Below are 57,671 nucleotides of genomic sequence, written 5' to 3'. Positions count from 1 at the left end.
ACTAGTAATTAACGAATCATATTTACTAACTGAAGGATTATCCGTCATAATTATTCCTGTAAAGAAAAGAGCAATCATGCTCAGTATTAAAATACTAAGTTTTAAATTATCATATTTTTTTAGTAATTTAGAATCTATACGATACCTTTGATAAAGCTTAAAAATGAATTTTGAAATACTAAATGAGAATAGTATTGGAATGGCTGTATTTACACAAATCCAAAAAATATTGCTTTCTTGTGTTAAATAAGATATTCCTAGAATTTTAAAAATAATTAGCTCGCTTAATTGAGTTCCTAATGCTAATAACAAAAATACAAATAGAACATATGGTAATTGTTCTATTGAATGTTTTTTAATAAAAAAGTATAGAGAGGCAACAAACATTTCAATACTGATTAAGTAAATAAGTATTATATTGGCACTCATTAAATTAGTTATCCATATTACGATGAACTGTGTAAAAATAGTAATCAAACCAATCCTAATACTGTCTCTGCTTGTAATATTTAAGGGTAAGGATTGTAAACAAAATAAGTATCCTATGGTATAAACTAGAAGAATAAAAATCATTATTGTAACTCCATTTTTCTAAATATTTCATGATTATATTATAAAAATGAGTATCTGTCATTGAATAGATCGGCTATAAATGTTTCCTTTTGCGGGAGTTCTACGACGTCATTAAAGATAACTTTAGATATTATATAAGCACTTAAGAATCCGTTTAATATTGATCCTGTGTTATTACTTATATAGTTTTTAATCGAGGATATTCAAAAAAATATTAAATAGTCTGTTTCACCGAAATTTATAATTTTTCTTTAATAATATTATTGTTAATTAAAGTTAACTTTTTAAATCCTAATTTTAGCAATATTTCAAATTGATAACTTCCGATATATATTATGACATATTTTTTTAACTGAAAGAGGCTAATAATTAAAGTAGAATATTAACAAAAAAATAGAAATAGATATGTTTTCTATTTTTTTAATTATAATGAATAAGTTTTTCTAAATGGATTGAACCGTTTAAGAGAATATATTGTCTTTTAAGAAAATTCAACAGAATAGCAACCGAATAAAAGTATACTGATTCTTGCAAGTTGTAATAATATATATACTGACATAGTGCTTTAAAGGTCAATTTATATGGAATTCGCAATAATTGAAACTGAAGATATTATAGATGTACAGAAAATTAGTACTAGAACTTGGAAAGAAAGCAAGGATACTTAGGTGTATTAGTATACTTATTATTTAATTGATGGAAGTATTACTTGTTGCCATTGGTAAATATGGTTATATAAAATAGAACCCTATTAATCTGTGTGATTTTTGTATACATTGTTATATGTATTGCTTACAATATATTTTTTTAATAAAAGGGACTTGTAGGAGGATAAGATGAAATTATTTAAAATAAGTAGTTTAATATGGATAGTTATATTTTTTGTTGGTTCATTTTTTATTTGGTTTAGGGAAAAGGATGCGAGTGGTTTTTCTAATACACTAGCCAATCAGATAGTATCTCTAAGTATTTGGGGTTTTGTTTTCATTTGTATATTAATCGCCCATTTAGTGTGGCATCATCATTTAATAAAAAAATAAAAAATTAATTTTACTTCTTTAGAATTGAAATTAGGAATATGAATAATTGCTCAAAAATACGCAATTGTAAAATAAGGAGTAGTTTTAGACATATTTTTTTACAAAACCGTAGCGTATAATAGAAGGAAAGTGATGGGGGTAAACAAAATGTCGATAGCTTATATGGTTGGTATCACGCTGATTTATGTTGTACTTTACATGAGTACCCGTAGACGGGATAATCAGGAACTGATTAGTGTACTAACAACGTTGCAAGTCCTGATTATCATTAATATTATTTTTGACACAATTGGACATGAACAAAGTATCGCTGGCTTATACAAGGCGGTTTATCCGATGGCACTGTCGTTCTTTTGTTACTTGGGGAAAGATATGTTTAAGAAGAAGTAGGGAGGTACATGATGCAACTTAATTTGTGGCGTGCTTTTAAAACTGCCTTTTTCTTTTTAAGCACAATGGTCATTGCAAAAATTATTTTTAAGTGGGCAGCTTTTCGTGAACTCTATGCAGGCGGTAGTACGGAATTAGGATGGATAAGTATTAGCATGATTTTTCTAGGTGTTTACCTAGGGCTATTATTATTATTGACCTTGCTTATTTTCGCTTATCTACAGGTAAAACAATTATTTAAAAAATAGGATATAAAAAAACGACCAGTTAACTGGTCGTTTTTTGTGTTTAGAGCATTGGTAAAATAATGGTTGTCCATAGCCAGGACAGCGGCATGATGACAATCATCGCCGGTATCATATCCGCGGTCGGAAACATTTTTAGCTGGACCATTCTAAAGCCAGTTGCGAGCATCAAAACACCACCAGCGGCCTTAAAGTCAAAAATCATTGAAGGGGTTGTGAGGGGGTAGATTAAGTGTGCTGCGAAGAATAGGGCAATAAAGATCACGAATTGCGGAATGGCAATTAATGAAACGACAAAGCCTAAGTTTGCGGCGAAAATAGCGGCCGTAAAGAAATCTAGAATCGATTTAGAAATTAGAATCGTGGCATCGCCATTCATCCCTTCAGTTAAAGAACCATAAATCCCAGTACCACTGGCACAGAATAAAACAATGACAGTAACGAGGGTTGCATCAAATGTTTGCCGATCCAAGCCAGTTGGTGCATTGATGAAGCGCGAGATGAATTTTTGCATTTGTGCGGCACCCCGATTAATCCAGTCACCTAAGTGAATCAATAAGCCGAAGCCAGTACCGATAATAATGGCAAAAATCACGGCTGCCATGTTTTTCATCGGTGCAATGGCGTAAATCCCCATGGTCATTGAGCAAACCCCAAAGGCCATATTGAGTCCATCTTTAAAGTTGGCGGACATCTTTTTACCACCCAAAGCGCCAAAAATACCGCCTAATAAGACGGATAGGGCGTTAATCATAATTCCAATTGGCATAATAGCCTCCCATAGATAGTTAGTAGGTAAATCAATATTTACCAGTTTACTGGTTTAAAAAAGGCGGAACAATTCCAATTTTGTGCTAAAATATTCCAAATATGAATACGTTGGAGGAAAGCGAATGGATACTCGAAAATTGGCAACATTTATCGACTTAGCGCAAACGTGTAATTATAGTCGAACAGCTGAAAACATCTTTTCAACTCAGGCCACGGTCTCAAAATATATCATGGCGCTTGAAAAAGACTGGGGTGTCACGTTATTTACGCGTGACCACAGAACAGTAACGTTGACGAAGGCGGGCGCGGCCATTTTACCGGATGTTAAAACTTTAATTCAAGCGGAGCAACGGTTATTACAAACTATCGATCAGCAGATTAATCAAACGGACCCAACATTGGTGATTAAGGGTATTCCAACGATTTCGCGCTACCAAGCTTTTCAGTTAATTTTTCAATTTAATCAGCAACATCCAGAAATCAACCTCAAGTTCAGTGAGGCAGAGACAAATCAATTGATGGCGTCCTTAGACGATGGCCGGGCGGATATCGTGTTTACCCGTTTATTTGAAAAACCACAGGCTGAATATGCGGTTTTAGGCGAGGAGCGGGATTATTTTGTTGCGTTGATGGCGCGTGATAATCCACTCGCACAGCAGACCGCATTGACCGTTCAAGATTTAGCCCACGAGCCTTTTTTACTATTGGATGGGGCGACAAACGTCTTAGCGCCGGTGATGCAGACCCTTGAGCAAGCCGGTGTGGCACCGCAAATCGTCTATGAAGGTCGGCGAGTTGATTTAATTTTGGAGATGCTGAATCAAAAAATGGGCGTTTCAATTATGATGAACCACTCTTTTGACCTAGCGGGTTACGAAAACGTGGTTGCCGTCCCGATTCATCCCAAACAATACAGTCAGTTAGCCTTTATTAAACGCCAAGCAAATCAATCAGACTCAGTGCGCTTGTTCTGGCAATTTATTCAAGAAAATTAGAAAACGCATCTATTCCAATTTAGAATAGATGCGTTTTTAGTTTGAATTGTTCGCTTGCGTGCTTTGTTTAATAATGGTTGTATTCAATACGCCAAGGAGGCTTATTTATGAGTGAACAACCTTATGATTTACGTAAAGTATTAGCTGAAATCAAAGATTTACCAGGCCAATACCATGAAACAGATGTTGAAATTGATCCCAATGCTGATTTAGCAGGTGTCTACCGGTATATTGGTGCTGGTGGGACAGTCATGCGGCCAACAACCGAAGGCCCAACAATGATGTTTAACAACGTCAAAGGCTTCCCCGGAAGTCGCGTCTTAATCGGTTTGCAGGCTTCACGCCAACGGGTCGCAACGATTTTACATCATGACTACAAAACGCTGGGTCAAATGTTAAACGAAGCGGTAACCAAACCAGTTGCCCCCGTCGAAGTGACACGCGAACAAGCACCAGCACAAGAAGTCGTTCATTTAGCGAGCGATGCTGATTTTGATATCCGCAAATTATTAGCAGCACCAACCAATACGGAAGACGATGCTGGCCCATACATCACAATGGGTGTCGTGTATGGTCATAGCGTTGATCACCAACAAAGCGACGTCACGATTCACCGGATGGTCCTTGAAGATAAAGATACGATTGGGATGTATATCATGCCCGGTGGTCGCCATATCGGTGCGTTCTTAAAAGAATATGAAGCAATCAACGAACCAATGCCAATCACCATTAACATTGGCTTGGACCCAGCGATTACCATTGGGGCTACTTTTGAACCACCTACAACACCACTTGGTTACAATGAACTTCAAATTGCCGGTGCTTTAAGAAATGAAGCTGTTCAAGTAGTGCCTGGTGTCGCTGTTGATGCCTTAGGGATTGCCCGTGTTGAATGGATTATCGAAGCTGAAATTTTACCAAACCAATCAATGCAAGAAGATATTAATACGAATTCTGGGTATGCGATGCCAGAATTCCCTGGTTATAACGGCTCAGCAAATCCTGCCGTGAATGTGATTAAAGTTAAAGCGGTCACTCATCGTCAAGATAATCCGATTGTTCAAACAACAATTGGCCCTTCAGAAGAACACGTTTCAATGGCCGGCATTCCAACTGAAGCATCAATTTTGAGCTTAGTGGACCGTGCTATTCCAGGTAAAGTATTGAACGTCTATAATGCACCTGCTGGTGGTGGGAAATTAATGACTATCATGCAAATTCATAAGGATAACGAAGCCGATGAAGGGATTCAAAGACAAGCAGCATTGCTCGCCTTTTCTGCCTTTAAAGAATTGAAGACGGTCATCTTAGTGGATGAAGATGTTGATATCTTCGATTGGAACGACGTGATGTGGACCATCAATACACGATTCCAAGCCGATCGGGACATCATGGTCTTAGAAGGTTTACGGAATCATCCATTAGATCCATCTGAATTACCAGAATACGATCCAGCCCGGATTCGTGTGCGTGGGATGAGTTCTAAGTTAGTATTAGACGGGACTTTCCCATATGACATGCAAAAGAGTTTCAAGCGTGCGCAATTTAAAGAAATCGCAGATTGGCAAAAATATTTAGATTAATTAGAAGAAAAGGGGAATAACATGCGTAAAATAGTCGTCGGCATTTCGGGTGCCAGTGGGACAATTTATGGGATTCGTTTACTAGAGGCATTACATCAAGTGCCAGATGTTGAAACGCATCTGGTCATGAGTCGCTGGGCCAAAGAAAATTTAGCCATCGAAAAAACTGGGTACACTGAAAAGCAAGTCGTGGCGCTAGCTGATTTTGTCCATCCAGAGCAAAATATGGGCGCAACAATTGCCAGCGGTAGTTTCAAACACGATGGCATGGTGATTGTGCCCACTAGTATGAAAACTTTAGCTTCGATTGCAACCGGTCTGGGCGAAAACTTAATTGCCAGAGCTGCCGATGTCACTTTGAAAGAACGACGACCATTAATTATTGTGCCCCGTGAATCTCCTTTTAATCAGATTCACCTTGAAAATATGTTGAAGTTGGCCCAAATGGGTGTGGCGATTGTACCGCCGATTCCAGCTTTTTATAATCAACCACAAACGATAGATGATATCGTCAATCATACGGTAATGAAATTATTGGATCAACTGCATATCGAGACCAACCTTGGTTCACGTTGGGAGGGGTTAGCTAATGCACGTCAAAACGCTCGCTAGTACCGAACAAACCGTACAATTTGCGGTCACTGAAACGGATTATACAATGCACTTAAAATTAGAGCGCCAAACGTCTGATTTATTAATTCAGATTATCGGTGGCGACGTGCCCCATTACGGCGTCATCACGACGGTCGATAAAACGGGTAAGGCATTGACCACAGCACTCCCTAGCCGCCCAGGACATGTCCATCAAGAAAAAGTATTAATTGATCAGGTTTTAAAAACTGTTAAGCCACTGATTACGAATAATGCGGTCTTAGTGTCTGGGATGCACGTCAATGAGATTACACCGGCGCAAATGCGCGCGGCAATGCCAATGGCACATGAACTAGGAGTCGCTTTAGCCAAATGGTTAAAAGCACATCCAGATCAAACCCAAGTGGTTACCTATGCTAAATAAAAAAAGTCATCATTTTAATGATGACTTTTTTTATTATCCAATACCCATCACATAAAAGGCTAATTTATCGGCGTAATGCGGTTTTGTGTGTTGGTTTTGGGCTTGTTCAACTGCTTTGAGATTATCGGTGATCACGCCATCCGCACCAAAATACATCATCCGTTGGACTGCCTGTTGATCCTTGGGTGTCCAAACAAAGACGGCTTTCTTTTCTTGATGCGCCGCTTGAATGAAGTGCCGGTTGACCGTCGTCATTTCAACCGCGTAGAAATCAGCGTGTGAAATGGGTGGCCCGATGAAATTAAAGGGCAGGATATAACCGGTTTGAATTTGCGGTGCTGCTTTTTTGACATCTTCCACCACTTGCCAGTTCAAGGACTGCACCATGTGATCGTGGGCTTCAATGCTAGTTTGGTATTTGGCTAGGAATTTTTGTACCAAACCCGGATTATCGGTAGTTGGCGTCTTGATTTCAATTAAGAGTTTTTGGTGTAGTTGATTGGCGAGTACGAGATAGTCATCAAATGACGCAATTGGTGCGGTGCGTTTATGTTCGCGTACTGTCATTTCGGTGAGTTGCGTCAGCGTTTTTGATTGCGGCGTTCCTGAATGGCCAGTGAGTGGTGCCAGCTGAAAGTCATGAAAAACAACGAATTGATGATCTTTGGTCAGTTGGACGTCCATTTCCACGTAGTCGGGTTTTAAGTGGTGCGTTTGTTTGAGCGCAGTGAGTGAATTTTGAACGCCATTTTTTTGAGAGACACCGCGGTGTGAGATGCTGATTGGTTGTTGAATCGAGACGGCGCGAAGGTAATCCCAATTGTAAAAGCCGGCACCAATTAAAGTAACCGCAGCCACTAGCAATAATAAGCCGCTATTGAGAGGGACACTCAGTTTGAGACTAGAATAGTTGATTGCGGGCCGATTAAATTGTGAATCGGATAGTAGATAATCAACCAGTACGAAGAAGATGGCGACAGTTGAGAGGACTAGGTTAATGAGGACGACCACTTGTAAAAATGTCATGAGGATAACGGCGCTCTGGAAGCCGACACTGGTATGGGTTTCAATGAACGCCTGAAGCTGAATTAATAAGAAGAAACTAACAGCTGTAAAACCAACGAGGCCCCCAACGATGAGTAACAACCGACCAACTAGGGTTACTAATTGGTGATGCGTAAAGCGCCAGCTCGTCCGTAGCGCTTTTTTTAACGACATTTGTTGAAGAATGATATTTGGGAGGGTGAAGATGAGGCGCAAACCAATATATAACAAGCTCAGATAAATGAGGAGCCCCAAAACGGCAATCAGCCGTCGATTGGTGATGATATAATCTAAGATGAAGGCGGGCAATTTAAATTTTGTCAATAAATCGGAGTGATAGCCCAAACCGCCCAATGGGATAATTAGGATGTAATAATATAGGAAGAAAAAAATGGTACCGATGCGCAGATGCGTAATTTGGGCGACTGTCATCTTAAGTAATGCTTGCAGAGCCAGTGGCCGTTTAATCTGAATAAAATACACACTTAATAATAGAAATGTGAATTCGAAGAAGGCCAGTAATAAAATCAGCAGCGCAATCCCCACGAGCGCTAGAAGCGCAAAGGGGTGCTGGTGAATGAGCACGGGCAGATTGCTCAACGCTAAAAACTGAATCTGGTAATGTACTAAAATGAAGTAGCTGGCTTTACTTAAAAGCGGCAGGCAAATTAAAAGCAAAAAGCCATGCATTAATAAAACACTTCGAAAATAAGCTTGGCTTTGTTTTAAAAACGTAAAGGTATTTAAAAATAACTTTTTAAAATATTGCATTAAATAGAAGCTCCTCAATAGAAACATTTATAAGGACTATTGTACAACAAAAGAAGGGTTAAGTAACAATCGCTACTTAACCCTTCTTTATTAATCATTTAATGAATAGCGTAGTTTCATATGGTTGGCGCCGGTGGTTACCATTTTTCCGAGGAGTTGATTGAGGTTCATGAAGTAAGCATCAGCGAGCGATTGGTTAGCGGCAGTGAGTTGCGCGGTGCTATTTTCCGGATTAGCTAAAATTGCGGCGTCCGTTTTGAGTTGAATCTTGCGACAATCAATTAATGCTTGGGCTTCAAAAGCATCCCGAAGTCCTTGATAACGGTTGAAGTCAGTATCTCCGAGTAGGGCTGTTAGACGATTTAACCAGTAAATGTTGTTAGGATCAAGGCTGGTTTGTGTCTCACGATAAATGGCCGGCGTCGTATTTGTATTGGCATAAAATGGCACTAAACCGTTAAAGGTGTTGGGGCCAAATGCTAACCAATGAATCCCGGCAATCGCTTCGGGGACATCGTTGCGGATTTGCAGAATATGCGTTTCTTCATTTCGGTTTAAACCGATTGTCCGGTAGCGTTGACGATCATCCTTTGAACCTGTGCCGTAAGGATCAAAAGGCGTGTTCTCGAAATGAGAACTGAGGGCCCATTTAACGGCTTCAATTGTTAATTTTTTAGTGGGAACCATCATGAAGGGCAGTTCTTGATCTTCATAGTCACCCTCATCAAGGCCGGCAAATGCTTTTAAAATGGCATAGGCGCGGGGATTATTATAGTGAGAATCTTTGATGGTTGCTGTGCCAAAGATGTGACGGAGGTTTACTTGATCCTCATCAGGATTGAGATGGTATTGCGCAATTAGACTTGGTAGATCTTTTGAGAATAGCGTATTTGGTGAGGCAAAATCGAATTCAGCAATGTTGAGACGGTTAGGCGCAACGACAAAGGCGTTATCTGGGATACGAATTGCTGCCCAGTGATGCCCGCCGATTGTTTCTAAATACCAAACTTCATCGTGATCAGAAAAGGCGATGCCGTTGGTTTCATAAGTCCCATAGATTTCAAGGAGTTGACCTAAACGTAACACGGCTTGGCGAGCTGATTGGCTATAAGGCAGAACGAGTGTTACGAAATCGGCTTCACCAATCCCGTCATCAGTTAGCGGATCAATCGCTAAGATATGGGGATTGTTGGTAATTGTTTCGCATGCAGTCATCGCGACGTTGGCGCTATTAATGCCGGCACCAGCCCAAATACCATATTGATCATCGGCATCGGGTGTCGAAGTGTAACGTAACGGACTTGTTGGTAGTTTGATTTTGAGCCCATTAATGGCTGAGGTGTAATCAACGGGTTGATCGGCTGGTTGAATAACGCGGAATTTTTGCGGATTAGGTTTGTTGTAGCCATCCTCATTTCTAGCGATAAGGGTTGAGCCATCAAGCGAGGCCTTTTTTCCTACTAAAATGGTTGTACAAGAACTGATTCGCTTATTCAAAAGAAGGACTCCTTCAAGGTTTATTATTCATTATAAGCCAATCGTTAGGGTAAAAGTCATTAAAAAGTGAGTAACTATTTAAAAATAGCGATTACTTTGGTATAGTGTCAGTATAAAGTTAAAGGGATTTACGAATAGGATGCTTTTGGGGGGAACAAGATGGCGAAGTACAAAAAGGGGCCAATTATGACGCAATGGGAATCTGATTTTTCAAAAGCGCGTGCTAAACGTAAGAAGACGCTAATCATTCAAGGAGTGGTTTTAGTGTTGATCGTCGCTGGTGGGTTAACCTGGTTTATCAGAAATAACAACGCTAGCCAAAGTGCAACTCAAAAAGGGTCGACGCAATCAGGCGTTTTTTACCAACCCTCTTCTGAACGGGCGAAAGCGGCCAGTGATGAAGTCGTGATTAATGAAAAAGATTTTAAAGCATCGGCCAGCAGTGCTGCCGCAGAAGCTGATAATCAAGACGGTTGGGATGGTGTCTACCCAGATAAATACGTTAAAGGGGCACTGACAACTGATTATATGAATTTTATCGCGATGAATAATAGTGGGTTGCGCTGGTTGCAGGGGAATGGCTACCGTTTATTGACGGAAAGTGAATTCTTTAAAGAAACCGGCCAAGCAGCACAAAATAAACAAAAAACTGATATGAAAAAAGTTGTCGTCAGAGATCCGGGCACGAGCTTACCGGCTTTAAATGATGCGTATGGACATCCGCGCTACTCATATTTCTGGGCAACAAAAGCTCAAAAAGCCATTTTGGGCCAAGTTAAAGTTAATAACCAATACCTCTTCTTTGAAGTAGGAAATAGTTTCTTTGATAAATAAGTAGAGGCATAAAAATGAGGCTACCTTCCTTAATTGTGAGGTAGCCTTATTTTATTGATAATAAAAAATGATGAAATCCGAAAAGACATAATTTAAACATCAATGGTTAATTTTATTAATATTTAAGTCATAACAATTAAAATTATACTCTTGTGAATTAATTAATAATAGAGTTGTATTAAAATTATATAGGACTAGTATGGAGGTGTAAAGGAGGGATTACAAATGAAAGTTAATAAAAAACTTTTAGTATTATTGGCAGCAATTGGAGTATCATTAGGAGGGACAGGCCTAATATCGAATGGTTTAATAAATACCACACCTGTCCAAGCGGCAGCTATGAATAGCAAGCAACAAGCGGTTGTCAACTTAGCTAAGCAACAAGTTGGGAAACCATATGTTTGGGGAGCAACTGGGCCAAACAGTTTTGATTGTTCAGGATTAGTTCAATATGTTTATTCTCATGCAGCGGGAATTAATTTACCACGGGTAACAACACAACAAGAAAAAAGTGGCTCAGAAGTTAGTTTAAGCGCTTTGCAACCAGGTGATTTATTGTTCTGGGGCAGTCGCGGTAGTACATATCACGTTGCTATCTATATCGGTGATGGCAACTTTGTTCAAGCTCCACAACCAGGCCAAAATGTAAAAATTACTAATATGAAATATTATTATCCTAACTTTGCCAGAAGAGTTTTATCAACAACACCGGATTATCCCATGGCACCTATTAATGAGAGTGTCGCTATAATTAAATATGATCCAGGTTATGGCATTTTAGCGTTCCATAAAAATGGACAGCGAATAGCAGATTCTAACAAGAAGTTTATCACTGGGACAAAATGGAAAGTTTTAAATACAGTTATCATAAATAACGAAGAAATGTTCTTAGTTGGGAATGACACGTATATTCCACGGAGGTATACTAATTTGGATGATCGCATAATAACTGTTAATTATGTGCCAGGATATGGTGTTCTAACTTGGCATGCTAATGGTTCAAGTACAGGTAAACGATTGGCAACGGGTACGTCATTTAAGACATTTGGCAAAAAAACTATTAATGGTACTGTGATGTATTTACTTGGAAATGACGAGTATATTCCCAAACGATATACACAATTTGGCCCAGAAAAATAATTAGATTGAACATGAAATAAGTCTAACCCAAATTTTGGGGTAGGCTTATTTTTTTGTTAAAATCGGCGATATTCAATCTCCAAGGATGGTTAACCAGTTTACGCATTACGTTCTTATATTCCATAATATCCTCAAAAAATGATTGTGATCAACCGTGACAGTAAGTGGATGCAACATTTTATACTTATCAGGTGGATAAAATCGTTCGAATGTGGCTGTTTAACAGTGGATGACCTTAAGCATTGCAATTCAAAGATAGGATTTAATTAGTAGAAAAGAGGCAGTCCGATTTAGGTGGTCTCTTTTTGAGCGTACAATAGGAAAAAAACAATTGTTATCAATCACCTATGGAGTACAACAAAAAAGACCTGCCAACATAAAATTGACAGGTCTTTTTACATTTACCACACAAGAACCACGCAAAGTGGTGATAATCATTGGTATAAAAGGTATATATATGCGCCACCCGGGAGTCGAACCCGGATCTCAAGAACCGGAATCTTGGGTGCTATCCATTACACTAGCGGCGCAACCTAACATGTGTACTCAACAGTACAATATATTATTTTAGCGGATATCTAGAAAAAATTCAAGTCCCAATTTTAATAAATCGCGATAAATCAACGTTTTAAAATTATTCGGAAAGAAAACGTATTCATTAAGCGCAAAGCATTGCATGTGTTTTGCTCACTTGATATAATGGTCTTGTTCAAAGGATAAGTTACTAGTTTTAGTAAGTTGCCTTTTATTTTTTGCCAGACATGGGTCGATTGATGACACAGATGGACATTTAATGTCCCACCGGAAAGTAGGCGAGAGCAATGCGCGATGAGTTATCTGCAATAGAAGCGGTTGCGCCTGATTTTGTCGGTGTCGTTAAGAAACGTTACCAAGTCCTACAACATATTGATTGGCTTGCACCAGTTGGGCGACGCACACTTGCTGAGCAGCTCAAATTAAGTGAGAGAGTCATTCGGACGGAGACGGATTTTTTAAAGGCACAAGGTTTGCTTAATTCGTCAAAATCAGGTATGGTTTTAACTGTCAAAGGACAAGAAGTTCTTGATCAGTTAAGACAAGTAATGGACCAGTTCTTAGGATTACGGCAGACTGAACGCGAGTTAAGTCGCTACCTTGGAATTGAGCATTGCTTAATTGTTTCTGGCAATAGTGATGAACAACCAAAAGTCCTCACCGAAATGGGCAAATTAGTCAATAGTACATTACAGTTGTTACTACCACAAGGTCAAAGTGTTGTGGCGGTAATGGGTGGTACGACGATGGCTAAGGCAGCTCATGAACTGTCAACCGATCTTTCTAAAAAGCGCAATTTAATCTTTGTGCCGGCTAGAGGTGGGATTGGTGAGAGTGTTGATATTCAGGCGAATGCGGTTTGTGCCGAGATGGCCAACCAAACTGGTGGTAAACACCGGGCATTATATGTTCCTGAACAGGTGAGTGAGAAGACTTATGCCCCACTATTAGAAGAACCAAGTGTTCAAGAAGTGTTGAAGCTGATTGAACGCAGTCGCGGCGTGTTGCATAGTATTGGCGAAGCCATTACGATGGCAGAACGGCGGGATATGCCGATTGAAACCATCAAGATGCTGAAAGAAAAGCATGCGGTAGGTGAGGCCTTTGGTTACTTCTTTAACGCTCAAGGCGAAGTGGTGTACAAGATTCCGCGAATTGGATTACAGATTCGTGACTTATTAAATATTCCGTGTGTACTCGCGGTTGCAGGTGGGACTTCTAAGGCCCAAGCAATTGAAGCGTACATGCACCTCGCACCTCAACAGACGTGGTTAATCACGGATGAGGGTGCCGCAAACTCGATTTTACAAGGGGCAACCCTTTAAAATAAAAATTTTCATTTCCTAAAGGAGGAAATTCTATTATGACTACAAAAGTAGGGATTAATGGTTTCGGACGTATTGGTCGTTTAGCTTTACGTCGTATTTACGCAACAAGCAGTGACGTTTTGGAAGTTGTTGCTATCAATGATTTAACATCACCAGACATGTTAGCACACTTATTAAAGTATGATACAGCTCATGGTCAATTCGATCACGAAGTATCAGCTACAGAAAACAGCATCGTTATCGATGGCAAGAACATTCCAGTTTATGCTGAATCAGATGCACGTAATATTCCTTGGGTTAAGAATGATGGCGTTGACTTAGTACTTGAAAGTACTGGTTTCTACACATCAGAAGAAAAATCACAAGCTCATCTTGATGCTGGTGCTAAGAAAGTTCTTATCTCAGCTCCTGCTGGCGCTGTTAAGACAGTTGTTTACGGTGTTAATGATGACACTATCACAGCTGACGACAACATCATCTCAGCTGCTTCATGTACAACAAACTGTTTAGCACCTTTAGCTAAAGCAGTTAACGATGCTTTCACAATCAAAGCTGGTACAATGACAACTGTTCATGCTTACACAGCTACACAAAAATTACAAGATGGTCCTGATCGTGGTGGAAACGTACGTGCTGCACGTGCTGCTGCTGCTAACATCATCCCTCATTCAACTGGTGCTGCTAAAGCTCTTGGCTTAGTTGTTCCTGAATTAAAGGGTAAACTTGACGGACATGCACAACGTGTTCCAGTTATCACTGGTTCATTAACAGAATTAGTTGCAACTCTTGACAAAGAAGTTACAGCTGACGAAGTTAACGCTGCTGTTAAGAAAGTTACAGAAGGCAACCAATCATTCGGTTACAACGCTGACGAAATCGTTTCATCAGATATCATCGGTACAGAATTTGGTTCAGTATTTGATCCTACTCAAACACAAGTTGTTGGTAGTGGTGAAGGCCAAGTTGTTAAAGTTGTTGCTTGGTATGACAACGAATCAGGCTTTACAGCTCAAATGATCCGTACATTAGAAAAATTTGCTAGCTTAATCTAATTTCACTTTTGTGAACTTAGAAATGCGATAGCATTTTATAAGGCGGGAGGAGGTAAACTCCTTCCGTCTTTTTTTATGAAAATCTAGGAGGTTTGTCCACATGGCAAAACAAACAGTTGCAGATTTAAAAGATATTAAAGGCAAAAAAGTCTTAGTACGTGTTGACTTTAATGTACCAATCAAAGGCGGCGTTATCGGTGATGATAACCGTATCGTAGCTGCTTTACCAACAATCCAATACATCATCGACAATGGTGGCAAGGCTATCTTACTTTCTCATTTGGGCCGTATCAAGAGTGACGAAGACAAGAAAGAATTGACATTGAAACCAGTTGCTGCACGTCTTGGCGAATTATTAAACAAAGACGTTACTTTCGTTGCTTCAAACGAAGGTCAAGAATTAGAAACTGCTATCGATGCTATGACTGATGGTCAAGTATTAGTTATGGAAAACACTCGTTTCCAAGATATCGACAACGACTTTGGCAAACGCGAAAGTAAAAACGATCCTAAGTTGGGCGAATACTGGGCATCATTAGGCGACATGTTCGTCAACGACGCTTTCGGTACAGCTCACCGTGCTCACGCATCAAACGTTGGGATTGCAACAGCTATGAAAGCTAATAACAAACCTGCAGTTGCTGGTTACTTATTAGAAAAAGAAATCAAATTCTTGGGCGAAGCAGTTGACGCGCCAGAACGTCCATTTGTTGCTATCTTAGGTGGCGCAAAGGTTTCTGACAAGATCGGTGTTATCGAACATTTATTAGCTAAAGCTGACAAAGTTATTGTTGGTGGTGGTATGACTTATACTTTCTACGCTGCTAAAGGTTTATCAATTGGTAACTCATTAGTTGAAGAAGATAAGATCGAATTAGCTAAAGAATTAATCGAAAAAGCTGGCGACAAATTAGTATTGCCTGTTGATAACGTTGTTGCAGACGCATTCTCAAACGATGCTAAGACAGAAACTGTTGAAGGTAACATTCCTGATGGCTACATGGCATTAGATATCGGACCTAAAGCAATCGCTGACTTCGAAAATGTTCTTAAAGATGCTAAGACTGTTGTTTGGAACGGCCCTATGGGTGTGTTCGAAATGGACAACTTTGCTAAAGGTACATTGGCAATTGGCGAATTCTTAGGTAACTTATCAGGCGCTACAACAATCGTCGGTGGTGGCGATTCAACAGCCGCAGTTAAGAAATTAGGCGTTGGCGACAAGTTAACACATATTTCTACTGGTGGTGGCGCATCACTTGAATACCTAGAAGGTAAGACATTACCTGGTATCGCTGCTATTTCAGACAAATAATTTTAAATTAAGAGGAGATTTTCTCATGCGTAAACCAATCATTGCTGGTAACTGGAAAATGAACATGAACCCAACTCAAACAACTGAGTTCGTTAATGCTATCAAAGCCAACTTACCTAAGTTTGATCAAACAGAATCAGTTATCGGTGCACCTGCTGTTGACTTACCTGCTTTATTAGAAGCAGCTAAAGGCACAGACTTAAAAGTTGCTGCTGAAAACTGTTACTTCGAAGAAGCTGGTGCATTCACTGGCGAAACTTCACCAAAAACTTTGAATGAAATGGGTGTTGATTACGTCATCATCGGTCATTCAGAACGTCGTGATTACTTCCACGAAACTGATGAAGATATCAACAAAAAAGCACACGCAATCTTCAAAAACAACATGACACCTATCTTCTGTTGTGGTGAATCATTAGAAACTCGTGAAGCTGGCAAAGCTGAAGAATGGGTTTCAAACCAAGTAACAGAAGGTCTTAAAGGCCTTTCAGCTGACCAAGTTAGCTCAATGGTTATTGCTTACGAACCAATCTGGGCAATCGGTACTGGTAAAACTGCTTCTGCTGACCAAGCACAAGAAATCTGTGCTGTTGTTCGTCAAACAGTTGCTAAGTTATACGACCAAACAGTTGCTGACAAAGTTCGTATCCAATACGGTGGTTCAGTTAAACCTGCAAACGTTAAAGAAATCATGGGCAAAGAAGACATCGATGGTGGTTTAGTTGGTGGCGCAAGCATGGAACCTGCTTCATTCTTAGACCTTGTTCACTTTAACGACTAATTTTTCGCTCGTATGTATTTACGAATCACTAAAAATTAGCTAAAATAAGATGTGGGCTTTGCCTGACATCCAAAAAAGTGCTGGTGAATATCATCAGCCAAAAAAGGAGAAAATTACATGTCAATTATTACTGATATTTTAGGCCGCGAAGTCTTAGACTCACGTGGTAATCCTACTGTCGAAGTTGAAGTTTATACTGAAGATGGCGGCTTTGGTCGCGCAATTGTTCCTTCAGGTGCTTCAACTGGTGAACATGAAGCTGTTGAATTACGTGACGGCGACAAATCACGTTTTGGTGGCAAGGGTGTATTAAAGGCTGTTGAAAACGTAAATGGCCCTCTTGCTAAAGAAATCGTAGGTTTCGACACAACTGACCAACGCGGTATTGATGCTGCAATGATCAAGTTAGACGGTACTGAAAACAAAGGTAAATTAGGCGCTAACGCAATCTTAGGCGTTTCATTGGCTGCTGCACGTGCTGCTGCTGACGAATTAGGCTTACCATTGTACGAATACTTAGGCGGCCCTAACGCTCACGTATTACCAACACCAATGATGAACGTTATCAATGGTGGTGCTCACTCAGATAACAAAGTTGATTTCCAAGAATTCATGATCATGCCTGTTGGTGCTAAATCTGTACGTGAAGCTATCCGTATGGGTTCAGAAACTTTCCAAGCATTGAAGAGTCTTTTATCAGCTGACGGTAAAGTTACTTCTGTTGGTGATGAAGGTGGTTTCGCACCTGACTTCGCAAACAACGAAGAACCTTTACAATACTTGATCAAAGCTATCGAAAAAGCTGGTTACAAAGCTGGCGAAGATATCTCAATCGCTATCGATGTTGCTTCATCAGAATTATGGAACAACGAAGATAAGACATACAAATTACGTTGGTCAACTGGTGAAGAATTCACAACACCTGAATTCGTTAAATACCTTGAAGGCTTAGTTGCTAAATACCCAATCATTTCAATCGAAGATCCTATCGATGAAAACAACTGGGAAGACTGGGCATCAATCACTAAAGAACTTGGCGAAAAAGTTCAACTTGTTGGTGATGACTTCTTCGTAACAAACACTGATTACCTACGTAAAGGTATCAAGATGGGCGCTGCTAACTCAATTCTTGTTAAAGTTAACCAAATCGGTACATTAACAGAATCATTAGAAGCAATCGAAATGGCTAAAGAAGCTGGCTACACAGCTGTTGTTTCACATCGTTCAGGTGAAACTGAAGATACAACAATCGCTGACTTAGTTGTTGCTACAAACGCTGGCCAAATCAAGACAGGTTCAATGAGCCGTACTGATCGTTTAGCTAAGTACAACCAATTAATGCGTATTGAAGAACAATTAGGTGATACAGCTTCATACAAAGGTATCAACTCATTCTACAATATCAAAAAATAATTGAATGCGTACAAGCATGTTAAAAAAGGGCATCTCAGTAATGAGATGCCCTTTTTTTATACTATTATTGTAACCGTTTTAAATCCATGCCATAATAGAGTCATTAAGTATAAGTAAGGGGTAATTTAATGCATATTGAACATATTGGTTTATGGGTTCACGATTTAGAAACAATGAAGGCTTTTTATCAAACAATGTTTCAAGCGACTGCGGGTGAGTTGTATGAGAATCACAAAAAAGGGTTCCAATCATATTTTTTAACTTTCGCAGATGGTGCGCGGTTAGAGATTATGCATCAAGATAGTGAATTGGCTGGCTTAGCCACAAAGGGGCAAATTGCGCACTTAGCAATGGCTGTTGGCAGTGAAACTGCGGTTGATCAATTAGTTGCTAAGTTTCAAGCACAAGGCTTACCATTGCTAAATGGCCCAAGAGTAACGGGTGATGGTTATTACGAGGCAGTCGTTCAAGATCCAGAACAAAATCAAATTGAATTGACGGTTTAAGTCGACAAAAAAAGAGTTACTTCTAAGCGTAACTCTTTTTTTGGTTGGTTAAGATTTTAGTCGGTCAATTTCGTCTTTAAGGGCCTGATTTTCCTTTTGTTTCTTTCGGTAACGCCAGTAGACGTAAGCCAGAATCAGTAGAATAAGTGTTAAACCTGCCAAGATGTAAGGCCAGTAGTCGGTTTCAGGCGTTAAGCTGACGTCTTTTTGGTTCCACTTAGCAGCAGTTTGACGATTGATTGTAAAGTGCCGCGTGAAATGCCAAGTGCGGCCTTCTGAACGGACTGTTAAATCAAGTGTGTAACGGCCGGGTTTAAAACGATCATTAAGCGGTAGGTAAAACTGCATAACCGAATTGGGTGCAAATTGGACTTGCTTTTTTTCGGTTTGATAAAGCTTCGTCTTCTGGTTACGCTTGGTGACAAAGGCGTTTAATGATGTTTGATTTTGGAACTTAGGTTGGACATTACGAATATTAGCAATGATTTGGTTGGTTCCCATATGTTGGCCAGTTTTGACAGCACCCAGTTTGAATTCTGGTGTGACGCTTTGGTCATTGCTACGGGCAACCACTGCAACTGCGTATGCAAATTTGTTCCGCACGCTAATCTGCTGTGTTGTCTTTGCTGTTGTTGGGACTTCAGTCGCGCTAATCCCACCAACTAATTGCCCTTTAAAAGCTTTGTCAGGTGCGCTTAAGCGAATATTGACGACTTTTTGTTCATGAGCGGTTAATGTAATATTCTTTTTGGCTGGTTTCAGATGTTTGCCCAGGGGATATTTGAGCGTTTTATCGGATTGATTCACATTATCGCTGTAGTTGACGACGCCGTTAATATTGGTGGTCGCCGTGTTGGTTTGTACGCGAACTTTAATCGGTTTGTCCTTATGATTGACTAATTTAATCTGGAGATCTTGTTGTTGCTTAGGTTGGACAACTAAATCAAAATAACTTAATTGTTTGTCGGCCTGGTTATCAGGCGGAATAATGGTCATCGCAAAATCCGCTACGGGTTGCGCGGCTTGTATGGATTGTGCCTGGGCGAAGAGGGCAATTAGGCCAAATAACAGGCCGATAACTAGTCTTTTAATTGTTGTCCGCATATTCAAAAACTCCTTTGTTAGCTATTTGGGCTAGCGATTAAAGTCCATGTGATATCTGATTGATAGTGTGCTTTGTCTGTTGGATTAATGGTCTTTGGTACGTGGAGGAAGATAGCGTCACTATCTGTTCCTGAGGTTGGTGCAGTGCCTAATGTTGCGACAACGTTCCCGAAGGATGTCGCGCCACCTTTCATAAAGGTACTTGCTTGATCGTTAACTTGAACCGTTTGATCGCTAGTTGTTGGTAACGCAGCATCGCCCTTATTAGCACCATCAATTGTCACGTTTGGTGTTTTAAAGAAAATGTTAACGCCGGTTAAGACGTCGGAAGAATCTGCGTCACTTGCGTCGATAGTGCCAGCGTTAGCGAAATCTGTTTGGGCCACTTGTAGGTCCCAACCATCCAATTTAGCTTGGCTACGATCATCTTGAATTGAAACGACATTACTAGTAGCAAGCGTGTTTCCTGTACCAATTTGAGAGCCACTTGCAACCGCTGCTAATTCTTGATCCGCTGAACGATCAATTTCATGAGAACCAAAGTGGAAGTCAGGAACGGCTGTAATTACTAACGGATTACTTTTTTCAGTGAAGACAACTGCTGCATCAGTCGTTTGTTTTTCAACTTCTGTAGGTGCGGCTTGAATTTGGCCTGCTGAGAGAAGAGTTGTTGTTGCAAGTAGTGAGAATAAAGTTGTGCTAATCATTGTTTTTTTCATAGTAGGTCGCCTCTTTCTTAATGAATAGAATTATGGTTAATAATAGGAGCAATCCGCTAAGTTGATAATAGCGTGTATTGGACACATCGGTTTGTGGTAACCGTTGTGTCAATGGTGGTGCATATTCGAGTGGTGTCATGTGCCATTCGTTGTGAATGGTGCCCGCGTTGTCGGGTGCGGCAATTAGCGGTGGTCGTGGTAGGGGGACGACCGGTAGCGTTTGCTGATTGCTAAATTGAATTGTCGCACTCGAACTAGCGGGCACGGCCTCTGCTCGAATCGGTGTGAATAATAGACTACCACCTAGCAGAAAAGTGAAGAAATAGCGTTTATACATCGCATCTAACCTCCTAACGATTTAATTGGGGGCAGTGATGAGCATTAATTCTAATTCAGCCGTATACGGGTTTGTGGTCTGTTTAGGGCCAGCCGGGAATTGGGCTTGAACCGTTTCTTGCAGCAGATCCGTTAAATCCGTTTCATCAGCACCTGGTTGAATCGGTGCGTGGGCGGCTTTTAAATAAAGTTGTTGCGGTTGTCCGGCAACCAATGGCTTAGTGGTCTGATCTTTACGCCAAATCAGTGCATTATCGAGAGTGGCTTGACCAGCAGTAAAAGGTTGCTTGAGGTTGACCTGAACGGCCCAGTCACCCCGATTAGTGGCGCGTGGATCAGAGACAATTAGACTAGTGTCAGCTGTCTTGGTATAGGGATAAAGGGGACTTTGACTATTGGTAAGTGGGAGATTGCCAAAATCGAGGTGGGTTGGTGCTGCTAGAAAGCTCAGCTTACCTGCTGGGATATCTTTTAGCACCTTCCGGACAGGCGTGGAGAGTGCGTATGGTGCTGGGTAGTTAGCTTCGACGACAATTTGGCTGGGTTGCGTTGGTAAATCAGTTTCGAATTGATAGTCAAAAGCTTGATTGGCACCGGCGGCTTTAACCGGCCCTTTTAATAGTGATTGTCCCGCGGCACTTAGAAAGTTCAGTGAGAGTTCACTGGCGGGGGTTGCGGTCCCATTCAAATCAAAATTAAATTTCTGGGCATCGTCGGCAGGGAGGCCACCTGGGTTGACAAGGGTGATGATTTCAGGTGGTAGCGGATCGTGCAAATGAAGTTGCGCAATATTTTGAGTGGTGGTGAGACTTTCGAATTTTGTTTTAAAAGTTGTGTCTGAACTGTTGGTTGTGTTGGTGGTACCAATGGTGCTATCGAAGTGAACGAATGGATAAGTTGTTTTGGTTTGGTCCTTTTCAGTTAAACTGACACCGCGATAAATGGTGTGTGGTGATTGGCCAGTTGTGTTTTCAAGGTTAAGTTTAATATTTTCTAATAACCGGGTTGCCGCAACTGTATTGTTGTTGATAGTGACATCAGAATCACCAATTGTAACTGGACTGTTGCTACCACTGAGGCCAAATAGGACAGATTGATTAGTGGTTGTCTGATTATTAATGGTTACTTGACTGTCATCGCCAATTTTCATGTAAGAACCGGCACTCGCTAGTGGAATGAGCCCGTTGGCAATACTTTGCGCACCGTTGATGGTGAGGTCAACGACGCTGTTATCACGGAAGTCATGCATGAACGGTCGCGCACCTGAACTCGCTAAGTATTGGCCAAACGTGGCTGATAGTTGACCACCAATGTCCAATTTAAGACCATTAGCCTGGATATTACGGATAAATGCATCTTTGGCGGTTAAAGCCATCTTAGAAGTAGTATCGGTCGTCATTTGCATGATTGGATTGCCACTCGAAGGATTATAGATATAGGCGAAAATATCTTTACCAGCGTTCAAGTTAACTTCACTATTGTTAGTGGCGCTTATTGGACTATCTTGAACATATGCACCGAAAACATCGGCACTAGAAGCGAGTTTTATCGTACTATTTTTATCTGCTGTAATGGGGCTTTTTTGTAGATAGGAGGTAAAAAGATTAGTGGTTGATTGAATATCGATGGTACTGTCCTGGGTTGCAGACATTGGGGATTGACTTTGTGCGTAATAATAGAGACTGCCCGATAATTTCAAATTGACATGACCATTATTAGTCGCAGCAATTGTGCGGTTAGTCGTACCAGTTTGATAGAAGTTGTTGGCCTTTGTGACGTTGATAGTACCGCCATCTGAAGCAACTGCTTTGGAGCCGCTGGATCCGGTAACACCAAAGATATGGCTACCAGCGTTAAGTGTTAAGTCGGAACCGCTACCTTTTGATGTGATATCAATCTGAGCGATATTACCACTTGCTGGAAAAATAGCGTTGTTAGTTGTAATCGCAACTTTTGCACCACCGGAAACTTGAATACCGGGGGCGATACCATCAGTTGGATTTTGATCGACCCGGATTAGACCATAAGAGCCGCCGCCGGCATGATTGATGGTTGTTGAACCACCTCTAAAGTCTAAACGTCCTGTTTCAGCAAATTCTTGGGACCAAGTGCCCGCGGTTTGGGTAATCGTATTGTTACCGCTAAAAGCAATCACCCCTTGCATGAAATGAAGTGACTGTGCACTACTGTTGTATTCAACATTTTCGAACAAGAGTGTACTACCGCTGGCATAAGATTCATTCGTTGGATGACAGAGACCGTAGTAATTATTATTATTAATTCTTAGATTTGTAAACTTGATTGTTTTCTTCTGCATACCAGTTGAGCCGATGTATAGTTGCGTCGTTGGTGCTAGGACAGCGATATCAGCAATATTTAATAAATGGTGCTGTCCGGTTGTTGGATCGGTGCCGTCGATGGTAATGTCTTGGGGATTATTTTTACCGATTTGAATTCTAGCGAGTAAACTTTCGAGCACATTCAATGTGATATCGGCAGTTAGCTGAACACTCTCGCCGTTTTCTAAAGCCGTTTTTAGTTCGGCTGCAGTCGCAACTGGTGTGAGACCGGCTTTGACACCAGGATTTTGAGTGATAAGTGGTTTGAGCGATTCAACTGACTCTTGTGTTGGTGTTTTAACCGATTCAGATTCAGATTTTGTTGATTCTTCAGTTGTTGAGACTGATGATGATTCAGCAGCTGGTGGGTCGCTTGGATCGTCTTGTTCAACGAGGACTGAAGATTGCGATTCACTTGGTGGGGCTGATGCTGATTCCTCAGCACGACTAACTTGAATGGGGGATAGTAGTGCAGTCGATAGACTTAGTAATAAGAGATATGAAACGGGGGTCTTCATCAGCATAGCCTCCTTGATTTATCTTATATCTTATAATAATCATAAATAATAGAAAACGATAAGTCAATTAATGTGATTCTGTGAGCAATTTTGTCGTTTAGGGGAACGCTTAAGGTATAAAAAATGATAGCGCTGTTTGTTAGCCACCAAAACTGGTATAATAAGGTTAATTAGATTCGTCGGAGGAGTGATCGTGATGAAAAAGGTAGACCGACAGACACGGATTGAACAAATTATTAATCAACAAGTGATAACCACCCAAGAGGAATTATTAGCGACATTAAGAGATGACGGCATTGATGCCACACAAGCAACAATTTCGCGAGATATTCGGGAGATGCAAATTGTTAAGGCACGGGATGTGAACGGTGAGTTGCGCTATACTGTTTTTCATGACGATGAACGGACGCAAGAACAACGTTTAAACGATAAGTTGCGCGAAGTCGCCTTGACGATTACACAGGTTCAGGTGATGAATGTGATTAAAACTGTTCCTAGTAATGGCAATCTTTTGGCAGCGTTAATTGACGACTTGGGGTATGAAGACGTTGTTGGAACACTTGCTGGGCATGATACAATTGTCGTTATCAGTCCTGATGAGGCGCATGCGGCAGATTTAAATCAACGCTTCTCAGCACATTTGGCGGGGCGTAAAAGAGATTAAGATTCAAACTTAAAAAAGGGCATCAATAAGTGAGACGTTTGTGGCTGACTTATTGATGCCCTTTTTTTAAAATGAATTAGTGTTGATTAAGTATTCGACATAACTTATTTGAGGGTGCGGATTAACTTTAGCGAATAGTAGTCTAACACTAAACTGTAAGCCTTATCAATTGACACTAGTTGTTTATCTTCTTAACATGAATAATATAAATAAATTTATGCAAAGGCATTTATTAGGAGGTTACTGATGGCACATTATCTAGAATTTGACCATGTTTCAAAAATTTATCGCGGTGGTAATAAGGCCGTTGATGACATTAGCTTCACAGTTGATCAAGGTGAATTCATTTGCCTAATTGGCACGTCTGGTTCCGGCAAAACAACGACAATGCGCATGATTAACCGGATGATTAATCCCACTCACGGCACAATCACGCTAGATGGCCAATCGCTAGCGGACACGGATCCCGTTAAACTGCGACGCAAAATTGGCTACGTCATCCAAAATATCGGCTTAATGCCCCATATGACGATTCGCGACAATATTACAATCGTGCCCAAGTTATTGAAATGGTCCGATGAAGACCGTGAAAAAAAGGCTCAGGAGTTATTAAAACTGGTAGAATTACCCGCTGACTTTTTAGACCGCTACCCTAGCCAATTATCAGGTGGCCAACAACAACGAATCGGTGTTATCCGAGCGTTGGCTGCTGGGCAGGATATTATTTTAATGGACGAACCATTTGGCGCACTTGATCCGATTACACGAGAAGCGCTCCAAGATCTTGTTAAACAACTACAAGTTGAAATGGGCAAAACAGTGATTTTTGTAACCCATGATATGGACGAAGCGCTCAAATTATCATCACGTATTGCGATTATGGATGGTGGCAAAATCATTCAATACGGTACGCCTAATGAAATCCTAAGACAGCCGGCTAACGATTTTGTTAAAGATTTAATCGGTCACGATCGATTATTGGAGGCTAAACCAAACGTTGAAACCGTTGGCCAAATCATGCTGAAGACACCGGTCACGATTACGCCGGATCAATCGCTGAGCTCTGCGATTAAATTAATGCGGCAACGACGGGTTGATACGTTGTTAGTCGTTGATGACCAACAGCTACTTCAAGGGTTAGTGGATCTGGAAAATATTGATCATCATTACAAAGATGCTGGCACCGTTCAAGATATCATGTCGACGAAGGTTAACTTTGTGAATCAAACCGATCTGGTCCGAGATACGATTGAACGGATATTGAAGCGCGGTTGGAAGTACGTGCCTGTTGTCGATGATGACCACCGTTTAGTGGGTATTGTCACGCGGACAGCGCTTGTCGACGTCGTTTACGACGCCGTTTGGGGCGACGATGAGTCAGATAATGCAACAGACTAAAGGAGGCCAGAGCAATGCTTAATTTTTTAAATCAAAATGGGGCCGACTTGCTAATTAAAACTTGGGAGCAACTTTACATTTCGGCTATCGCGTTATTGTTAGGGGCATTAGTTGCAGTACCGCTCGGGATTGCCTTAACTCGTGTTCCGAAGACGGCCAAAGTCGTGATTGCGATAGCTAGCATGCTTCAGACGGTGCCGTCTTTGGCGCTGTTAGCGTTAATGATTCCGCTACTTGGGATTGGGAAAGTACCAGCGATTGTGGCCTTGTTTATCTATTCGTTATTACCGATTTTACGCAATACCTATATTGGCATGAACGATGTCGATCCGGTGTTAAAGGATAGTGCTAAAGGGATGGGGATGACGCCGCTCCAATCAATCATGCAGGTGGAAGTTCCGATGGCAATGCCAGTTATCATGTCCGGCATCCGATTATCGGCGGTTTACGTCATTGCTTGGGCGACACTAGCGTCATATATTGGTGCCGGTGGCCTCGGGGATTTCATCTTCAATGGCTTAAATCTATTTAAACCAGATTTAATTATCGGCGGGACAATTCCAGTGACGATTTTAGCCTTGTTGGTTGATTTCTTACTTGGTCGTCTTGAAAAAAGAATGACACCCGTTGCCATTCGCTAAAGGAGGTCGCTATGTTGAAAAGATTAAAGAAAATCACAGCCTTAACGTTACTTAGTGGCTGCCTTTTGCTATTAGGCAGTTGCGGGTTGCCCGGTCTTGGTGGCTCGGCGAAGGATACGATTCGGATTAGTTCCCAAAGTACGACGGAGTCCCAAATATTAGCCAACATCGTCAGTCAATTGATTGCGCATGAAACGGATAACAAGGTCGAATTGGTTAATAACCTAGGTTCTTCAACGGTGACGCACGAATCGTTAATCCGCGGCGATGCGGATATTTCAACGAGTCGGTATGCAGGAACCGAGATCACTGGGACGTTAAAAATGAAGCCAACGAAGGATCCAAAAAAGGCGCAAACAATTGTAAAGCGCGAATTTAAAGAGCGTTACCAACAAACGTGGTTTCCAACGTATGGCTTTGCCGATACGTACGCCTTCATGGTGACGCAGCAAATGGCCAAAAAATACCATCTTGAAACGGTCAGCGATTTAGGTCGGGTGGCTAAGCAATTAACCGCTGGCGTTGACTCAGTGTGGGTCAACCATGAAGGGGACGGCTACCAGGAATTCAAGCAAACTTACGGCTACGATTTTAAGAAGGTAGCGCCAATGCAGATTGGCCTAGTTTATAGCGCACTTGCGGCCGGTAAAATGGATGTCGTCTTAGGGTATTCGACTGATGGGCGGATTAAGAGTTACAACTTGAAGGTCCTCAAGGATGACCGCCACTTTTTCCCACCATACGATGCCAGTCTAGTTGCTACCGATCAGATTTTAAAACAACATCCAGAATTGAAACCACTCTTAAAACGGTTATCCGGGCAAATCAATCTCGATACGATGCAAACGCTCAATTACAAAGTGGATAATGACCTGTTAGAACCCGCTGTGGTGGCTAAGCAATTCTTGACGCAACATGATTACTTTAAGAAAGGAGCCAACAAATGACGCATTTAAACACGTGGCAACAGCTACTTTATTATTTCCAACATAATGGTGGATACGTTTTAAGCCAATTTAACCGGCACTTCTTAATTTCAATCTATGGGGTGTTACTAGCGGCCATCATTGGGATTCCGATTGGCATTTTGATTGCGCATCGTAAAAAAATGAGCGATGTGGTAATCGGTATTGCCAACGTTATTCAAACGGTACCGTCGTTAGCGATGTTATCGATCATCATGTTGGGGTTGGGTTTAGGCACTAATACGGTGATTATGACGGTCTTTTTATATTCGTTATTACCAATTATTAAAAATACGTATACCGGGATGATTAATGTCTCACCAAATATTCTGGATTCCGGGCTAGGCATGGGGATGACCAAGTGGCAACTATTGACGATGGTTGAATTACCATTATCCTTAGCCGTGATTATGGCAGGAATTCGTAATGCCCTTGTAGTTGCTATTGGGATCACCGCGATTGGTTCATTTGTCGGCGCCGGTGGTTTGGGCGATATTATCATTCGGGGGACGAATGCAACCGATGGCGGCGCGCTGATTTTAGCCGGGGCCTTGCCAACGGCTTTGATGGCAATTATCGCCGATCTCGTTTTAGGGTTCATCCAACGCCGTTTAGAAGCACCACAAGCGCATCATTAAAAGCACTAAAAAGGCGCCAAGACAAAATTTAATTTTGTCTTGGCGCCTTTTTTGGATATCCGAATTCTAATTCTCTAAACGTATTCTATCAGTCATCTTCTTGCCATTTGGCGCTAATCCTTAGGAGATACCCGACTGATGGCACACTTTCTTTTATTTGGTCATGAAAGATAAGGTTCAAATGCATCAGGAACTGGTGCTGTGACGGTTTGCGGGTGATCCGTATAAGGTTCTGTATACCGCAACGTCTGACCGTGGAGTAAGAGCCGCGGTGTTTTATCGGTAGGATTATAAAGTGGATCGCCTAGGATTGGATGACCAATACTAGCCAGGTGGACGCGGATTTGGTGAGTCCGGCCAGTTTCAAGGTCGACCGCTAATACCGCAGTTGTGCCCTTCCGACTTAAAACGCGGTAGTGGGTAATTGCTGATAAGCCGTTGATGTAATCAACACAACGTTGACGATCATTTTCCGGGTCGACACCGATGGGCGAATTAATTGTGGCGTGTTCTGCCAACTCGTGTTCGGGATCATTAACGATGGCGATATATTGACGGGCCATCTTTTTTTGACTGAGTTGACGGTTTAAAATCCCGATAACAATCGGCGTTTTGCCAATTAATAAGACGCCGCTAGTGGCTTCGTCAATGCGGTGGACCATGTAGGCCTTTTTCCCTTGTTGTGCGAGATAAAAGGCGACTTGGTTCATTAATGTCCCGTTTTCGCCAGGGCGGTTGGGATGGGTTTTAATACCAGCAGGCTTGTTGACGATCAATAAATCGTCGCTTTCAAATAAAACACTGAATGATTGCGTCGCATCTAGTTCGTAGTTTTGAACTTTGACGGACACTTCTGAAAAATTCAGCGTGATTTCATCGCCAGGTTCTACGTTGCGGTTGAACGCGCGGTATTGACCGTTGACGAGTATTTCACGATTAATCCGCAAGAAATGTTGCATTTTTTGCGGCACTAACCAGTGATTGAGAAGTCCGCGGACTGACATCGGACTAAAGTCTGTTTCTAAAGTTACTTTTTTTTGGTAAATTATCATCAGAGTAAACCACCTTCAAGCTACCAGTTTAGCGAATTTAGCACTAAAAGTAAATTTTAAAAGATTATTAATGTCAACGCACTGGCATAAGGGGCATACTGGAATATGCTACAATATAACAAAGTACGATGTAAATTGATTAAAAGAGGGATTGTATGAATAAGCAGGATTCGCCGATTTGGTTGGCGATTAAACGTTTTTTTAAACGGGCGTGGCGAGTCGTGAAGTATGTTTGGTATCGACTGCAATTAACGCGGTGGTTGATTTTGGGCATATTACTTTTAGTATTTTTCATGAGTAGCTACTTAACCTTTAAAGCTAAAACGGCTAACGTTGGGGAAATTAAGGCCAACTTACAAACATCAACAACGCTTTATGATAAAAAAGATGCACGGGCGGGCACCTTATACACCCAAAAAGGAACGTACGTTGAATTAGACAAAATTTCACCTGAGATTCAAAATGCGGTGATTTCGACGGAAGATCGCTCCTTCTATACGAATCCGGGCTTTAGCGTCAAGGGCTTGGCCCGCGCCGCTGTTAACTTAGTGATTCATCGCGGTCAGATTACCGGTGGGGGGAGTACGTTGACCCAGCAGCTCGCCAAAAATGCGAAGTTGAGCCAGAAGCAGACTTTCTCACGGAAGTTTGAAGAACTCTTCCTAGCGGTTCAAATTACGAAGACTTACTCTAAAAAAGATATTTTGGCGATGTATTTAAATAATGCCTACTTCGGTAACGGGGTGTGGGGTGTTCAAGATGCTTCTAGACGGTACTTCGGTAAAAACGCTAGCGAATTAGATGCTAGTGAAGCGGCTGTGATTGCTGCTATGCTCCGAAGCCCAAGTTACTATAATCCGGCTGATCATTTGGATAACGCCACATCACGGCGGAATTTAATTCTCGGACTGATGGTTGATAATGGTAAATTGACTGAGAGTCAAGCCAAGGCAGCCAAGAGTGAAACATTGGTCGTTAAAAATACCTTGGAACAAAACGATAGTTACAAATACCCTTACTACTTTGATGAAGTTGTGAATGAAGCTGTTAAGCGGTTTGGTCTCAAGGAAGAAGATCTTGTTAAAAACGGCTATAAGATTTATACCGCACTCGATCAATCACAACAAAGCAAGATGGAAAATACCTTCGAGCAAAATTGGTTGTTCCCAGACAATGCGGCTGATGGCACCTTAGTGCAAGGGAGCTCCATTGCCATCGATCCGAAAACAGGTGGTGTATCGGCCGTTGTTGGTGGGCGCGGCGATTACACGATTCGCGGTTATAGTCGAATCACTCAGATGAAACGGCAACCGGGTTCGACGATTAAACCGTTGGCCGTTTATACACCAGCGTTAGAAGATGGCTATCACTACGATTCTTCTCTTCAAGATAAGAAGAAGAGTTACGGAACCAATAAATATACGCCAACCAACCCAGACAATGTTTATACGGGTTCGATGCCGATGTATCAAGCGGTGGCTAACAGTACGAATGCGCCTGCTGTTTGGTTGTTAAATCAAATCGGGCTTAAACGCGGGATTAAGTCGGTGGAAGATTTCGGCATTTCAGTGCCTAAGAGTGACCAAAATCTAGCGATGGCCCTTGGTGGTTGGCAAGGTGGGGTTTCACCTTATCAAATGGCGAGTGCTTATACAGCTTTTGCTAATAACGGGGAACTTTCCGAGACCCACTTTATTCGAAAGATTGTGGATGCCAGTGGTGCCGTTATTGTTGATAACACGACACCATCGAAATCGCGAATCATGAGCAAGAAGACCTCTAAAGAAATGACCAGCATGATGTTGGGCGTTTATAACAGCGGGACTGGTCGATATGCCAAACCAGATGGCTATCAAGTCGCTGGTAAGTCTGGTAGTACCGAAGTGCCTGATAGTTATGGTTATGGGACGAAGGATCAATGGTTAATCGGTTATACGCCGGATATTGTGGTTGCGACTTGGATGGGCTACGATAAGACGGATCAAGAACACTTTATGAAAAATACCAGTATCGACGGCCTAGCGCCAATCTTTAAATACGAAATGCAACAGTTGTTACCAACGACGGCCCAAACCAGCTTTGATACAGAAGACGCGCAATCGATGGCTAAAAAAGAAGACGATCAGGATTCTGACAAAGTCGTCAATTCGCTTCAATCTGGGATTAAAGATGGTGTAAATAAAGCGAAAGAAACGGTCAATCAATGGTATAATAACTTGAAAGGTTTTTTTAATTAAATTCATGTAAGGGAGTCACTACTATGACAGTCAATATTTATGATGATGCTAACCAAATGGCAACTAATTTACAAACATTACCACAATTTTTAGGCTTGCAAAATGCTTTTGCAGCACTTAAGAAGGATGATATTGCCTTCACAATGTTCAAGAAATTTCAAACACAACAAATGACTTTACAACAAAAACAAATGCAAGGTGAAGAATTAACGGATGACGAAATCCAAGAAATTCAAGAACTTGCTCAAAAAATCGGTGATATCGATGCCATCAAGAACTTGATGGAACAAGAACGCCAATTAAGCCAATTGATGGATGAACTAAACCAAATCATCTCAAAACCAATTGCTGATATCTACCAAGGCTAAATCGCATTTTTTAAGAGAAGTATCGAGTCGCAAATCGCGAACTCGATGCTTCTTTTTTTAGTGGGAAGGCGCCTTTCTAAGCCTTAGTTGCAATGCTATAATAAGACATATTACTAAAATGGGGGATAGCGATCATGAAATTTATTCACGCGGCTGATGCGCATATTGATAGTCCGTTTGTGGGACTAAAAAAAGCGTCAACCAATTTATGGACGACGATTCACGAATCAACTTTTACCGCCTTTGAAAAATTAGTGCAGACTGCCATTGATGAAGCTGTTGATTTTGTTTTATTAGTGGGTGATTCATTTGATCAAGAGGCCCAGAGTTTGCAGGTCCAAAACTTTTTGAAACAACAATTTGAACGCTTAAACGCTGTTGAAATCCCAGTTTATCTCAGTTACGGGAATCATGATTACTGGGATCCCAATCAAATTCATTTCGATTTTCCGAAAAACGTCCATGTTTTTACAACGGCTGTTGAAGCTAAAACACTAACAACTAAAGCGCAAGAAACGGTCACGATTGTTGGTTTTAGTTACGGGCAACGGTGGTTAGAAACGGATCAAACGACACAATTTCCACCACGAGCTGCTACGACTTATACAATTGGGACTTTGCATGGTAGCCAGAGTACGACCTCTGATGTGGATCATTACGCACCGTTTACGTTAAGTGAACTCAACCAACTACAATATGATTATTGGGCACTAGGACATATTCATAAACGCCAAATCTTACAAGAACGGCCTTATGTGATTTACCCGGGTAATTTACAAGGCCGGCATAAGAACGAACCTGGTGAAAAGGGTTTTTATTTAGTGACAGCTCAAGCCGGTCAATTCGAACTTGAATTTAAACCGACGACGGTGATTGAATGGCAACGGCAACGATTTGAAATCCCTGAAAATCCAAGTTTGAATCAATTGCAAGAAGCGTTGAGTCAGCAATTAGCACAGAGTGAAACGGCGAGTTTGGTGGCTTTGGAATTGACGCACGCTGAACGGTTATCGAGTGATTTGATTCAACGTGTCAATAATGGCGAATTACTCGCTTATTTACAGGCAGCCCTCGAGTCTAGCGCTGTCATGCATTGGCCATACGCGCTTAAACTACAGTTTGCGGCCCAACAACAATTTAGCCAGATTGATCAGGCCTATTGGCAAGCGGCGGCTGATAAGATCTTTACGCCAGATTACATCTTGGAAAAGGCCCAACCGCTTCTGAAAGAAAAATTCATCCGAGAAGCACTCGAAGAATCCGATTTTCAAGCGGATTTGAAGACCGCGGCCGAAACGATTCTGCAAGAAAAGAAGCTGGAGGACTAAGCATGCGGATTAAAGCAATTAACATCTTTGGCTTTGGTAAGTGGCACGATCAAACAATTGATTTACAAACCGATTACCAGGTTTTATACGGTCAAAATGAAGCTGGTAAATCAACCATCACGGCTTTTATCAAAGGCGTTTTGTTTGGTTTTGCAACCGGTAAGCAAAAGTATGAACAATACCTTCCCAAAAGTGGCGCGCAGTATGGTGGCGAGTTAATCGTTGACCACCACGATCGCGAGATTACGATTCGGCGGGTTGCTGGTAAAGCCGGTGGCGAGGTAACCATTATTGATCAGGGCAAGGAGTTTGGTGCGGATTATTTGAACCAATTGATTGCGCCCGCAGATAAAGCCCTTTTTACACAGATTTTTGAAACTAATCAACAGGATTTAAATCAGATTTTTGGGTTAACTGCCGATGATTTTATGCAACATCTTTTAACGATTGGCGCGGTTGGTAGTCATGAATGGCTCGCTTTTGAAGCTAGCTTGGACAAAGCTAGTCAGCAAATCTATAAACCATCCGGACGCAAGTGGCCACTTAATAAGGCCTTAAAGCAGTATCCGGAAATCGAACAGGCTGTTAGCCAGGCTAAAGCGGCTAATCAGCAATACGAAAGTAACGACCAACAATTACAACAGGCACTGCAGACGCTGAAGCAAGATCAGGCAGCACTAGCTGAAGTTCAGGGACAAAAAAACCAGCAGCAACAATTACTAGAACGCTGGCCGAAGTATGTAGAATGGCAGGCTTTACAAGCATCCTTAGCGGCAACGAAACCTTTTGACAGCACTTTGTATACGCAATATCAAAAGATCGAAGAACAACGCCAAGAATCTCAAACAGCATTAGCAGATGCTCAGCAAGCTGTGGCAACGATTCAAGAAACACTTGATCAAACGGGTGAATTCCGATTCTATCAAACACACCAAGCTGAAATTGATGGGTTATTAGAACAATGGTCAACACGGCAAAAGCAAGCGCAACAGTTAGCTTTGCAACAAACGCAATTGACACAGTTGACGAGTGAACAAGCGACATTAGCTGCTAAATATCAATGGGGACCGACTGAAACGTTACCAACGGTTCTAAGCACCGACCAGCTAGAACAGTTACAAGTGGCCAATACCACCTACGAACAAACGCAAACGACCAACCGCGTTTTAACGGAGCAATTAACAACCTTGACTGACCAGGTGGCTGAACAAGAACAATTAGTGACCACTTTGGAAACACCGACAGAAGTTGCTAGTCCAACACCGATTAGCAATATTTGTTTAGGGTTAGGGGTTGTTGGTTTATTAGGCATCTTTTTACCGGGTGGCTTAAAAGCAATTGCTTTGTTAGGACTCGGATTACTTGGTTATGGGTTATACACCAAATATCAAGGACAACAAAAACAAACGGCTGAGACAACCCAAAAGGCGCAGTGGCAACAAGCACTCGCTAAGTTAGATCAGTTACAAGCGGATCTTCAGGAAAAACAAACAGCACTTGCAGACGGGCAGCTGGCTTTAAAGACAAGTCAACAACAAGTTGCTGCGCTTTTAAGTGCGAATGGTTATCCGAACGAAGCAACGGTGACACAAGTCATGAACCAACAAGATGCCTTGGCGCGGATGCAACACTTACAAGCATTAATTGCCCAACAAAGTGCTGAGATTAACACGCTTCAAGTTGCCTTAACCGATTATTTTGACCAGTTTGCATTTGCGCACGATTGGCTAGGTGCACTTCAAGGCGAACCGCTGCATAACTTGGCGCAAATTGAACAATTTAAGGATCGACTTGATCAATTGAAACAAGCCCTCGCACAGGACAATGAACGTTATGAATACCAACAACAACAAGTGACACGCTTGCAAAGACAAGATCAAGAACGACAAGCCCAACAAGCTGACTTGCTCGAAACGGCGCACCTTAAAACGGCCGCCGAATTAGCGCAATGTGCAGCCGCTGAACAGCAACGCCAGATTCAACAACAACGTCAAACAGATCTTGAACATGAATTGACAAGTTATTTGCCACAATTACAAGCTTTTGAGGACCAAGCAGCCCTCGAAACGGCAATTGCACAACTAACGCAACAAACAGCGACGTTAACAGCGGCAATCCAAACACAACAACAGATGATTGCCGAGTTACAAGTTGTTCAGCAAAAGTTAGTTGATAGCGATGCTTATCAACGACAAAAGCAAGCACAATTAAACGCTGAAGCCGATATTATCGGTTTAGCACAAGATTGGTTGGCCAAACAATTGGCAATCGATTGGATTCAAGCGACCCTAACAGCAGCTTCACAAGAACGATTCCCCCGTTTATTAGCAAAAGCTACGCAATACTTTGCAATTCTAACGCAGAATCGGTATATTGAAATTACTTTCGAAGCGGCAACTTTAACTGTCCTTCGACAAGACCAGGTTCTATTTGAGGTCGGCGAACTTTCACAAGGAACGGCAGAGCAATTATATATTGCCTTACGTTTTGCGTTTGCAGAAGAGATTGCCGATGTTGTCTCACTACCGTTGTTGGTAGATGACGGGTTTGTCAATTTTGATGATCAACGGCAAGCGGCGGTTTGGCAATTATTGCAAAACCTCAGCGGCGCACATCAAGTGATTTACTTGACAGCTAATCCGCGAACTGAGGCCGCCTTTGGCACGGGACACTGGTTAAACTTAGAGAAGGTAGGGTTAGCAAATGACGACTAAAAAGCTATTTGATTACCAAAATGATGAAAACTTAGCACTATTTGTTTTAATTAAAGCAGCGGATGTCAGAGTTGCTAAAAATGGCAAGCAATTTATTGCCTTCACATTCCAAGATCAATCCGGACAAATTAGTGGTAAGTATTGGGATGCTTCTGATGAAGATGTGGCCTTGTTTACACCGGGGAAAATTATTCATCTCCAAGGTAAACGAGAACTTTATCAAAGTAATCCGCAAATTAAGATTTACAAAATTCGGTTAGCGACTGAAGAGGAACCACAAGTCATTGAACAATTTATCCAAAAGGCTCCGGTACAAACGGCCGATATGGAAGAAGAAATTAGCCAAGTGCTTTTTGAAATTACCAATCCTAATTGGCAACGATTGGTGCGCCACTTAATTCAAAAGCATCAAGCGGATTTCTTCAGTTTTCCAGCGGCCAAGACGAACCACCACGCCTTTGCAGGTGGTTTAGCCTACCATACGTTATCGATGTTACGGTTAGCTAAAACAATCGCGGCGCAATACCCACAAATCGATGCGGCGTTATTATATTCAGGGGTCTTATTACATGATTTAGGCAAGACGCTTGAATTATCGGGGCCGGTTTCAACGGAATACACAGTGCGCGGGAATTTAATCGGGCATATTGTGTTGGTTGATGAAGAAATCGTTAAGGCTTGTGAGACGTTAAAAATCGATATCAATAGTGAGGATATGTTAGTGTTGAGACATGTTGTCTTGGCCCATCATGGTTTAATGGAATACGGTTCACCAGTGCGACCACAAATCTTGGAAGCAGAAGTGCTCCATCAAATCGATGAAATGGACGCCAGCATTACGATGATGACGCAATCTTTACAACATGCAGAAGCAGGGCAGTATACTGAACGGCTTTTTGCAATGGATGGTCGGCATTTCTACCGGCCAGTTAATGATCAACAATTGTCGCAAGACTAACTAAAAAAAGAGCTTCAACCAAACAGTTATCTGTTTGGTTGAAGCTCTTTTTTAAAACTGATTATTTTGATGATTTAGTTGATGATTTCTTAGCGTTAACGCCGTAGCTTGAAAGGATATCTGATAAATCTTTATCCTTGATTGTTACGTCGGCTTTCTTAAGAACCTTCGTGTAAACCTTAGCCATCACTGTTTGATCATTAGCCCACTTAGCGTAAACTTGGTCAGTTAATGTCTTCTTGTGATCAGCCATCTTACCTTTACCAGGGTTCTTGATCATGCGGATAACGTGGTAACCATATGATGTCTTAACAGGTGTTGTTGTGTATTCGTTTGTCTTCAACTTGAAGGCAGCTGTTTTAAATGTTGAATCTAATGATGTATCTGTGCTATCAAAGACAGGTAATTTACCGCCGTCTTTCTTAGTACCAGTATCTGTTGAGTACTTCTTAGCTAAAGCAGTGAAGTTTTTAGTTGAGTTGTCTTTCTTAAGTTCAGAAATAACTGTTTCAGCAGTATCTTTCTTTTCAACTAAGATATGTTGTACTTCAACTTTTGGTTCGTATGTTTTCCATTGTTTCTTCAAATCAGCGTTTGTAACTTTTTTGTTAGCCTTTAAAGCAGCGTTAGCTAACATTTGAGTTGTGATTTGGTTTTTGAATGAAGTTGTTGTTAAACCACTTTGTGCAAGTACTGAAGAGAATGATGAACCGTATTGTTTCTTGTAAGTATTGTAAGTCTTGTCGATTTTCTTAGTAAGACTCTTGCTACCGTATTGTTCTTGAAGTGCTTTTTGCAAGATCATTTGTTGTACTTGTTGCTTGCCGGCAGAAGTTTCCTTAATTTCTTTGTAGAATTCGTCTTGAGTGATTTTACCACCCTTAAGAGTTGCGATAGTGTTGCTTCCACAACCTGCTAATGTAACTACCATTAATAGACTGGCAGCGGCTAATAGCCATTTTTTCATCATATGACACATCCTTATCAATTATTGTAAATACGATTAATACCGTGAATTCATCAATTAATATAACACATAAACCCGCTGAATTAAATCCGAGAGCGAAAATTTCACAGAACCTTCAAATTTAGCTTTTTTATGAATACGACTATAAAAGACTGATAAACCTTGTTACAGCGCGGTTAAATCGTCCGTAAGACGCTTAATTGATTCTGAAATTTGTGCAACGCGGGGTTGGGCCTCAAACGAAAAAGTTTGAACAGCATCACTAATATCGGCTAGTGAATCAACAGCTGTTGTCTTGATTTCGTTTGAAAGTTGACTGGCAGTGTTTTGTAAATTAATTGCATTAATTTGAACATCCTGCGCTTGGTTGGTCACGTCCGTTAAATAATGGCTGATTGCTTGTTGGCGTTCTAGCCCCGTTTTTTTAGCGGTTAGTAACGCATAGGTCGTGCCAAGTAGGCCACCAATCAATAGTCCTTTTGAAAATGACATCGTTATGCCTCCAATTGTTGCTTAATTGCGTCAGCAATCGTTTGTAACTTCTCTGGTGTATAATCCGCTGAGTTATCAGCAAATTGCATTGAGAAGCCGTCTGCTGCCGTGTAGCGAGGGAGTAGGTGGATATGAGAATGGAAAACGGATTGGTAAGCTACTTCACCGTTATTATTACAAATATTCATCCCTTTAATCGCGGGATTGCTTGCTTTAATCGCATTAGCGATCTTGGGCACTCGGCTGAAAACCGCAGCAGCTAAGTCGGCGTCATATTCGAAAATATTGGCGACGTGTTGCTTTGGAATGACCAAGGTGTGACCAGGTGTGGTCTGGGTGATATCGAGAAATGCTTTGACAACATCATCTTCATAGACGACAGTGCTCGGAATTTCTTGACGAACAATTTTACAAAAAATACAATCATCCATATAATTAAATACCTACTTTCTATAAGATTGTGGCGCTGTATACGGTTAATGCTATCATAATAACGCGTTTTCTGCTACTAAATCACAGTCAATTGAGTGAATCGTTCGTTAAAAATGAAAGGGTTTGTTAAAATTAATAATTGATGATAAACTTCGTGTTAAGTGTTTGTCAGAAAAGGGTATCAACTAATTTTTAATTTAAATGAATGAGGCAAGTTAAATGAGTTTAGAAATTAAGCAATTAACGGGTGGATACGCCCACGTACCAGTACTCCAAGAAGTAAGTTTTACGGTTCCCAATCAACAGGTTGTCGGCTTGATTGGTTTAAACGGGGCCGGTAAATCAACGACCATCAAGCATATTATTGGGTTATTAACGCCGCAAAAGGGCACGATAACGCTCAATGGTGTCACATTGCAATCCAATCCGGATCAATATCGCCAAAGCATGGCCTATGTCCCTGAAACCCCAGTTCTCTACCCTGAGTTAACGTTGCGGGAACATCTAGAGCTCACGATGATGGCTTATGATCTAGATTTCGAAAAGACTTGGGCCAAAGCAATGGTGTTATTGAAGAAATTCCGACTCGACAATAAGTTGGACTGGTTCCCAGTTCATTTTTCAAAAGGGATGCGTCAAAAAGTGATGATCGTCAACGCCTTTATGACTGACGCCGATTTATTCATCATTGATGAACCTTTTACAGGCCTTGATCCACTCGCCATTCATGATTTATTGGACATTATTGCCGATAAAAAAGCGGCGGGGGCGGCCATTTTGATGTCGACCCATATTTTGGCCACGGCGCAACAATACGCCGATTCGTTTGTCCTATTGAATCAGGGCAAGGTCCGGACAACCGGGACGCTTGAAGAACTGAAAGCAGAATTTAACATGGCAGATGCAAACTTAGATGATATCTATTTGCAAATGACGAAAGAAGGTTAATGATGCGACAGTTATGGCAAAAACGTGTTCGGCAACATATTCAAGAGCAGGTTAAATATCTCAAACTAGTTTTTAACGACCATTTCGTCTTAGCGTTAATTTTCCTATTGGGCGCATTAGGCTATACGTACGCTAACGCCGTCAAAGGTTTGGATCCACAAGCTTGGTGGCTTAAATTACTATTGAGCCTCGTCTTATTAGCGGCAGTAAGCTTTGGGCGCTTTGCAACATTACTTAAAGAAGCGGATAGTGTTTTCTTATTACCTAAGGAAAGTGATTTACCTGTTTATTTAAAAGCGGCGCGGGGTTACAGTGCCTGGCTGCCGGTGATTTTTACCGGGCTAGTAACGGGGCTAATTGCACCAACCCTGCTGATTACCAAATCTGTACCGAGCTGGCAATTACTCCTAGTGTGGGCCACGTTAATTGCTATCAAAGATCGCCGCTTTTCAAATCAATTATTGAATTGGTACCAGATAGATGCCAAGTTACCTAAGATTGTTTGGTTACTAGTTGATTGGTTGTTAATCGGTAGTCAACTCTTTAGCGGCTGGGCAATTGCTGGAGTTTTAATCGCAATCGGCTTGGCTTATTATCAACGACGTCAATTGACAACTATTCAACAGACAACATTGTTTGATTGGTTGGCAGCGGTCAGCGCAGAAGATTCTAGAATGGGGCGCATTTATCGCTTATACAATCTCTTTACAGATGTGCCGGGGTTAAATAGTCAGGTCAAACGGCGCCGTTACTTAGATTGGCTATTGCCAGTTGCTAAGCGTAGTGGTAATCCATATTTGTATCTCTACACACGTGGTTTTATTCGCGGGACTGAGTTTAGCGGATTATACGTTCGCCTAGTGGTTTTAGGAGGCATCATTCTATGTTTCAGCCATCTGTGGTGGTTGAGCTTAGCACTAGGTTTGTTATTAATCTACTTAGTTGGCTTCCAGTTACTACCGTTTTATACTCAATATGAACAAATTATTTTTACCCATCTATATCCGATTGCTAAACAAGCTCGCGTGAAAGCTTTCCAACAACTGTTACTAGGATTATTATTGTGCCAAGCCATCTTGTTTAGCGTGATACTGCTAGTGACAATGGGCTTGAACCTCCAAGTTGGGTTGAGTGTTCTGGCGTTATTCGCCTTAGTTGGTGTTTTTGTTCAGTTTTATTTACCACAACGATTAGTTAAATAATCCCGAATTCAAAGGGGTGCCTACTTGACGTAGCACGTGTGCTTATTATATGATACTGGTAGTTAAAAATCAGTTGAAGCAACGCGGTGCCACGGGGTAGGCACCTTATTTTATTGTAAAGGAGTCGGGTGGATGAATTTCGACTTAGATACCGGTTGGCAAGTACGTTCAGCTGGTGGTGATACGGGTGCCGCTTATTTAGGCGTCCGTGCATCAGAGAAGATATTTTTAAAACGAAATACGTCGCCATTTCTAGCGGCTCTTTCTGCAGAAGGCATTACGCCACGTTTAATCTGGACCAAACGGATTTCAAGTGGGGATGTGTTAACCGCACAGGAATGGCTAAATGGTCGTACGCTCAAGCGTGACGAGATGAATAGCCCGCAGGTTGCCAAATTATTGGCGCGGGTGCATCAATCGCATCTATTAAAACGCATGTTACAAAAGGTTGGTGGTCAGGTCTGGCAAGCACCAGAGATGTTGCAGACCTACTTCTATGATTTACCGCAAGATTTGCGGCAACATCCTTTTTTAGCACAAACGAGTCAGTATTTAAAAGACACGATGTCAGCATTACAAACACCTTCTCTAGAGGTGTGTCATGGCGATTTAAGTCATAAGAATTGGTTGTTATCTGATATCAATCGTTTGTACCTAGTCGATTGGGATTCAGCAATGTTAGCTGATCCGGCTGTCGATTTCGGAATGATTTTATTTCAATATGTTCCACGTCAAGAATGGCAAGAGTGGCTTGAAAACTATGGTTTAGAGGTAACGCCTGAATTATTGATGCGCGTTAACTGGTACGGTAGTTTGAACCTGCTCCAAAGCATTAAGCACCATTATCAACGTGGTCGTTTTACTGAAATGAACCATGACATATTGCGTTTAGAAGAAGTTCTTTCTGAAATAATTAAAAAAAATTAAATGCCAAAAGGTTGGGCAATTGTCCAACCTTTTTAATTGGCAGCAAATGAGGAGTTTATTATGCGTTTAAGAAACAAACCTTGGGCAGCGGATTTGATCGCTGAAAATCCAGACATGATCTTGGTGAGTCCAGAAAATATTGCCGGTAACTGGCAAAGCCGTTTTGCCAAGGAACAACCAATCTATATCGAAGTTGGTTCAGGTAAAGGCCAATTCATTACTCAAATGGCTCAAAAATACCCAGATCGCAACTTCATCGCGGTTGAAATTCAAGAATCAGCGATTGCCGTTATTTTACAAAAACAAGTTGAATTAAAACTCCCTAATCTTCAATTATTGTTAGGGAACGGCGCAGCATTGACAACTTTCTTCGCCGAAAACGAAGTCGCAGGGGTTTACTTAAACTTCTCTGATCCATGGCCTAAAACGCGTCATGAAAAACGACGCTTAACTTATAAGTCATTCTTGGCTGAATATCAACAAATTATGCAACCAACGGGTTATTTACGTTTCAAGACTGATAACCAAGGTTTGTTTGAATACTCATTAGCCAGTTTAAACGCATATGGTATGCAATTCGACGATATTTCACTTGATTTACACAACAGTGATTTAGCAGAAGACAACATCCAAACAGAATACGAAGAAAAATTCAGCAAGCGCGGTCAAGTTATTTATCGTTTAGAAGCACATTACAAATAGTCTGCTTTAAAAAGCACGTTTCAAAAAAGTATCTCAGGCCAAATAAAAAACACTTACCAATTCGGTAAGTGTTTTTTATTTGGTTTAACGTTGTGAAAATTCAATGACGACCCCTGTTTTAGCATCAACTTTGAAGTGGAATTGGTTCGTGCCTTCTTCACGTTCGCAGATAACGCCGCCTTGATAGACTGGGAAAGTCCGTTTATTTTGTGAAAATAGGTGAGGACTTTCTTCAATCCATGAGCCGACGATTTGCCCTTCATGACGAAGGCTTGCTTTGACATCTTCTAAAATCTTGTCGAGCTTAACCATCTTTTGTTGGGTTTTATATTGTCTGGTGCCGGCTGCTGCCGCAACGGCTAGTCCGAAACCAGTTAAGAGATATTTTAACGTTTGACTATTTTTTTTCAAAAAAAAACTCCTCAGTAAATTTATCTTTAAATAGTATAGCACACTTTTTTGAGGAACAAGAGTGGACATTTGACCACAAACCGCTTATATTAAAACGAGTAGTTAAATTGAAGGGGTGCATAATGAAAGAATTCGCAAAGATGGCAGAAACAAATCTAACCCATCTCATTACCAAAGGAAAACATGTCTTATTTTTTACAGCAACGTGGTGTAGTGATTGCCGGTTTATTAAACCCGCAATGCCCGAAATCGAAGCTGAATTCCCAGAATATGAATTTATCGAAATTGATCGTGATCAATACATCGATATTTGTGAAGAATGGGAAATCTTCGGTATTCCAAGCTTTGTTGTGATTGATAATGGCCGTGAAGTTGGTCGTTTTGTGAATAAGGACCGGAAGACAAAACGTGAAATTTCAGAATTTATTCACTCATTAAGTTAATTTTAAAGGAGTCATAAAATGCTAATTGCAAGTATGAACCAAAAATCTTTTCCAAATATTCTCGTTGTGATGACCCAACCAGATGTTGCTAATCAAGTAACGACTGAGAAACAATCAATTGTCAGAATTAGCGACCAAGCAGATCAGACAATTGGCTATAACTTTTTAGCAATCGATCAATTATTACCTGAATTACAGTTTAACGGGGTTCAAGCCCTCAGTGCTGCCGATGTCGCAACTTTAAATCAAGCCCTTGAAGCTGCCGGCTTCACACCTGATTTAGTTGCTGACGAAACACCACACATCGTGGTTGGTTATGTGCAGGAATGTGATGTTCATCCAGATTCAGATCATATGCACGTGACACAAACGCAAATTGCACCTGATCAAACGGTTCAAATCGTTTGTGGGGCTGCTAATATTGCTCAAGGTCAAAAGGTGATTGTCGCAACAGTTGGTGCAGTGATGCCAGAAGGTAAAATCATCTGGCCTGGTCAATTACGTGGCGTTCAAAGCGACGGCATGATTTGTGCTGCTCGTGAAATTGGCGTTGAAGGTGCCCCCGCTAAGGGCATTATGGTCTTACCAGATGACTGGGAAGTCGGCCAAGCAGTGACGGCTGATGCAGTTGCCGCGCTATTAAAATAATTAAGCAACTTACGAATTTGTTATGGGCTTATTAAAAATAAAATAGTATGATAGTAAATAACAATTAATTAGTTAACAACGTCTAATTAATTGTTATTTAGTTTTTAAATTTTTCTGAAAATAATGAATTAAAAGTCTAATAATGATTATTGAGATATCAGACTATCAAAGAGGAGCTAACGGTATGTGTGGGATTGTCGGATTTGCTGGTGGATTGTTTGATTTACCAAAGAAAAAAGAAGTATTGAACCAACAAATGGATGTCATTAAACATCGTGGCCCAAGTGGTGCGGGTGATTTCATCGATGATAAAGTAGCGCTTGGTTTCCGTCGCTTATCAATCATTGATTTAACTAAAGGTGATCAACCTATTTATAATGAAGATCATACCAAATTGATTTTCTTTAACGGTGAAGTGTATAACTATCGTGAAATTCGTAAGGAATTGGAACCATTAGGTCACGAATTCAAGACGGATTCAGATACTGAAACAATTTTGCATGCCTATGAACAATGGGGCAAAGATGTTTTGAAGAAGATTCGTGGGATGTTTGTGTTCGTGATTTACGATTTACAAACGAAGACTTTATTTGGTGCCCGTGATTTCTTCGGGATCAAACCCCTTTATTACACAACGCTTGATGATGGCACCTTTATGTTTAGTAGTGAAATTAAAACATTCATGCGTCATCCAGAATTTAAGCGGACATTAAACAAGAAGGCTCTTAAATCATTCATGATGAATCAATATAATGATTTACAAGAGACTTTCTTTGAAGGGGTCTTCAGATTCCCTGCAGGGCATTACTTTACTTACAAAGATGGCCAATTAGATATTGAAAAATATTGGGATATGCAATTTGATCCTTCTAACTTATCTTTTGAAGAAGAAGTTAAGAAAATTGATGCTTCCGTTGAAGAATCAATCAAGATGCACAACGTTGCTGACGTACCAGTGGGTGCCTTTCTTTCAGAAGGGGTCGACAGTAGTTACGTGACAAGTATCTTGCAACCACAAGAAGTCTTCAGTGTTGGTTTTGACGACCAAACTTATAATGAAGTAACAGCTGCTCGTGCTTTGGCAGACGAACTGGGCTTGAACTTCAATGAAACTAAAGTTAAAGCGGACGATGCGTTTGCTGAATTTGATAAAATCCAATATTACTTGGACGAACCAGACGGGAACCCATCATGTGTGCCATTATGGTTCTTATCACGTTTTGCCCGTGAAAAAGTGACCGTTGCGCTTTCAGGTGAAGGTGCTGATGAATTGTTTGCCGGCTACGTTAACTACGGAATGCATTCACACAACACGACGATCAAGGCTTTCACATCTAGTTTGAAGAAATTACCAAAGGGTGCTCGTGCTAAATTGGCGAAGACAGTCAAAAAGATGCCAGCATTCCCTGGTCGTGTTCATTTATATACGAACTTGGCTAACCCTAAGGAATTCTATGCCGGTCAATCAGTGATTTATGATATCGAAAATCCAAGTATTTTTGGTTCAGATGAAGCCAACCAATACTTGAAACCTGCTTATCAAAATGACACAACGATCCAAGAAAATTATCAAGCAGACTTTGACCGCGTCAAAGATGCTGATCCCGTTTCACAAATGCAATACATCGATATGCATCACTTTATGTTAAATGATATTTTACAAAAAGCTGATAAACTATCAATGGCGCACAGCTTGGAACTCCGGGTACCATTTTTAGACCCAGAAGTTGCTAAAACTGCTGGTCAAGTGCCAACTGAATACTTGATTAACAGCAAGGATACTAAGTATGCTTACCGTCAAGCATCTGCTAAGCATTTACCAGCCGCTTGGGCCAACAGACCTAAGTTAGGTTTCCCAGTGCCAATCAAGCAATGGTTAGAAACTGACAAGTACTATGAACAAGTCAAAGCGCTCTTTAGCGAAGATTTCGTCAGTGAATTCTTCGATCAAGGCCAATTATTAGCGTTACTCGATGCTAATAAGGAACAACGCATTAACGGGCGCCGTAAGATTTGGACAATTTACACGTTCTTAACATGGTACAAGGTTTACTTCATCAACATCGAAGATTATTTAGTATTAGGTTAATTCAAAAGAGGTCAGGGCAAAAATATTTTGCCCTGACCTCTTTTTTTGAGAAAATGTTGATTTTTAAGGATTCATTATTTAGCTCAAACGCCTGATATGGTAAACTTAAAGGGATTTGATTCAAATATACTTAGTGACTTTCTGAAAAGAGGACATTTAAAATGATAACAAGTGAAACGGTTTACCACTTTGTGGGCATTAAAGGATCAGGGATGAGTGCTTTAGCGCTCGTATTAAATGATTTAGGCTATCAAGTACAAGGCTCAGATATTGACCAATATACCTTTACACAACGGGATTTAGAGAAAGCTGGCATTAAGATTTTACCTTTCTCAGCCGATAACCTTCACGAAGGCTTAACGGTAATCGCCGGCAATGCCTTCCAAGATGATCAAATTGAAATTAAGACAGCGCTCGAAATGGGCTTACCAGTTGTTCGTTATCACCAATTCTTAGGCGAACTCCTAAAAAATTATACAAGTATCGGTGTTGCTGGTGCGCATGGTAAAACAAGTACGAGTGGTTTACTAGCACACGTTTTAAGTGGCGTTGCCAAAACAAGTTTCTTAGTTGGTGATGGGACAGGTAAGGGCATCAAGGATGCACAATTCTTCGCTTTTGAAGCGGATGAATATCGCCGCCATTTCTTAGCTTACTCACCAGATTATTTAATCATGACCAATATCGACTTTGATCACCCCGATTATTATACGGGAATTGATGATGTTTTCGATGCTTTCCAATCAGAAGCTTACAAGGTTCAAAAAGGGATTTTTGCCTGGGGCGACGATCCAGAATTAAGAAAACTAAAATCAAACGCACCAATTTATTACTATGGCACTAAATCAAATGATGATTTCCAAGCGCGCAATATTCAACGGACTGTTGAAGGTTCAGAATTTGATGCTTATTATCACGATGAAAACATCGGTCACTATCACGTGCCATTATATGGCGAACACAACGTACTTAATAGTTTAGCTGTCATTGCCGTTAGTTACCTCGAAAAAATTGATGGTCGTGAAGTTGCACGTGAATTGGCAGATTTCAAGGGTGTTAAACGTCGCTTTACTGAAAAGAAAGTTGCAGACGTCACGATTATTGATGACTATGCTCATCATCCATCAGAAATTAAAGCCACTTTGGATGCAGCCCGTCAAAAATATCCAGATCGCCAAATCGTAGCAGTGTTCCAACCTCATACATTTACACGGACGATTGCGTTAATGGACGACTTTGCAGCTAGTTTAAACCTTGCGGATGAAGTTTTCTTAACAGATATCTTCAGTTCTGTTCGTGAAAAATCAGGTAAGGTTTCAAGTGCTGATTTAGGCGCTAAGATTACAAAGGGTGGTCGGGTCCTCACATTGGATAACATGTCACCATTATTAGACTTTGAACAACCAGTAGTCGTCTTCATGGGTGCCGGCGATGTTCAAAAATATGAATATGCTTACGAAGAATTATTAAGTAACTTAAGTCCTAAGGATAACTAAAGATTCAGGCAAGATGATTGTGTTTTAATCATTTTTTGTTACAATATTGCTAACCGAGGATTATACCTCGTTAGAAATATTAAGAGGTGATTATTCATGGATGGAAGACGCGTTGTCAATGTCGATAGCGAATCACGATTTTTTAGTAAAGTATACGGATTAATGGCTTTAGGTGTTGGTATTTCAGCTCTAGTTGCTGTTTTACTAGTCACAGTTTTTGCAAGTCAAACCGTAGCCATTTTAAGCAGTAGCAGTACTTGGATGGTCTGGGGATTAATGATTGTCGAAATGATTTTGGTCGTTCAGATCAGTCGCAAGGCAACCAAAAATCCGTCAGCTTCAATGATGATGTTTATTGCTTATGCGCTGTTAAACGGATTAACGTTTACGGTGATCTTATTAGCGTATAATATCGGTCAGATTGGCGCTGCATTTGTTTCAAGTGCGTTGGTCTTTGTCGCGATGTCGGTTTACGGCCGGATGACGAAGAACAACTTAAGTGGTTTTGGGAAGTTTGCTATGATGGGCTTAATTGGGATTATTATTGTATCCCTCGTTAATGCTTTCATGGGATCAGCTGCCATCGAGTACTTCTTATCTTATGCGATGTTAATTGTTTTCATCATTTTAACAGCCTGGGATAACCAAAAACTAAGCTTGTTATACCGTCAATACGGTTCAACTGGGGAGGTTTCAATCTCAGGATTAGCCGTGATGGGTGCTTTAACACTTTATCTAGATTTCGTTAACTTATTTATTACAATGATCCAAATCTTTGGTTTCGGTAATCGAGACTAAGTTTAAAAAAACGTTACCGACTTAATGGTCGGTAACGTTTTTTTGTGCGTAATTATGTTTGACATAATACTATGTATAATATAGTATTATATTTTGAAAGGATGATGACATGAACGCGCAATTAAAGAAGGGGTTGTTAGAATTTTGTGTTTTAGCAACGCTTAAAAAAGCCGATTCGTATGGCTATCAGATTATTAAAGATACTTCAAGTGTCATTGAAATCTCTGATTCAACTTTGTATCCCATCTTAAAACGGCTCGAAAAACAAGAACAGATTGAAAGTTATCAGGTGGCTCATAACGGACGTTTACGGAAATATTTCCATCTAACACCAATTGGGGCGGCTGCGATTGAACAGTTTATAAATGAATGGACGCAAGTAACAGCAATCTATGAGTATATTAAAGGAGAAGCATAATGACTAAAAATGACTTTATCAAAGACTTAGCAGCTGCTTTAACAAGCTATGGTGTGAGTGATGCTGCCAATACAATTGATTATTACGATGAATTAATTGATGATCGTATTGAAGGCGGTGAAACTGAGGCGGCCGTAATTGCTAGTTTAGAGACACCTCACCAAATCGCTAGTCAATTAGCAGATCAGTTTCAACCAACACAGGTTCAACATAAAAGAATGTCGCCGGTATTATTAGTAACGTTGGTCGTATTGTTGGTGTTGGGTTCGCCACTTTGGGGTAGTTTGCTATTAACCGCAATTGTTTTACTCGCAGTTGGTTATTTATTACTATGGATTGGACCGTTTATCGGTGGTACGCTGGCGGTTGCTAGCATCATTGGTGGGGCTGTTAGTTTAGTTTTTTCATGTTTTGTTGCGTTAAACGAAGGTGCGGTAGTCGGCATGATGCAACTGGGCATTAGTTTTGCGATGGTGGGTGTCGGCATTTTAATCGGTGGGATAACGTGGTATTTTTCGAAATATATTGTGCAGTTTTCAATCAGCTTAACACGGTGGCTGATTCAAAAAAGTAAAAGACAATCAAAGGCGGTGGCTTAAATGCTCACAAAAATTAGAATGAATTGGTTTAAAATTAGTTTAGCAATGATTGTGATTGGCCTTTTAATCATGGGTGTGAGTTATACACTAAGTGGCTTTGATGGTGGCCTTTTTCAGGAGCAAGGCAGTCATGATTGGTTTAGAACGTTTAATTTTTAAGACCGTAAAAAAGGCACGCCCTACAAAATTTTGTAGGACGTGCCTTTTTAAATCCTTATTTGACGAGCAAAACGTTAGCCTTAGCGTGGCTGCTGACGTATTGGGCGACAGAACCAACCATCATTCGTTCGATAGCACCTTTACCGGTGATGCCTAAGACGATGAGGTCAATTCCAAATTCTTCGGGGATGCGAATCGCAATTTCTTTTTTAGGGGAGGCGACTTCTAGAATCGGGGTTATCTTTTCGAGGCCGTGGTTGTGTGCGTAACGCACGTTAGCGGCCAGTTGGGATTTTACCCGATCTTTCTCTAAGGCGGTCACCTTGGCGTACATACTTGCATCTGGCGAGACGAAAATATCATTCGGGACAATTCGCGCGACAAATAATTCGGCATCGTTGCGCTTAGCAATTTCAACGGCTTCCATAAAAGCCTTATTAGCAAGGTCGGAGCCATCGACACCGACTAGAATTTTTTGATAATTTGTCAACATAAGACAACACCCTTTCTAAGTAACTTATTGTTAAGATAAGTATATTAGGCTGGGGCGCTTTAAACAATTAAAACGCTTACGCCGAAAATTGTGGTTAAATTGTGGTAACTGTGTTTTTTTAACGTTTTAGCGCATAAAAAATAGATGGGAACGTTGATTTAATAACGTTCCCATCTATTAGAATTGTACCGAATGACGCTAAAATGTCACAGGCGAGATTCGAACTCGCGACCTACGGTTTAGAAGACCGTTGCTCTATCCAGCTGAGCTACTATGACAAAAAAGATTGGTTATTGCTTTTAGAATATCAAGCAACATGCTATATTATAAGCAATTGAAGTATCTGATGTCAATTGAAATTCGCAGAAATGGGGTAAAAAAATGAAATTAAATCAGTTTGCACGGTTAACCACCACTTATTCGGAACAAATAAAGGCCTTACAACGGATTAAGCTCCTTGATGAAGGTTATGAAGCACTATCAGTTCAAGCGTTAGCGCAACAAATATTCGCTCGATTCTTCCCAGAGGCGCGTTCAAAAACGGCTCAAAATGAACAGATGCAAAAAATTCAAGCGACAGCTAGTTTAAACTTAGCCGATTATTTGGCAAGCATCTCGACATCGTTTGATCAGCGGACGTTTTATAATATTGCATTGCAACTATTAGGGTTTAAGGTGACAACCGATTTTCAATTTAATCACCCTCGGCGATTCATGGCAAAAGTTGGCATACCATATGTTGATCAACCAGTCTTAACCCAACAACTTTTTTTAGAAGCTGTTTACCTCCTATTAACAACCCGTAGTCAAAATGGCATGCTTTATTTAGATTGCTTGGCTAATCGCGGCTTCTTTGCGCACTGGCAAAAAGCGGCTTCACCCGAGTTCTTAATTTTTAATGGTAAAACCCAACCCGTGTTTGAGACACAACACTTTATTCGTGAAGTCGTTTATGTTGAATCGAGTTTGGATACCGATTTGGACGGGCACCTTGACTTGCTCGAAACGACAATCTTTAGACCTAAGGAAACGGAACAAGGCTTACGCGTCCCTGTTTTATACACGGCTAGACCTTATTATAAGGGGACTAACGATGTTGATGCCGATTTGCATAACGTCGATGTGCCAATTGAACCTAAAGCGGCTATTCAACCTAACTTGGCGGATTTGAAGACTGAGGCCAAGCAATCTGTACCAGCAGCCAGAGAACCATTAGGAGAAACCACTGAGACAGAATTAGAAGCTGCTGATGATAGTAACTACCTGTTGAATGATTATTTCTTAGCACGGGGGTTTGCGACGGTTTATGCCGGTGGAATTGGGACTCGGGGTTCAGATGGCATGCGGACGTGTGGCTCACCTGAAGAAACAGCCTCTACAACCGCGATTATTGAATGGTTAGCGGGCAACCGCCGTGCGTACACTAATAAAACAGACCGGATTGAAATTAAGGCTTGGTGGTGTAATCAAAAAGTTGCCATGACTGGGAAGTCTTATCTAGGCACCTTGGCGACTGCCGCTGCGACAACCGGTGTCGAAGGGTTGAAGACCGTGATCGCTGAAGCAGCCATCTCCAGTTGGTATGATTACTACCGTGAAAATGGCTTAGTAGTGGCCCCTGTTGATTGCCAAGGTGAAGATGCAGATGTTTTAGCGAAACTCTGTCAAACTAGAGAGATGGATGCAGCAGATCACGCTAAATCCGGCGCACTTTTTGAAGAGCAGTTAACAGCTTTACGAGAAGGTCAAGATCGGATTACAGGGAATTACAACGCCTTTTGGGCCGAACGTAATTACCGGGATAATGTTCAAAAAATCAATTGTGATGTCGTTTTAGTCCATGGTTTAAATGATTGGAACGTTAAATTACAAAATGCCGGCGCACTATGGGATGATTTACGGCAACTACCAATCGAAAAGAAAATTTTCTTGCACCAAGGGCAACACATCTATATGAATAATATTCAATCAATCGACTTTACTGATATGATGAACTTGTGGTTGAGTTATCAGTTGTTAGATATTGATAACCATGCGCCGGAGGTCTTACCAACCGTGACAATTCAAGATAATACGCAAGAAGCGACTTGGCATACCCAAGATGATTGGTTAAACCCTAAGAATCCACGGCAAACATATTTCTTAAATGATCCAGAACACCTAGGGTTAGATCAGACGCTAACGACCTCTGTAGCAGATTTTAGTGATGATGGTGTTGCTACGTTTAAAAAACAGCATCTCAGTGAGGCCGCTTGGCAGGATCAATTAATAGCACCACAATCTAACTTTACGCAAAATCGCTTATTATTGTTGTCACCGGCCCAATCGAAACAATTGGTGATTGATGGCCGGGTACAGTTGAAAACGAAAGTTGCAGTCAATACTGATCGTGGTTTATTGAGTGTTATGTTGGTTGATTATGGCCTGTTCAGCCGCCTAGGCACAACGCCAGCTGTTTTAGCCGCTAAAGGACAGCAATTGGGTTATCACTGGCGTTATGATGATTTGAAAGAATTTAAATTAGGTGCACTTAGTCCTTATCAGTTGATTACTAAGGGCCATCTCAATTTACAAAATCGTCATAATAGTTATCAAACCGAGACAGTCGACGCAGGGACTTTTTATGAGGTGCAACTAGACTTGCAACCAACGCACTACCATTTAGCAGCGGGCCATCAATTAGGTTTGGTAATCTATGCGACTGATATGGGGATGACCTTGCGTGAAGAACAACAAAACCAATACCAGGTGGATCTAGGTGCGAGTCGCTTAGTAATTCCTACCTTGGATTAATTGTGAATGGAGCGTTTTGAATGACAGAAACAATCACTTGTCGCCAAACTTTATCAATCAGCAACCATCGTGTGTTTGCGAGCGATTTAAACGAGCACGAGACGGTCTATGGTGGGCGATTATTGGAACTACTAGATGGTGCAGCATCGATTGCGGCGAGCCGGTTAGCGCGCGTTGAAACCGTGACGGCCAGTATCGATCAATTAAATTTTATTGCACCGTTTAAATTACAAGATTCCTTATGTATCGAAAGTTATGTTGTTGGTGTCGGCCACCGCTCAATTGAAGTTTTTACAAAAATTATTGGTGAACATCTGCAAACTGGTGAGCGTTTCTTAGGTTTGACGGCCTTTTTAACCTTTGTCACCACTGAAAAAACGCCGAACTTACCTGCGATTGCACCAACGACGGCAGAAGAAGAATTTATCTGCGCGGGTTATGGTCAAAGAAAAGCGCAGCGCTTGGCTAATTTTAAAAATCAACAAACGTTTAATCAACAAATTAATCTCGATTATCCATGGGATTATTAACCGAAAAAGCTAGCCACTTTAGTGACTAGCTTTTTTGATGCCTTCATCAGGAATAATGAATAGTTAATGATAGATGAGTTTTTAAAATACTGGATTGGCAGCACATCTAAATTATGATAAAGTTGGTATGCTTATGGTGCTAAAAAATTTAAGGGTTTAATTACGTTAGTTAGCATAAGTGTTAATTGGTTTAATGGCAACGGTTATTAACAAAACTGGTTAATAACTTAGGGGGTTATTTTGGGGGAGGATTGTGACAAAATGCAACAAGTGAAGCGTTTTTTTTCAAAAGGATCTAACGTTATGTTGAGCATCCTTTTGTTAATTGTTTTTGTGTGTTTAGTGATTACACTGAGGCCACGTGATAATGGGGTACAGTCGATTAACTTAGATCGTGATCGATTGCAGTATCGTGGGGCGGTTGAAAAGGGCCGTTTCAGTGGTGATGGCAAACTAATGTTAAAAAATGGCGACTATTATACCGGCCAATTTAAAAATGGTCGGTTTGAAGGCACCGGGCAATTTATTTCTCATGAAGGTTGGCAGTACAAAGGCCAATTTAAAGCGGGCGCACCTTATGGTAAAGGTGAACTGAAGAAAAACCATGTAACTTATAAGGGGGATCTCGTTAATGGGAAGTATCAAGAAAGCAAGAATTAGATGGTTTAGTTTAATTCGAATTTTTGGCCTAGGGATGGTTTTATACTATCACTATTTTAAAACAAGGTATGCCGGTGGCTTTGTCGGAGTTGATGTCTTTTTCACCTTTTCAGGCTACTTAATTACAGCACTGTTTATTGATGAATTTATTCGACGCGATAAAGTGAAGTTATGGGCGTTTTATCGGCGCCGATTTAACCGGATTTTTCCGCCACTATTATTAATGGTTTTAATCGCGGTGCCGCTGTCTTTAATTGCGAATCCGGATTTAAGAACGAATTTAACGAAACAAATTACTGCGACTTTAAGTTTTACAACTAATTTTTATGAAATTAGTACAGGTGGCAGCTACGAAACTAATTTTATCCCGCACTTATTTGTGCATACTTGGTCATTAGCAGTTGAAATGCACTTTTATTTAATTTGGGGCTTAATTGTCTATCTTGTTTCAAGAGCTGTCAAAAGTGCGAAGTATTTCAGAACGGCTATCTTCAGTGTTTCGTTTGTTTTATTTGCCGTTAGTTTTCTATCAATGTTTACGCAAATTAAAGGGCTATCTGAATATTCACCGATTTATTTCTCAAGTTTAACGCATGGTTATCCATTCTTTGCCGGTGCGACGATTGGGAGCTTTTGTGGGGTTGGTCAATCAGCAAAAGGCTTTAATCAATTAACGAGTCGTTTGACTTGGAAAACGCCGTTGACAGGGTTTGTAGTCAGTGCATTGCTATTATTGGGTTTAGGAACGCGTTTGAAGTTTGACCAACCTAGTACGTATGCTTATGGTATCTTACTAGGGAGTTTAATCACGGGCTGTCTCATTATCTTTGCACGCCTGCTACATGATAAGGCGCCTAATGTGGCTGAACCACGCTTCATTACTTATTTAGCGGATATTAGCTATGCAATGTATCTTTTCCACTGGCCATTGTACATTATCTTTTTAAGTTACTTTAACAATAATATCAAAGCAGTAGTGGCGGCCTTAATTGGCTCGGTTATTTTCTCAACACTGTCTTATTATTACATCGAACCGCTTTTGATGGGCAAACCAGTTGCTTACCAAAAGGCAATCGGCGGACCGTTGTTGTTCGTAATGGTGATTTTAGGTGTGGTGACAGCTAACTATGCAGTCGACGCACCGCATATGTCCTCTTTAGAACAACATCTCTGGGTCGGTAATCTTTATCAAGATACTGATCAAATTCAGGCGGTTCACGCTAAGGTTAGCCAGCCTAAACCAGTGGCGCCAGTTAGCCAAGCCAACTATAATGTGCCCCAAGGCATTAGTATTATCGGTGATAGTGTCACGCTAGGTGCACGGAGTTATTTATTAGAACACGTTAAAAATAGCGATATTAATGCTGAAGGTAACCGGAGAATGGATCAGGCGTACGACGTGTTGACGGACCAGCAAAACAATAATCAATTGCGAGAATACGTTGTGATCTGTATTGGGACGAATGCTTTCCCTGATTTTAAAGAACAAATCGATAAGATTGTCCATGATTTGAAAAAAGGGCATCGCCTGATTTTTATGACCCCTTACGATGGTCATGCGGATGCGACTTATGACAGTACCAAAATTGCGGTCTATGAACGGACGTTACCGGCTAAATACCCATTTATCACGGTGACGGATTGGAATAAAATCGCTGCTAGTCACCCCGAAGTTTTTGTGGGGACTGACGGCACCCATTTTGGTGGCATTGAAAAAGGCAATGTTTTATACACTAAGGGCATTAACGATGCTATTAAGACGGCCGGTAAAAAGACCGTAAAAGCATAATTAAAAAAGAGCGCTAATCAATTAGTTTTTAAGGCTAATTGATTGGTGCTCTTTTTAGAATCAAGGCAGAATTAAGGTGCAAATAACCAGTTGTGCCCCTTAATCGTTGGCATTAGTGGCTTTTTTTGAAGTCGACTTATGGTTGTAACTTGGCTGTAATATGAATGTAACATTATTGGTCTATACTAGAACCTATCAATAAAACACGGGGTAATTATAAAAAATGTCTTTCAAAAAAGTAATCACAAGCGCAATTGTAATGAGTATGGTGGCCGTTTCAGCACTAAATACAGTCGCAGTTAAAGCAGCCACAGTTGATGAAACACAAGAAGCCATTACAAATAATAAAAGTGAAACTGCCAAATTATTAAAGGATATTGCTGCAGCCAATGCTGACAATATTAAATTACAACAACAAATCACTGATAATACGACGAAAATTGAAACGACTAAAACAAATATTGATCAAGCGACTCAAAAAATCGCTACTTTAAAAACACAAATTACAAGCGCAAAAGCAGAAGTTCAAAAGAGAACAACTGTCCTTAAGGCACAACTCGTTGCCTTACAAAAACAAACAGGGGACACTGTCAGCGGGAATGTTTACTTTGATTTCGTCTTGAACTCAAAAGATTTTTCTGATCTTGTTGCAAGATCATTCACAGTCAACAAGTTGAATCAAGCAAGTAAATCAGCTTTAGAAGATGTTAAAGAAGCTAAAACAGAATATTCAAATTTAATGACAGAACAAGAAACAACTAAATCTAACTTACAAGCTGAAAAGACAAGTCTTGAAACACAACAAACTGATTTGAAGGCCATGAAGGCTAAATCAGATCAACAACAAGATGCATTAAACCAAAAGGTTAACGATAATAAAGCAACATTAGAAGCGCTACAAACACAATATGATGAAGCTGCTTCTGCTTTAAAAGTTGCTAATGATAAGGCTAAAGAAACAAAAGCAACTAAAGCGGTTAAGGATACTTCAGATAAAACTGAAGTAACAAGTACTTCAAGTGACAGCAAAGCAAGCACTTCAAGTAAAGTAGAAAATAAAGCAAGTGACAACAGCGAATCAACAAAATCTAACGACGATAGTAATGTGAGCCAAGGTGACGGTAGTTCACATGGTAATGTTGCTGGCAACTCATATGCATGGGGTCAATGTACTTGGTACGTTAAACAAGTTGCACCTTGGGCTGGTAACAACTGGGGGAATGGCGGTCAATGGGGTGCTTCTGCCTCAGCAGCTGGTTTCCGTGTCGATCACACACCTTCAGCCGGCGCAATCATTGTCTTTGTACCTGGTCAATCAGTAGGTGGTCAATGGACTGCTGATCCTACGTACGGTCACGTTGGGTATGTACAATCAGTTAGTGGCAACAGTGTCACAATTACACAAGGCGGGATGGGTTTTGCTAACGCAGCTGGTCCAAATACTGCAACACTTTCAGATGGCGGCAGCTACATGTATATTCACCGTTAATCTTTGAATGCTAATCTTAAAAATTTAGTGAAAGAGGCTTATCCATTTTGGATAAGCCTCTTTTGTGTTGCAATTGAGCGTTTCAGTATAAAAATTCAGTTGCAGTTCCTTTTTAAGATAACAATATTGTCACTTCTAATGCTAGCATAAGTATTGTACATTATTAATAACGAGAGAAGATTATCAATTGGGGAGGATAATTAGGTGGCGAAACGAAAATTAATGATGACTGGCAGTATTGTTGTTATATTAGGCGTTCTTTTGGTAGGTGGTTACATTGTTAAAACACACATCGATCAGAAGGCGGCGCAACAAGAAAGGGTTGAAAAACTGGCGCAACAGCGAAAACGGCAAAGAAAACAGGCAGCAATGGTCAAATC

At 40.9% G+C, this 57,671-nt stretch carries 57 protein-coding genes, 2 tRNA genes and 1 pseudogene (2 of these 60 running past the window's edge); 44 read left to right on the top strand and 16 right to left on the bottom strand.

What is annotated here, in order from left to right; all coding sequences use genetic code 11:
* Window positions 1–573 carry the 5' end (the start) of a sensor histidine kinase gene (locus ACPBEH_RS04170; protein WP_424349827.1) on the bottom strand. 756 nt of this gene lie to the left of the window's left edge, so the window shows 573 of its 1,329 coding nt (coding positions 1–573); the start codon lies at window positions 571–573; its stop codon lies off the left edge, out of view.
* 836 nt (window positions 574–1,409) lie between these two features.
* Between ACPBEH_RS04170 and ACPBEH_RS04165 the strand changes: the two genes are divergently transcribed.
* The 3 genes from ACPBEH_RS04165 (at window position 1,410) to ACPBEH_RS04155 (ending at window position 2,251) form a co-directional block, all read left to right on the top strand.
* Window positions 1,410–1,613 carry a DUF3923 family protein gene (locus ACPBEH_RS04165; RefSeq protein ID WP_424349826.1) on the top strand — a complete coding sequence of 68 codons (204 nt, stop codon included), beginning with the start codon at window positions 1,410–1,412 and terminating at the stop codon, window positions 1,611–1,613.
* Window positions 1,614–1,760: 147 nt separating this feature from the next.
* The gene (locus ACPBEH_RS04160) at window positions 1,761–2,003 is read left to right on the top strand and encodes a hypothetical protein (protein WP_424349825.1); all 243 of its coding nucleotides are present in this window, start codon (window positions 1,761–1,763) and stop codon (window positions 2,001–2,003) included.
* 8 nt (window positions 2,004–2,011) lie between these two features.
* The gene (locus tag ACPBEH_RS04155; RefSeq protein ID WP_424349824.1) at window positions 2,012–2,251 is read left to right on the top strand and encodes a hypothetical protein; all 240 of its coding nucleotides are present in this window, start codon (window positions 2,012–2,014) and stop codon (window positions 2,249–2,251) included.
* Window positions 2,252–2,291: 40 nt separating this feature from the next.
* Here the strand turns inward: ACPBEH_RS04155 and ACPBEH_RS04150 are convergent, their stop codons facing one another.
* Window positions 2,292–3,017, bottom strand: coding sequence for a DUF554 domain-containing protein (locus tag ACPBEH_RS04150; RefSeq protein ID WP_025015914.1), 726 nt, complete (start codon window positions 3,015–3,017; stop codon window positions 2,292–2,294).
* A 124-nt stretch (window positions 3,018–3,141) separates the two neighbouring features.
* On the opposite strand from ACPBEH_RS04150, the gene ACPBEH_RS04145 reads away from it, so the two are divergent.
* The 4 genes from ACPBEH_RS04145 (at window position 3,142) to ACPBEH_RS04130 (ending at window position 6,612) form a co-directional block, all read left to right on the top strand.
* Complete coding sequence (locus tag ACPBEH_RS04145) at window positions 3,142–4,014, top strand: LysR substrate-binding domain-containing protein (RefSeq protein ID WP_424349823.1); 873 nt, start codon at window positions 3,142–3,144, stop codon at window positions 4,012–4,014.
* 107 nt (window positions 4,015–4,121) lie between these two features.
* A complete protein-coding gene (locus tag ACPBEH_RS04140) occupies window positions 4,122–5,597 on the top strand; it encodes a UbiD family decarboxylase (protein WP_424349822.1) in 1,476 nt (491 codons plus the stop codon).
* 21 nt (window positions 5,598–5,618) lie between these two features.
* Window positions 5,619–6,209 (top strand): UbiX family flavin prenyltransferase, encoded by a 591-nt coding sequence (locus tag ACPBEH_RS04135; protein ID WP_016264798.1) that lies wholly within the window; start codon window positions 5,619–5,621, stop codon window positions 6,207–6,209.
* Window positions 6,187–6,612 (top strand): hypothetical protein, encoded by a 426-nt coding sequence (locus tag ACPBEH_RS04130; protein ID WP_011374291.1) that lies wholly within the window; start codon window positions 6,187–6,189, stop codon window positions 6,610–6,612. The genes ACPBEH_RS04135 and ACPBEH_RS04130 overlap by 23 nt, the downstream gene beginning before the upstream one ends.
* A 33-nt stretch (window positions 6,613–6,645) precedes the next feature.
* Here ACPBEH_RS04130 and ACPBEH_RS04125 read toward each other — a convergent pair whose 3' ends face one another.
* Together ACPBEH_RS04125 and ACPBEH_RS04120 are read right to left on the bottom strand one after the other, a co-directional pair.
* Window positions 6,646–8,427: a glycerophosphodiester phosphodiesterase gene (locus tag ACPBEH_RS04125; RefSeq protein ID WP_424349821.1), complete on the bottom strand. Its 1,782-nt coding sequence runs from the start codon at window positions 8,425–8,427 to the stop codon at window positions 6,646–6,648.
* Between the two features lie 90 nt (window positions 8,428–8,517).
* Window positions 8,518–9,924 (bottom strand): C69 family dipeptidase, encoded by a 1,407-nt coding sequence (locus ACPBEH_RS04120; protein ID WP_424349820.1) that lies wholly within the window; start codon window positions 9,922–9,924, stop codon window positions 8,518–8,520.
* 159 nt (window positions 9,925–10,083) lie between these two features.
* On the opposite strand from ACPBEH_RS04120, the gene ACPBEH_RS04115 reads away from it, so the two are divergent.
* The 3 genes and pseudogenes from ACPBEH_RS04115 (at window position 10,084) to ACPBEH_RS04105 (ending at window position 11,898) form a co-directional block, all read left to right on the top strand.
* A complete protein-coding gene (locus ACPBEH_RS04115; RefSeq protein WP_424349819.1) occupies window positions 10,084–10,758 on the top strand; it encodes a hypothetical protein in 675 nt (224 codons plus the stop codon).
* 318 nt (window positions 10,759–11,076) lie between these two features.
* Window positions 11,077–11,451: pseudogene (locus tag ACPBEH_RS04110) on the top strand (C40 family peptidase); the annotation flags it as partial.
* Between the two features lie 27 nt (window positions 11,452–11,478).
* Entirely contained in the window at window positions 11,479–11,898 is a 420-nt protein-coding gene (locus tag ACPBEH_RS04105; protein ID WP_424350051.1) for an SLAP domain-containing protein, read from the top strand.
* A 458-nt stretch (window positions 11,899–12,356) separates the two neighbouring features.
* On the opposite strand, the gene ACPBEH_RS04100 is transcribed toward ACPBEH_RS04105, so the two are convergent.
* A tRNA-Arg gene (locus ACPBEH_RS04100) sits at window positions 12,357–12,428 on the bottom strand.
* 291 nt (window positions 12,429–12,719) lie between these two features.
* On the opposite strand from ACPBEH_RS04100, the gene ACPBEH_RS04095 reads away from it, so the two are divergent.
* The 6 genes from ACPBEH_RS04095 (at window position 12,720) to ACPBEH_RS04070 (ending at window position 18,827) form a co-directional block, all read left to right on the top strand.
* Complete coding sequence (locus tag ACPBEH_RS04095) at window positions 12,720–13,757, top strand: sugar-binding transcriptional regulator (protein ID WP_424349818.1); 1,038 nt, start codon at window positions 12,720–12,722, stop codon at window positions 13,755–13,757.
* A gap of 38 nt (window positions 13,758–13,795) precedes the next feature.
* Window positions 13,796–14,812, top strand: a complete 1,017-nt coding sequence (gap, locus tag ACPBEH_RS04090) for a type I glyceraldehyde-3-phosphate dehydrogenase (RefSeq protein WP_016264804.1) — start codon at window positions 13,796–13,798, stop codon at window positions 14,810–14,812.
* Window positions 14,813–14,912: 100 nt separating this feature from the next.
* Window positions 14,913–16,127, top strand: coding sequence for a phosphoglycerate kinase (locus ACPBEH_RS04085; protein WP_016264805.1), 1,215 nt, complete (start codon window positions 14,913–14,915; stop codon window positions 16,125–16,127).
* Window positions 16,128–16,152: 25 nt separating this feature from the next.
* On the top strand, window positions 16,153–16,908 hold the full coding sequence (gene tpiA / locus ACPBEH_RS04080) for a triose-phosphate isomerase (RefSeq protein ID WP_011374315.1): 756 nt from the start codon (window positions 16,153–16,155) through the stop codon (window positions 16,906–16,908).
* 117 nt (window positions 16,909–17,025) lie between these two features.
* A complete protein-coding gene (eno, locus tag ACPBEH_RS04075; RefSeq protein ID WP_011374316.1) occupies window positions 17,026–18,321 on the top strand; it encodes a phosphopyruvate hydratase in 1,296 nt (431 codons plus the stop codon).
* 128 nt (window positions 18,322–18,449) lie between these two features.
* The gene (locus ACPBEH_RS04070; RefSeq protein ID WP_424349817.1) at window positions 18,450–18,827 is read left to right on the top strand and encodes a VOC family protein; all 378 of its coding nucleotides are present in this window, start codon (window positions 18,450–18,452) and stop codon (window positions 18,825–18,827) included.
* A 48-nt stretch (window positions 18,828–18,875) separates the two neighbouring features.
* Here ACPBEH_RS04070 and ACPBEH_RS04065 read toward each other — a convergent pair whose 3' ends face one another.
* Genes ACPBEH_RS04065 through ACPBEH_RS04050 form a run of 4 tightly spaced genes read right to left on the bottom strand, consistent with a single transcriptional unit; the run spans window position 18,876 to window position 23,843 of the window.
* Window positions 18,876–19,931, bottom strand: coding sequence for a WxL protein host-binding domain-containing protein (locus ACPBEH_RS04065; protein ID WP_424349816.1), 1,056 nt, complete (start codon window positions 19,929–19,931; stop codon window positions 18,876–18,878).
* 17 nt (window positions 19,932–19,948) lie between these two features.
* A complete protein-coding gene (locus ACPBEH_RS04060; RefSeq protein ID WP_424349815.1) occupies window positions 19,949–20,650 on the bottom strand; it encodes a WxL domain-containing protein in 702 nt (233 codons plus the stop codon).
* The gene (locus tag ACPBEH_RS04055; RefSeq protein WP_424349814.1) at window positions 20,631–20,987 is read right to left on the bottom strand and encodes an LPXTG cell wall anchor domain-containing protein; all 357 of its coding nucleotides are present in this window, start codon (window positions 20,985–20,987) and stop codon (window positions 20,631–20,633) included. Before ACPBEH_RS04055 ends, ACPBEH_RS04060 begins: the two co-directional genes overlap by 20 nt.
* A 21-nt stretch (window positions 20,988–21,008) precedes the next feature.
* Window positions 21,009–23,843, bottom strand: a complete 2,835-nt coding sequence (locus tag ACPBEH_RS04050) for a hypothetical protein (RefSeq protein ID WP_424349813.1) — start codon at window positions 23,841–23,843, stop codon at window positions 21,009–21,011.
* 196 nt (window positions 23,844–24,039) lie between these two features.
* Here ACPBEH_RS04050 and argR point away from each other — a divergent pair, with 196 nt between their 5' ends.
* From argR to ACPBEH_RS04025, 5 genes are all read left to right on the top strand, one after another.
* On the top strand, window positions 24,040–24,507 hold the full coding sequence (gene argR / locus ACPBEH_RS04045) for an arginine repressor (protein ID WP_424349812.1): 468 nt from the start codon (window positions 24,040–24,042) through the stop codon (window positions 24,505–24,507).
* Window positions 24,508–24,753: 246 nt separating this feature from the next.
* A complete protein-coding gene (locus ACPBEH_RS04040; RefSeq protein WP_424349811.1) occupies window positions 24,754–25,905 on the top strand; it encodes a betaine/proline/choline family ABC transporter ATP-binding protein in 1,152 nt (383 codons plus the stop codon).
* A gap of 14 nt (window positions 25,906–25,919) precedes the next feature.
* A complete protein-coding gene (locus ACPBEH_RS04035) occupies window positions 25,920–26,546 on the top strand; it encodes an ABC transporter permease (protein WP_011374326.1) in 627 nt (208 codons plus the stop codon).
* Window positions 26,547–26,557: 11 nt separating this feature from the next.
* Window positions 26,558–27,493: an osmoprotectant ABC transporter substrate-binding protein gene (locus tag ACPBEH_RS04030; RefSeq protein WP_424349810.1), complete on the top strand. Its 936-nt coding sequence runs from the start codon at window positions 26,558–26,560 to the stop codon at window positions 27,491–27,493.
* Entirely contained in the window at window positions 27,490–28,149 is a 660-nt protein-coding gene (locus ACPBEH_RS04025; RefSeq protein ID WP_025015902.1) for an ABC transporter permease, read from the top strand. The genes ACPBEH_RS04030 and ACPBEH_RS04025 overlap by 4 nt, the downstream gene beginning before the upstream one ends.
* A gap of 161 nt (window positions 28,150–28,310) precedes the next feature.
* On the opposite strand, the gene ACPBEH_RS04020 is transcribed toward ACPBEH_RS04025, so the two are convergent.
* Entirely contained in the window at window positions 28,311–29,201 is an 891-nt protein-coding gene (locus tag ACPBEH_RS04020) for an RluA family pseudouridine synthase (RefSeq protein WP_424349809.1), read from the bottom strand.
* A gap of 155 nt (window positions 29,202–29,356) precedes the next feature.
* Between ACPBEH_RS04020 and ACPBEH_RS04015 the strand changes: the two genes are divergently transcribed.
* The 5 genes from ACPBEH_RS04015 (at window position 29,357) to ACPBEH_RS03995 (ending at window position 36,806) form a co-directional block, all read left to right on the top strand.
* Window positions 29,357–31,438 (top strand): PBP1A family penicillin-binding protein, encoded by a 2,082-nt coding sequence (locus ACPBEH_RS04015; protein ID WP_424349808.1) that lies wholly within the window; start codon window positions 29,357–29,359, stop codon window positions 31,436–31,438.
* 23 nt (window positions 31,439–31,461) lie between these two features.
* Complete coding sequence (locus ACPBEH_RS04010) at window positions 31,462–31,806, top strand: YlbF family regulator (protein WP_011374331.1); 345 nt, start codon at window positions 31,462–31,464, stop codon at window positions 31,804–31,806.
* A 134-nt stretch (window positions 31,807–31,940) separates the two neighbouring features.
* Window positions 31,941–33,134, top strand: coding sequence for a metallophosphoesterase family protein (locus tag ACPBEH_RS04005; RefSeq protein ID WP_424349807.1), 1,194 nt, complete (start codon window positions 31,941–31,943; stop codon window positions 33,132–33,134).
* A 2-nt stretch (window positions 33,135–33,136) separates the two neighbouring features.
* Window positions 33,137–35,848: an AAA family ATPase gene (locus ACPBEH_RS04000; RefSeq protein ID WP_424349806.1), complete on the top strand. Its 2,712-nt coding sequence runs from the start codon at window positions 33,137–33,139 to the stop codon at window positions 35,846–35,848.
* On the top strand, window positions 35,838–36,806 hold the full coding sequence (locus ACPBEH_RS03995; protein ID WP_424349805.1) for a 3'-5' exoribonuclease YhaM family protein: 969 nt from the start codon (window positions 35,838–35,840) through the stop codon (window positions 36,804–36,806). The genes ACPBEH_RS04000 and ACPBEH_RS03995 overlap by 11 nt, the downstream gene beginning before the upstream one ends.
* 61 nt (window positions 36,807–36,867) lie before the next feature.
* On the opposite strand, the gene ACPBEH_RS03990 is transcribed toward ACPBEH_RS03995, so the two are convergent.
* From ACPBEH_RS03990 to ACPBEH_RS03980, 3 genes are all read right to left on the bottom strand, one after another.
* Entirely contained in the window at window positions 36,868–37,773 is a 906-nt protein-coding gene (locus ACPBEH_RS03990; RefSeq protein WP_424350050.1) for a peptidylprolyl isomerase PrsA, read from the bottom strand.
* 165 nt (window positions 37,774–37,938) lie between these two features.
* Window positions 37,939–38,265, bottom strand: a complete 327-nt coding sequence (locus ACPBEH_RS03985; protein ID WP_424349804.1) for a YtxH domain-containing protein — start codon at window positions 38,263–38,265, stop codon at window positions 37,939–37,941.
* A gap of 2 nt (window positions 38,266–38,267) precedes the next feature.
* Entirely contained in the window at window positions 38,268–38,696 is a 429-nt protein-coding gene (locus ACPBEH_RS03980; protein ID WP_011374337.1) for an HIT family protein, read from the bottom strand.
* Window positions 38,697–38,916: 220 nt separating this feature from the next.
* Between ACPBEH_RS03980 and ACPBEH_RS03975 the strand changes: the two genes are divergently transcribed.
* From ACPBEH_RS03975 to trmB, 4 genes are all read left to right on the top strand, one after another.
* A complete protein-coding gene (locus ACPBEH_RS03975; protein WP_025015895.1) occupies window positions 38,917–39,645 on the top strand; it encodes an ABC transporter ATP-binding protein in 729 nt (242 codons plus the stop codon).
* A gap of 2 nt (window positions 39,646–39,647) precedes the next feature.
* Entirely contained in the window at window positions 39,648–40,847 is a 1,200-nt protein-coding gene (locus ACPBEH_RS03970; RefSeq protein WP_424349803.1) for an ABC transporter permease, read from the top strand.
* Between the two features lie 132 nt (window positions 40,848–40,979).
* Window positions 40,980–41,774 carry a phosphotransferase family protein gene (locus ACPBEH_RS03965; RefSeq protein ID WP_011374340.1) on the top strand — a complete coding sequence of 265 codons (795 nt, stop codon included), beginning with the start codon at window positions 40,980–40,982 and terminating at the stop codon, window positions 41,772–41,774.
* A 60-nt stretch (window positions 41,775–41,834) separates the two neighbouring features.
* Complete coding sequence (trmB, locus tag ACPBEH_RS03960; RefSeq protein WP_251950908.1) at window positions 41,835–42,476, top strand: tRNA (guanosine(46)-N7)-methyltransferase TrmB; 642 nt, start codon at window positions 41,835–41,837, stop codon at window positions 42,474–42,476.
* Window positions 42,477–42,560: 84 nt separating this feature from the next.
* Here trmB and ACPBEH_RS03955 read toward each other — a convergent pair whose 3' ends face one another.
* A complete protein-coding gene (locus ACPBEH_RS03955) occupies window positions 42,561–42,887 on the bottom strand; it encodes a hypothetical protein (RefSeq protein WP_424349802.1) in 327 nt (108 codons plus the stop codon).
* Between the two features lie 122 nt (window positions 42,888–43,009).
* On the opposite strand from ACPBEH_RS03955, the gene ACPBEH_RS03950 reads away from it, so the two are divergent.
* The 8 genes from ACPBEH_RS03950 to ACPBEH_RS03915 all read left to right on the top strand — a co-directional run bounded on the left by ACPBEH_RS03950 (window position 43,010) and on the right by ACPBEH_RS03915 (window position 49,537).
* Complete coding sequence (locus ACPBEH_RS03950; protein ID WP_011374343.1) at window positions 43,010–43,330, top strand: thioredoxin family protein; 321 nt, start codon at window positions 43,010–43,012, stop codon at window positions 43,328–43,330.
* Window positions 43,331–43,348: 18 nt separating this feature from the next.
* The gene (gene ytpR, locus ACPBEH_RS03945) at window positions 43,349–43,978 is read left to right on the top strand and encodes a YtpR family tRNA-binding protein (protein ID WP_424349801.1); all 630 of its coding nucleotides are present in this window, start codon (window positions 43,349–43,351) and stop codon (window positions 43,976–43,978) included.
* A 184-nt stretch (window positions 43,979–44,162) separates the two neighbouring features.
* Window positions 44,163–46,067 carry an asparagine synthase (glutamine-hydrolyzing) gene (asnB, locus tag ACPBEH_RS03940; RefSeq protein WP_035146551.1) on the top strand — a complete coding sequence of 635 codons (1,905 nt, stop codon included), beginning with the start codon at window positions 44,163–44,165 and terminating at the stop codon, window positions 46,065–46,067.
* A 164-nt stretch (window positions 46,068–46,231) separates the two neighbouring features.
* On the top strand, window positions 46,232–47,563 hold the full coding sequence (gene murC, locus ACPBEH_RS03935) for a UDP-N-acetylmuramate--L-alanine ligase (RefSeq protein WP_424350049.1): 1,332 nt from the start codon (window positions 46,232–46,234) through the stop codon (window positions 47,561–47,563).
* Window positions 47,564–47,659: 96 nt separating this feature from the next.
* Window positions 47,660–48,361 (top strand): Bax inhibitor-1/YccA family protein, encoded by a 702-nt coding sequence (locus tag ACPBEH_RS03930; RefSeq protein ID WP_424349800.1) that lies wholly within the window; start codon window positions 47,660–47,662, stop codon window positions 48,359–48,361.
* Between the two features lie 109 nt (window positions 48,362–48,470).
* Entirely contained in the window at window positions 48,471–48,779 is a 309-nt protein-coding gene (locus ACPBEH_RS03925; protein WP_424349799.1) for a PadR family transcriptional regulator, read from the top strand.
* Window positions 48,779–49,378, top strand: coding sequence for a DUF1700 domain-containing protein (locus ACPBEH_RS03920; RefSeq protein ID WP_424349798.1), 600 nt, complete (start codon window positions 48,779–48,781; stop codon window positions 49,376–49,378). Before ACPBEH_RS03925 ends, ACPBEH_RS03920 begins: the two co-directional genes overlap by 1 nt.
* Window positions 49,379–49,537: a hypothetical protein gene (locus tag ACPBEH_RS03915; protein WP_424349797.1), complete on the top strand. Its 159-nt coding sequence runs from the start codon at window positions 49,379–49,381 to the stop codon at window positions 49,535–49,537.
* A gap of 55 nt (window positions 49,538–49,592) precedes the next feature.
* Here ACPBEH_RS03915 and ACPBEH_RS03910 read toward each other — a convergent pair whose 3' ends face one another.
* A complete protein-coding gene (locus ACPBEH_RS03910) occupies window positions 49,593–50,030 on the bottom strand; it encodes a universal stress protein (protein ID WP_424349796.1) in 438 nt (145 codons plus the stop codon).
* A gap of 204 nt (window positions 50,031–50,234) precedes the next feature.
* Window positions 50,235–50,308, bottom strand: a tRNA-Arg gene (locus ACPBEH_RS03905).
* Window positions 50,309–50,411: 103 nt separating this feature from the next.
* On the opposite strand from ACPBEH_RS03905, the gene ACPBEH_RS03900 reads away from it, so the two are divergent.
* The 6 genes from ACPBEH_RS03900 to ACPBEH_RS03875 all read left to right on the top strand — a co-directional run.
* Entirely contained in the window at window positions 50,412–52,823 is a 2,412-nt protein-coding gene (locus ACPBEH_RS03900) for a Xaa-Pro dipeptidyl-peptidase (RefSeq protein ID WP_424349795.1), read from the top strand.
* A 20-nt stretch (window positions 52,824–52,843) separates the two neighbouring features.
* Complete coding sequence (locus ACPBEH_RS03895; RefSeq protein ID WP_424349794.1) at window positions 52,844–53,353, top strand: acyl-CoA thioesterase; 510 nt, start codon at window positions 52,844–52,846, stop codon at window positions 53,351–53,353.
* Window positions 53,354–53,614: 261 nt separating this feature from the next.
* A complete protein-coding gene (locus ACPBEH_RS03890; RefSeq protein ID WP_424349793.1) occupies window positions 53,615–54,013 on the top strand; it encodes a hypothetical protein in 399 nt (132 codons plus the stop codon).
* Window positions 53,985–55,802 (top strand): acyltransferase family protein, encoded by a 1,818-nt coding sequence (locus tag ACPBEH_RS03885; RefSeq protein ID WP_424349792.1) that lies wholly within the window; start codon window positions 53,985–53,987, stop codon window positions 55,800–55,802. The genes ACPBEH_RS03890 and ACPBEH_RS03885 overlap by 29 nt, the downstream gene beginning before the upstream one ends.
* Before the next feature lie 223 nt (window positions 55,803–56,025).
* Window positions 56,026–57,291, top strand: a complete 1,266-nt coding sequence (locus ACPBEH_RS03880; RefSeq protein WP_424349791.1) for a CHAP domain-containing protein — start codon at window positions 56,026–56,028, stop codon at window positions 57,289–57,291.
* Window positions 57,292–57,495: 204 nt separating this feature from the next.
* Window positions 57,496–57,671, top strand: the beginning of a protein-coding gene (locus ACPBEH_RS03875; protein ID WP_424349790.1) for a serine hydrolase domain-containing protein. 1,006 nt of this gene lie beyond the right edge of the window; the window shows 176 of its 1,182 coding nt (coding positions 1–176); the start codon lies at window positions 57,496–57,498; its stop codon lies off the right edge, out of view.

The organism is Latilactobacillus parasakei (genome assembly GCF_049674265.1).
Lineage (GTDB): Bacteria > Bacillota > Bacilli > Lactobacillales > Lactobacillaceae > Latilactobacillus > Latilactobacillus sakei.
This window is presented reverse-complemented; position numbering and strand designations above follow the sequence as displayed.

Bases quoted from the DNA above. Each gene is read 5' to 3' on its own strand.
- ACPBEH_RS04165 (WP_424349826.1), top strand. From the start codon at position 1,410: ATGAAATTATTTAAAATAAGTAGTTTAATATGGATAGTTATATTTTTT.
- ACPBEH_RS04160 (WP_424349825.1), top strand. From the start codon at position 1,761: ATGTCGATAGCTTATATGGTTGGTATCACGCTGATTTATGTTGTACTT.
- ACPBEH_RS04155 (WP_424349824.1), top strand. From the start codon at position 2,012: ATGATGCAACTTAATTTGTGGCGTGCTTTTAAAACTGCCTTTTTCTTT.
- ACPBEH_RS04150 (WP_025015914.1), bottom strand. From the start codon at position 3,017: ATGCCAATTGGAATTATGATTAACGCCCTATCCGTCTTATTAGGCGGT.
- ACPBEH_RS04145 (WP_424349823.1), top strand. From the start codon at position 3,142: ATGGATACTCGAAAATTGGCAACATTTATCGACTTAGCGCAAACGTGT.
- ACPBEH_RS04140 (WP_424349822.1), top strand. From the start codon at position 4,122: ATGAGTGAACAACCTTATGATTTACGTAAAGTATTAGCTGAAATCAAA.
- ACPBEH_RS04135 (WP_016264798.1), top strand. From the start codon at position 5,619: ATGCGTAAAATAGTCGTCGGCATTTCGGGTGCCAGTGGGACAATTTAT.
- ACPBEH_RS04130 (WP_011374291.1), top strand. From the start codon at position 6,187: ATGCACGTCAAAACGCTCGCTAGTACCGAACAAACCGTACAATTTGCG.
- ACPBEH_RS04125 (WP_424349821.1), bottom strand. From the start codon at position 8,427: ATGCAATATTTTAAAAAGTTATTTTTAAATACCTTTACGTTTTTAAAA.
- ACPBEH_RS04115 (WP_424349819.1), top strand. From the start codon at position 10,084: ATGGCGAAGTACAAAAAGGGGCCAATTATGACGCAATGGGAATCTGAT.
- ACPBEH_RS04105 (WP_424350051.1), top strand. From the start codon at position 11,479: ATGGCACCTATTAATGAGAGTGTCGCTATAATTAAATATGATCCAGGT.
- ACPBEH_RS04095 (WP_424349818.1), top strand. From the start codon at position 12,720: ATGCGCGATGAGTTATCTGCAATAGAAGCGGTTGCGCCTGATTTTGTC.
- gap (WP_016264804.1), top strand. From the start codon at position 13,796: ATGACTACAAAAGTAGGGATTAATGGTTTCGGACGTATTGGTCGTTTA.
- ACPBEH_RS04085 (WP_016264805.1), top strand. From the start codon at position 14,913: ATGGCAAAACAAACAGTTGCAGATTTAAAAGATATTAAAGGCAAAAAA.
- tpiA (WP_011374315.1), top strand. From the start codon at position 16,153: ATGCGTAAACCAATCATTGCTGGTAACTGGAAAATGAACATGAACCCA.
- eno (WP_011374316.1), top strand. From the start codon at position 17,026: ATGTCAATTATTACTGATATTTTAGGCCGCGAAGTCTTAGACTCACGT.
- ACPBEH_RS04070 (WP_424349817.1), top strand. From the start codon at position 18,450: ATGCATATTGAACATATTGGTTTATGGGTTCACGATTTAGAAACAATG.
- ACPBEH_RS04065 (WP_424349816.1), bottom strand. From the start codon at position 19,931: ATGCGGACAACAATTAAAAGACTAGTTATCGGCCTGTTATTTGGCCTA.
- ACPBEH_RS04060 (WP_424349815.1), bottom strand. From the start codon at position 20,650: ATGAAAAAAACAATGATTAGCACAACTTTATTCTCACTACTTGCAACA.
- ACPBEH_RS04055 (WP_424349814.1), bottom strand. From the start codon at position 20,987: ATGTATAAACGCTATTTCTTCACTTTTCTGCTAGGTGGTAGTCTATTA.
- ACPBEH_RS04050 (WP_424349813.1), bottom strand. From the start codon at position 23,843: ATGAAGACCCCCGTTTCATATCTCTTATTACTAAGTCTATCGACTGCA.
- argR (WP_424349812.1), top strand. From the start codon at position 24,040: ATGAAAAAGGTAGACCGACAGACACGGATTGAACAAATTATTAATCAA.
- ACPBEH_RS04040 (WP_424349811.1), top strand. From the start codon at position 24,754: ATGGCACATTATCTAGAATTTGACCATGTTTCAAAAATTTATCGCGGT.
- ACPBEH_RS04035 (WP_011374326.1), top strand. From the start codon at position 25,920: ATGCTTAATTTTTTAAATCAAAATGGGGCCGACTTGCTAATTAAAACT.
- ACPBEH_RS04030 (WP_424349810.1), top strand. From the start codon at position 26,558: ATGTTGAAAAGATTAAAGAAAATCACAGCCTTAACGTTACTTAGTGGC.
- ACPBEH_RS04025 (WP_025015902.1), top strand. From the start codon at position 27,490: ATGACGCATTTAAACACGTGGCAACAGCTACTTTATTATTTCCAACAT.
- ACPBEH_RS04020 (WP_424349809.1), bottom strand. From the start codon at position 29,201: ATGATAATTTACCAAAAAAAAGTAACTTTAGAAACAGACTTTAGTCCG.
- ACPBEH_RS04015 (WP_424349808.1), top strand. From the start codon at position 29,357: ATGAATAAGCAGGATTCGCCGATTTGGTTGGCGATTAAACGTTTTTTT.
- ACPBEH_RS04010 (WP_011374331.1), top strand. From the start codon at position 31,462: ATGACAGTCAATATTTATGATGATGCTAACCAAATGGCAACTAATTTA.
- ACPBEH_RS04005 (WP_424349807.1), top strand. From the start codon at position 31,941: ATGAAATTTATTCACGCGGCTGATGCGCATATTGATAGTCCGTTTGTG.
- ACPBEH_RS04000 (WP_424349806.1), top strand. From the start codon at position 33,137: ATGCGGATTAAAGCAATTAACATCTTTGGCTTTGGTAAGTGGCACGAT.
- ACPBEH_RS03995 (WP_424349805.1), top strand. From the start codon at position 35,838: ATGACGACTAAAAAGCTATTTGATTACCAAAATGATGAAAACTTAGCA.
- ACPBEH_RS03990 (WP_424350050.1), bottom strand. From the start codon at position 37,773: ATGAAAAAATGGCTATTAGCCGCTGCCAGTCTATTAATGGTAGTTACA.
- ACPBEH_RS03985 (WP_424349804.1), bottom strand. From the start codon at position 38,265: ATGTCATTTTCAAAAGGACTATTGATTGGTGGCCTACTTGGCACGACC.
- ACPBEH_RS03980 (WP_011374337.1), bottom strand. From the start codon at position 38,696: ATGGATGATTGTATTTTTTGTAAAATTGTTCGTCAAGAAATTCCGAGC.
- ACPBEH_RS03975 (WP_025015895.1), top strand. From the start codon at position 38,917: ATGAGTTTAGAAATTAAGCAATTAACGGGTGGATACGCCCACGTACCA.
- ACPBEH_RS03970 (WP_424349803.1), top strand. From the start codon at position 39,648: ATGCGACAGTTATGGCAAAAACGTGTTCGGCAACATATTCAAGAGCAG.
- ACPBEH_RS03965 (WP_011374340.1), top strand. From the start codon at position 40,980: ATGAATTTCGACTTAGATACCGGTTGGCAAGTACGTTCAGCTGGTGGT.
- trmB (WP_251950908.1), top strand. From the start codon at position 41,835: ATGCGTTTAAGAAACAAACCTTGGGCAGCGGATTTGATCGCTGAAAAT.
- ACPBEH_RS03950 (WP_011374343.1), top strand. From the start codon at position 43,010: ATGAAAGAATTCGCAAAGATGGCAGAAACAAATCTAACCCATCTCATT.
- ytpR (WP_424349801.1), top strand. From the start codon at position 43,349: ATGCTAATTGCAAGTATGAACCAAAAATCTTTTCCAAATATTCTCGTT.
- asnB (WP_035146551.1), top strand. From the start codon at position 44,163: ATGTGTGGGATTGTCGGATTTGCTGGTGGATTGTTTGATTTACCAAAG.
- ACPBEH_RS03930 (WP_424349800.1), top strand. From the start codon at position 47,660: ATGGATGGAAGACGCGTTGTCAATGTCGATAGCGAATCACGATTTTTT.
- ACPBEH_RS03925 (WP_424349799.1), top strand. From the start codon at position 48,471: ATGAACGCGCAATTAAAGAAGGGGTTGTTAGAATTTTGTGTTTTAGCA.
- ACPBEH_RS03920 (WP_424349798.1), top strand. From the start codon at position 48,779: ATGACTAAAAATGACTTTATCAAAGACTTAGCAGCTGCTTTAACAAGC.
- ACPBEH_RS03915 (WP_424349797.1), top strand. From the start codon at position 49,379: ATGCTCACAAAAATTAGAATGAATTGGTTTAAAATTAGTTTAGCAATG.
- ACPBEH_RS03910 (WP_424349796.1), bottom strand. From the start codon at position 50,030: ATGTTGACAAATTATCAAAAAATTCTAGTCGGTGTCGATGGCTCCGAC.
- ACPBEH_RS03900 (WP_424349795.1), top strand. From the start codon at position 50,412: ATGAAATTAAATCAGTTTGCACGGTTAACCACCACTTATTCGGAACAA.
- ACPBEH_RS03895 (WP_424349794.1), top strand. From the start codon at position 52,844: ATGACAGAAACAATCACTTGTCGCCAAACTTTATCAATCAGCAACCAT.
- ACPBEH_RS03890 (WP_424349793.1), top strand. From the start codon at position 53,615: ATGCAACAAGTGAAGCGTTTTTTTTCAAAAGGATCTAACGTTATGTTG.
- ACPBEH_RS03885 (WP_424349792.1), top strand. From the start codon at position 53,985: ATGGGAAGTATCAAGAAAGCAAGAATTAGATGGTTTAGTTTAATTCGA.
- ACPBEH_RS03880 (WP_424349791.1), top strand. From the start codon at position 56,026: ATGTCTTTCAAAAAAGTAATCACAAGCGCAATTGTAATGAGTATGGTG.